Consider the following 54,913-nt stretch of genomic DNA (forward strand, 5'->3'; position numbering starts at 1 on the left):
CCCCGGTGTCACGCTGCGAACCGTGGTGATCGTGGACGTTCTGGCCCTGGTGGCGCTGACCGGATGGCTGTACCTGGCCCTCGGCCACGGCGCCTTCTGGCGAACCGGTCCGGGCCTGCCGCCAGGGGACGACCCGCGCGAATGGCCGGAGGTCGCGGCCGTCATCCCGGCCCGCGACGAGGCGGCCGTCATCCCGGAAACCCTGCCGACGCTGCTCGCCCAGGAGTACCCGGGCGTCTTCCGTGTGGTCCTCGTCGACGACGGGAGCCGCGACGGCACCGCCGAGACGGCCGCCGGGCTCGCGGATCAGGTCGTGTCCGCGCGAGACCGTCCCGAAGGATGGGCGGGCAAGGTGTGGGCCATGTCGGAGGGCGTCCGAGCGGCGGGCGACCCCGACTTCTACCTCTTCACCGACGCCGACATCGCCTACGAGCCCGGCACCGTGGGACGACTCGTCCGGGAGGCCGTCGACGGCCCGCGCGACCTCGTCTCGCAGATGGCGACGCTGAGCGTCCGGACGCGCTGGGAACGGGTGATCGTGCCCGCCTTCGTGTACTTCTTCGCGCAGCTCTACCCGTTCCGCCGCGTCACCCGGGACGGGGCGCGCACCGCCGCGGCGGCCGGGGGCTGCATGCTCGTCCGCCGCGCCGCGCTCGAAAAGGCGGGCGGCCTCGACGGGATCCGCGGTGCGCTGATCGACGACGTGGCGCTGGGGCGCCTCATCAAGCGCGCCGGCGGGCGCTGCCGCCTCGACCTCAGCCGGGACGTGGTCAGCCGCCGCCCCTACCCCCGCCTCGCCGACCTGTGGACGATGATCGCCCGCAGCGCCTACCACCAGCTGCGCTACTCGCCGGCCCTGCTGGCGGGAACCGTCCTCGGCCTGCTCCTGCTGTACGCGGCGCCGCCCGCGGCGGCGCTCGCCGGCGGACTCACCGCTCGTCCCGTCCCCCTCGGCGCGGGCGCCCTCGCCTGGACGATCATGACGCTCACCTACGTGCCCATGCTCCGCTTCTACGGCCTGTCGCCCCTGCGGGCCGTCGCACTGCCCGCCGTCGCCCTCATGTACGCAGCGATGACGGTCGACTCCGCGCGCCGGCACCGCGCCGGCCGGGGCGGTGAATGGAAGGGCCGACTCGCGGCCGGACCCGGCCACGCCGACCGTCGGCGCGGGCGGCGGGTGTTACCTGTGCGGAGTGGGACCCAGAGGGAGGAACGATGACCGTCGAAGACGGACTGTCGGAGATCGCTTTCCCGAACGGCGTCACGATGCGCACCGCGCACCGCTATGACGACGTCCGGCAGATACTCGCCGACCCGCGGTTCAGCCGCGACCTGAGCCGGACGCGCGGCGGGCGGTTGGCCAGCGGCCAGGACATCAGCGACGACCCGCACCTGATCCTCAACATGGATCCGCCGGAGCACACCCGCATCCGCCGCATCGTCTCGGGCGCGTTCGCGCCGCGCCGGATAGCCCGGTGGAAGCCCCGCGTCATCGAGATCACCCGGGAGCTGGCCCGCGATCTGGCCGCCCACGGGCCGCCGGCCGACCTGGTCTCCGAGTTCGCGTTCGTGCTGCCGGTCCGGGTGATCTGCGAGCTGCTCGGCGTCCCCGAGGACGACCGCGAGCTCTACCGCCGCTGGGCCGACGCGACGCTGAGCACGTCCGAACTGAAGGCGGACGAGCGGGTGTCGGCGCAGCACGAGTTCCGCGACCATGTCGACGGCCTGCTCGCCGAGCGCCGCGCGAACCCGGGCGAGGCGCTCATCGACGACCTCGTCGCCGCTCGGGACGGCTCCGACGCGCTCACCGAGGAAGAACTGGTCAGCCTGGTGATCGCGCTGATCATCGCCGGCCACGAGACGACGGCGAACCTCATCGCGTCCAGCGTCTTCACCTTGCTCACCGAGGACCTCTACCGCGGCCTCGAGCCCACCGAGGGGGTGATCGAGGAGCTGCTGCGGCACGACACGCCCGCCGTGTACGGGCTTCCGCGGATGGCGGCGGAGGACGTCGACCTCCCGTCGGGCCGCATCGCGGAGGGGGAGCTGGTGCTGCCGCTCCTCGGCGAGGCGAACCGCGATCCCGGGGTGTTCCCCGAGCCCGACAAGTTCGACGCGACCCGCGACGGCCCGGCGCATATCGCGTTCGGGCTGGGCGCGCACTTCTGCCTCGGCGCGAGGCTCGCCCGCCTGGAGGCCGAGGCGGCGCTGACCGTCCTGCTCGCGGAGTTCCCCGGCCTCGCTCTCGCGGTCCCGGCGCAGGACGTCCCGTGGCGTGAGACGAGCCTGGTCAGGGGGCCGACGCGGCTCCCCGTCCGCTGGTAGCGGCCGTTTCGCGCTACCTCTTCGCCAGCCTCTTCGCCAGACCCCTTCGTCCGGCCGGCCGGTCAGGCCGGTTTGTCAGGCGCCTACAAAACCCGCACGGCCGATGCGTCTCCAACCGCATTGGAGTAAGTGTCCAATTACGTTACGGTCGGGTGGCCGTCACGCCGACGGCAGGGCGACGACGAAGGGTTACCCGCCATGTCCATCACCGTCCGCCGGGTGCTGCGCACCGTGGTGGCGTCCTGTCTCGCGGCCGCCATGACGGCGGCCGCCCTGCAGGGCGCCGCCGCAGCGGCGCCGCAGGACACCACCACCCCGGCTCAGGACCCGTTCTACACACCGCCCGCGCCGCTCCCCGCGGGCCAGCCCGGCGATGTCATCCGGTCGCGGTCGGCCGTGTTCACCGTGGACCCGATCAACCATTCGCCGTACGAGGGCGTCAAGTCCTGGCAGGTCCTCTACCGCTCGGAGACGGTGCAGGGTCAGCCGACCGCCGTGTCCGGCACGGTCCTCGTCCCGACCAAGGCGTGGACGGGCCAGGGCAAGCGCCCGCTCGTCTCCTACGCCGTCGGGACGCGCGGCCTCGGCGACGCGTGCGCCCCGTCCTACACCCTCACCCAGGGCATGGACTACGAGGAGTTCTTCATCGCGGACGCGCTCAGCCGCGGCTGGGCCGTCGCTGTCACCGACATGGAGGGCCTCGGCACGCCGGGCCAGCACACCTACGAAGTGGGCGGCTCGCAGGGCAAGGCCGTGCTGAACATGGCGCGGGCCGCGCAGCGCCTTCCGGAGGCGGGTCTCGGCGGCGCGCCCGTCGGCCTCTGGGGCTACTCCCAGGGCGGGACGTCCACGGGCTGGGCCGCGGAACTGGCGAAGACCTACGCCCCCGAGCTCGACCTCAAGGGCGTCTACGCGGGCGGCGTCCCGGCGGACCTGCTCGCCGTCGCCAAGAACCTGGACGGCTCCGCGTTCGTCGGGCTGATGTTCATGGCGGCCGTCGGCTACGACGCCGCCTACTCCGAGCTGGACCTGGAGAAGTACCTCAACGACAGGGGCCGCGAGCTGCTGCAGAAGGCCGAGAGCCTCTGCCTGGTCAGCGTCGACGGCATCTCCACGCTGGCCGGGACGTTCTTCAAGAAGATCAGCGACTACACCACCAGCAACCCGCTGGACACGCCCGAGTGGCAGCAGCGGTTGAACGCCAACAAGCTCGGCTCGACCGCCCCGTCCGTCCCGGTGTTCCAGGCGCACGCCGTCTATGACGAGATGGTCGCCTTCGGGCAGGCCGACACGCTGCACAAGGCGTGGTGCGCGAAGGGCGCGAACCTGACCTGGAAGACCTACACGCTCGCCGAGCACGCCACCGGCATGCTCTGGAGCGAGCCGGATGCGATGGCCTTCCTCTCCGACCGGTTCGCCGGCAAGCCGGTCACCGGCAACTGCGCCGCCTGATCCCGGACGCCGGGACTCTCCAGGGGCCATCCCGCTCTCGCAGAGGGCAGGATGGCCCCATGGACTTGGTGGAGTTCCTCCGCGCCCGGCTGGCCCGGGACGAGCAGATCGCCCGCGACTGCGCGTCCGCCCCCTGGAGGGCCACCGCCGCCGGGACGATCAACATCGACACGGACGGCCCCGCCCACGTCGCGAAGGCGGAGAACGACGCCCACGCCGAGCACATCGCCCGCCACGACCCGGCCCGGACGCTCGCCGAGGCGGCCGCCCTGCGCCAGATCGTCGACGACTACGAGAAGCACGCCTGGATCCTCGACCAGGGCCACCGGACGCCTGAACTCGAAGCGGCCCAGAACGTCCGCGAATCGGTCCTGCGCCTCCTCGCCCTCCCGTACGCCGCGCACCCCGCCTACCAGGAGGAATGGCGGCCCTGACGGTCGCCGACCGGCGCCGAATGCGGCCGGATCCGGTCACTCCGGCATGCCCCGCCCCGATGCGCCGGAAGACCGGGTCGGACGGACGGCCCGCTCGACCGGAAATCCCCCGCCGAACAGGGTGGCAGCGGCTCCGGCCGACCGGTCCTGCCCGCGTCGCCGCATCCTGCCCGCATCGTGGGACGCGCCTGACACAGCCGATCTCGGGAAGGTAACCTCGATTGCGGGTCCGAGAGGCGCTGCAACGGGCGAGAGCCCGCCACGCTCGGCCCCCGAAGACATCGAACTCCGCAAGGGCGCCTCCCACGTGAACTGGGAGGTGCTCGAAAAACCATGACCCACACCAATCTGCGCGAGCTTCTGGAGCAGCGCATCGCGGTGCTGGACGGCGCCTGGGGGACGATGCTCCAGGGCGCGGGGCTCACGCCGGGCGACTACCGCGGCGACCGCATCGGCGACGACCATCCGAAGGACGTCGCCGGCGACCCCGACCTGCTGAACCTGACCCGCCCGGACGTGATCCTCGACGTCCACCGGCAGTACCTCGACGCCGGCGCCGACATCACCACGACCAACACGTTCACCGCGACCAGCATCGGGCAGGCCGACTACGGCCTCGAGGGTCTCGTGCACGAGATGAACGTGCAGGCCGCCCGTCTCGCCCGCCAGGCGGCCGACGAGTACGGGGGACGGTTCGTCGCCGGCTCCGTCGGGCCGCTCAACGTGACCCTGTCGCTGTCCCCCCGCGTCGAGGACCCGGCCTACCGCGCCGTCACGTTCGACCAGGTCAAGGCTTCCTACGCCGAGCAGATGGCGGGCCTCGCCGAGGGCGGCGTCGACCTGCTGCTGATCGAGACGATCTTCGACACGCTGAACGCGAAGGCCGCGATCGCCGCCGCCCGGGAGGTCGCCCCCGAACTGCCGCTGTGGATCTCGGTGGCGATCGTCGACCTGAGCGGGCGGACGCTGTCCGGGCAGACCGTCGAGGCGTTCTGGCGGTCGATCGAGCACGCCGATCCGCTGGTCGTCGGGGTGAACTGCTCCCTCGGCGCGGTGGAGATGCGCCCCCACGTGGAGGATCTGGCCCGGCTCGCCGGCACCTACACCGCCTGCCACCCGAACGCCGGCCTGCCGAACGCGTTCGGCGGCTACGACGAGACCCCCGAGGAGACCGGCGGGCACCTGCACGACTTCGCCGAGTCCGGCCTGGTGAACCTGGTCGGCGGCTGCTGCGGGACGAGCCCGGCCCACATCGCGAAGATCGCCGAGGCGGTGCGCGGGATGGCGCCCCGCGAGGTCGCGAAGCCCGCCAGGGCCAGCCGGTTCAGCGGCCTGGAGCCGTTCGAGATCGGCGCCGACACCGGCTTCGTCATGATCGGCGAGCGGACGAACGTCACCGGCTCCAAGCGGTTCCGCAAGCTCATCGAGGCGGGCGACCACCAGGCCGCGGTGGACGTGGCGCTGGAGCAGGTGCGCGGCGGCGCGAACCTCCTCGACGTCAACATGGACGCCGACCTGCTCGACAGCGAGCGGGAGATGACCACGTTCCTGAACCTGATCGCGACCGAGCCCGAGGCGGCCCGCATCCCGATCATGGTGGACAGCTCGCGGTGGAGCGTGCTGGAGGCCGGGCTCAAGACCGTCCAGGGCAAGGGCGTCGTCAACTCGATCAGCCTCAAGGAGGGCGAGGAGCCCTTCCTCGAACAGGCCCGCCGCATCCGCGACTTCGGCGCGGGCGTGGTCGTGATGGCGTTCGACGAGAGGGGCCAGGCCGACACGGTCGAGCGCAAGGTCGAGATCTGCGGGCGCGCCTACGACCTGCTCACGCAGAAGGTCGGCTTCCCCGCCGAGGACATCGTGTTCGACCCGAACGTCCTCGCCGTCGCGACCGGCATCGCCGAGCACAACGGGTACGCGAAGGCGTTCATCGACGCGCTGCCGCTCATCAAGGAGCGCTGCCCCGGCGCGCGCACCAGCGGCGGCATCTCCAACCTGTCGTTCTCGTTCCGCGGCAACGAGGTCGTCCGCGAGGCGATGCACTCCTCGTTCCTGCTCCACGCCGTCCGCAACGGGCTCGACATGGGCATCGTCAACGCCGGGCAGCTCGCCGTCTACGAGGACATCCCCGCCGACCTGCTCGAACTCGTCGAGGACGTCCTGTTCGACCGCCGCGAGGACGCCACCGACCGGCTCGTGTCGTTCGCCGAGAACGTCAAGGGCAAGGGCACCGTCCGCGAGGTCGACCTCTCCTGGCGGGACGCGCCGGTCGCGCAACGCCTGTCGCACGCCCTCGTCCACGGCATCGTCGACTTCATCGAGGAGGACACCGAGGAGGCCCGGCGGCAGGCCGCCCGTCCGCTCGACGTCATCGAGGGCCCGCTGATGGACGGCATGAAGATCGTCGGCGACCTGTTCGGGTCCGGCAAGATGTTCCTGCCGCAGGTGGTGAAGAGCGCCCGCGCGATGAAGCGCTCCGTCGCCTACCTGGAGCCCTTCATGGAGAAGGAGAAGGAGGAGGCCCTCCGCGCCGGCCGCGTCGAGCGGGACCGCGGCCAGGGCAAGATCGTCCTCGCGACGGTGAAGGGCGACGTCCACGACATCGGCAAGAACATCGTCGGGGTCGTCCTCGGGTGCAACAACTACGACGTGGTGGACCTCGGCGTGATGGTCCCCGCCGCCAGGATCCTCGACACGGCGATCGAGGAGAACGCCGACGCCATCGGACTCTCCGGCCTGATCACCCCGTCCCTGGACGAGATGGTCTCCGTGGCCGCAGAGATGGAACGCCGCGGCATGCGGCTGCCGCTGCTGATCGGCGGCGCGACCACCTCCCGCCAGCACACCGCCGTGAAGATCGCTCCCGCCTACGACGCGACGACCGTGCACGTGCTGGACGCCTCCCGCGTCGTCGGCGTCGTCTCCGACCTCCTCGACGAGGACCGCGCCGCCGCCCTCGCCGCCGCGAACCGCGAGGAGCAGGCCCGCCTCCGCGAACTGCACGAGACGAAGCAGCGCCGCCCCCTGCTCACCCTGGCCAAGGCGCGCGAGAACCGCGAGCGGGTCGACTTCACCGACCTGCCGACGCCCGCCTTCACCGGCGCCCGGGTCGTCCGCCCGGGCATCGCCGCGCTCCGCGAGATGATCGACTGGCAGTTCTTCTTCCTGGCCTGGGAGCTGAAGGGCAAGTACCCGGCGATCCTCGACCAGCCCGTCGCGCGCGAGCTGTTCGACGAGGGCAACGAGCTGCTCGACCAGATCATCGCGGACGGCTCGTTCGAGGCGTCCGGCGCCTACGCGTTCTGGCCCGCCCACTCCGAGGGCGACGACATCGTCCTGCCCGACGTCCGGTTCCCGATGCTGCGGCAGCAGACCGCCAAGCCGGAGGGACGCCCGAACCGGTGCCTCGCCGACTACATCGCCCCGTCCGGCGACCACCTCGGCGGCTTCGCCGTGACGATCCTCGGCGCCGAGGACCTCGCCGCGAAGTTCGAGGAGCAGAAGGACGACTACAAGGCCATCATGGTCAAGGCCCTCGCCGACCGGCTCGCCGAGGCGTTCGCCGAGTACATCCACCTGGAGGCCCGCCGCGCCTGGTTCGAGCCCGGCGCCGAGCCCGCCCTGGAGGACCTGCACGCCGAGCGCTTCCGCGGCATCCGGCCCGCGCTCGGCTACCCGGCGAGCCCCGACCACAGCCTGAAGCGGACCCTCTTCGACCTGCTGGACGCAGGCCGCCTCGGCATGAAGCTCACCGAGTCGTTCGCCATGGCGCCCGCCGCCAGCGTCAGCGGCCTGATCTTCGCCCACCCGGCGTCCCGCTACTTCACGGTCGGCCGCGTCGGGAGGGACCAGATCGAGGACTACGCCGCCCGCTGCGGCCTGCCGGTGGCCGAGGTCGAGCGCTGGCTCGCCCCCAACCTCGCCTACGACCCCCAGTAAGCGGCGAACGCCTGACGGCCGCCGCGCCGCGGCCGTCAGGCGTGCCCGCGGGGAGGATCAGGGGCGTCCGATGCGGACGCGCCAGACCTCCGGGCCCGCCTCCTCGTAGTCCCAGGTGAACTCGCCGGGGTACTGGGAGGCGAACTGGTAGGAGAGCGGCTTCGGGTCGTGGTCGTTGACGAGGACGAACGCCGTCCCCGCCGCCAGGGCCTCGAACGTCGCGAAGATCCGCTGGTGCCGCTGCCCGTGGGCGAGCACCCGCACGTCGAGTTCGCCGTCCGCGACCTCGGCGGTCGCGCCCGGGATGCCGGGGTGGGCGTCGTGCCCGCCGCAGGTGCAGTGGTGGCCGTCGTCGCCGGCCGGCCCCTCGGCACCGCGCTCCGTCGCCCGCTCGCCGAGGATCTCGTGCATGCCGTCCAGCAGCGCGCCGAGGTTCACGCCCGCGTCCACGAGCGCGGGCAGGATCAGGTCGTTCTCCTTCGCCAGGTGCGACTGGAACAGGGCGTTGACCGCGCTCGCCGCGCCGACCGCCTCCGCCGGCGTCCGGGCCGCCGCCAGCTCCGCCACCTTCTCCCGCAGGGCGGTGTGCTCGCCCAGCATCGCGCGCAGCAGCAGGCGCGCCTCCGGCAGGTCCTCGGCCGCCTTGTAGAGGGTCCGCTCCTCGGCCTCGGCGTGGGGAATGATCTCGTCCGCGCAGAACGCGACGAGCCTGTCGCGCCGGTGGTAGGGGGCGGTGAGCTGGTCGGCGGCGCGGGCGATGGTGAGCGCGTGGTCGGCCATGGTCCGGCCGAGGCGCTCGTGGTGGTCGAGGATGGCCCGCACCGTCTCCTGCTGCGGGCTCGCGGTCGATGTGGTCATGAGCACTCCTCGGTGCCGGACTGTTTTTAACAACACTACTTGTATTTATAATAGCGGGCATGGAGAATCAGGTCACAGGGGTACGCGACCGACACCCCCGGGCCGCGTCCCGGCCGGCGGCGCGCCGGCTCCCGCTACTGGCCGGCGCGCTGCTCTCCCTCGTCGCCGCCCTGTGGGGCGCCCTCGGCCTGCTGAACCTCGACGTCCCGCTGCCGCGCACCTCGTTCGCGCAGCAGCACGGACCGCTGATGGCCCTCGGCTTCCTCGGCACGCTGATCTCCCTCGAACGCGCAGTCGCCCTCGGACGCCCCTGGGCCTACGCGGCCCCCGCCTTCGCCGCGTCCGGCGGCCTCCTCGCCGCGGCCGGGCTCGCCGCCCCCGGACGCCTGCTGCTCACCGCCGCCGGCGGCTGGCTCGTCGCGGTCTACCTCGCGGTCCTCGGCCGCCGGACGGGACGCGACCTCACCGTCCAGATCGCGGGCGCCGTCGCCTGGTACGCGGGCGGGCTGCTGTGGATCGCGGGCCGGACGGTCGGCGACATCGTCCCGTGGCTCGCCGCGTTCCTCATCCTCACCATCGCCGGCGAACGCCTCGAACTCGCCCGCGTCGCCTTCCTCGGCCGCCGCGCCTGCGACGGCCTCGTCGCCGCGGCGGCGCTGGTCGGCGTGGGCGCGGCCGTCTCCATCCAGTGGCCGGAACCCGGCTGGCGCCTCACCGGGTTCGGCATGGTCGCGCTGGCGGGCTGGCTCGCCGTCCACGACATCGCACGCCGCACCGTCCGCGGCAACGGCCTGCCCCGCTTCGCCGCCGCCTGCCTCCTCGCCGGATACGCCTGGCTGGCCGTCGCCGGGGCGATCTGGCTCGCCGCCGGACGTCCCGCGTCGGCCGGCGCCTACGACGCCGCCCTGCACGCGGTCTTCCTCGGCTTCGTGATGTCGATGGTGTTCGGGCACGCGCCGGTGATCCTGCCCGCCGTCCTGCGGGTCCGGCTGCCGTATCACCCGGTTCTGTACGTGCCGCTCGTGCTGCTGCACGTGTCGCTCGTCGTCCGCGTCATGGGGGATCTGCTCGGCGCCTCCGCCGTGCGGACGACCGGGGGCGTCCTCGGCGAGGTGTCGCTCCTGCTCTTCGGCGGCTGCGCGGCGGCCGCGTCCCGGCTGGTCGGAAGGGAACGGTCATGACGTCCATCGGTGTGCGTCCGAAGGCGGGGTCGCCCCCCGCACCGCGCCGCTCGCGGTCGGTGTGGCACGCCGTCGCCAACGGGGTGGTGCTGGCATGGCTGGCGCTGACCGTTGTCGCGGCCGTGGTCCGGCATGAGCTGCCCGTGCCGCAGTGGCTGCTGATCCACCTGTTTCTGCTGGGCGCGGTCACCAACGCCATCGTGACCTGGACGGAGCACTTCGCGTCGGCGCTGCTCCGCGTCCCGGCGCCCCCCGGCTGGTGGCCGGTGACGCGGCTGGCGGTGCTGAACGCCGGGATCGTCGCGGTGCTGTGCGGGGTCTCCGAAGGGTTTCCGGCTGTTGCCGTCGGTGGCGCGGTCGCTGTCGTGGGCGTTGTCACCGCGCACGTCGCCGTGCTGGCCATGCGGGCGCGGGACGCCTTGGGCGGACGGTTCGCGCACGTCGTCGCCTGGTATCTGTGGGCCGGGGGTGCGCTGATCATCGGTGGGACGCTGGGCGGGCTGATGGCGTCCGGCCGCGTCCCGTCCGGCTGGCATGAGCCGATGCACGCGGCGCACGCGCAGGTCAACATCCTGGGGTGGGTGGGGCTCGCCGTGCTGGGCACGCTTTTCACGCTGTGGCCGACCGTGTTGCGCACCCGCATGGTCGACGGGACGGGACGGATCGCGCGCTGGTCCCTGCGCTTCGCCGTACCCGGGCTCGGGCTTGCGGTCGGGGGGCTGCTCGCTGATCTGCGCTGGGTCGTCGCCGCCGGTCTCCTGATGTACGCCGGCGCCGCTGCGCTGGCCCTCGTTCCCTTCGTCCGGACGCTCCGCAGGCGCCGCCCGCACACTCCCGCGTCCTGGATGCTCGCCGCCGGGACGACCTGGTTCGCCGTCACGCTGATCGTGGACGCGTCCAGGCAGAGCCTTTCCGGGCTGCTTCCGCTGGCGCTGGTCGGCTTCGTCGGACAGACGCTCCTGGGCGCGCTGACCTTCCTGCTGCCCGTCGTCCTGGGCGGGGGACCGGCCGCGTTGAAGGCGAACGCGGCAATGATCGAACGAGTCTGGCCTGTGCGGGTGGCGGCGATCAACGTCGCCGTGCCGCTGCTCGTCCTCCCGGCACCCGGATGGGCGAGCCGCGCCGGATGGATCGTCGTCCTCGCCGCTCTGGCCGCGTTCATCCTGCTGGCGGTCGCGACGATCCTTCGCTCCCACCGCCCCTCGCCGGTTGTCGCGGGCATCACGGCCGGGGTTCTTCTCACTGCCCTGGCCCTGGCCGTGGGCGTCACGGCGAGCAGCGGGGGCTCGTCCCCTCAGACGGTCGCCGCATCGGGGACGCGTGTGGTGGAGGTGACGCTGGCCGGCATGCGGATCCGTCCGGGGACGATCGAGGCCGCGCCCGGTACCCGTCTCGTCCTGCGCGTCACCAACAAGGACGCGATGCGGCACGATCTGCGGCTGGAGTCGGGGCAGGCGACGCCGATGCTGGACGCGGGGGAGTCGGCGACGCTGACGGTGCCGTCGGTACGGGGCACGATCGACGGCTGGTGCACCGTCTCAGGCCACCGGGCCGCCGGGATGACCATGCAGATCAAGACCACCGGCGCTCACACCGCGCATTCGCCGTCCGCGGCGCCGTCGGTGGAGCATCAGGCGATGGGCACCGGCCGGCTCGACCTGTCGGCGCGTCCGTCCACGGGCTGGAAGCCCTACGACGCGGCCCTCGAACCCGCCCCCGGCGGCAGGGAGCATCGAGTGGAGTTGCGTGCCGCCGACCGGCGGTTGGAGGTCGCGCCGGGCGTGGTGCAGACGATGTGGACGTTCGGTGGGTCGGTGCCGGGGCCGGTGTTGCGGGGCCGGGTGGGTGACGTGTTCGTGATCACTCTGGTCAACGACACCACGATGGGGCATGGGATCGATTTCCATGCCGGGTCGCTGGCGCCGGATGTGCCGATGCGCACGATCCAGCCAGGCGAGCGCCTGACCTACCGGTTCAAGGCCGAGCGTGCGGGAGCGTGGCTGTATCACTGCTCGACGATGCCGATGTTGCAGCACATCGCCAACGGGATGTACGGCGCGGTCGTCATCGACCCGCCGGACCTGCCGCGGGTGGACCGCGAGTATGTGCTGGTGCAGGGGGAGTTGTACCTGGGGCAGCCGGGGTCGGACGAGCAGGTCGCCAAGATGCGGGAGGGCCGTCCGGACGCGTGGGCGTTCAACGGCACTGCCGCCGGTTACGACCATGCCCCGTTGATCGCCCGTACGGGTGATCGTGTGCGGGTGTGGGTGGTGGATGCCGGGCCGTCCTCCAGTACGGCGTTCCATATCGTCGGGGCCCAGTTCGACACCGTCTACAAGGAGGGCGCCTACCTGTTGCGCAAGGGGGACCCGGGGGGCTCCCAGATTTTGGATCTGGCTCCTGGCCAGGGCGGTTTCGTCGAGACCACCGTCCGGGAGGCGGGCCATTACCCGTTCGTCGACCACGACATGCGCCACGGCGAATCCGGCGCCCACGGCATCCTGAAAGTCACCGGCTGACGCGAACCCTTCCGGGAGGCGATGCGGTAGCTCGGGCTGGCCGACTCCGTCGGTATGACTCACGAGCGTGTGCGAAGCCCTTCGCTTATCACCTCGATCATCCGGCGGCGCGCCGCAGCGTCGGCGCCGCCGCGCTCGCGGGCCAGGCAGCCCGCGATGAGGGCCCTGATGTCGGTCACCTCGATGTCCGCGCGCGCGGCCCCGGCCCGCTGTGCGGGGTGAGCAGGTCGCGCAGCGCGCCCTCCTGCACCATGTGCGCGAGGTATGCGAAGAACGCGGCGCCGGGGTCGCTGGATACGGCCACGACGAACTGGCCAGCCTCGACGGCATCGCCGGGCAGGTCGCCGGGGACCGGCTGCCGGAGCTTCCGCCCGAGCTGCGGCGCCTGATGCCCGAGATCGCCCGACAGCCTGGAGCATCGCAGGCAACGGCATCCGGCCTGGTGACAGGGGGGCACATCAACTGTGGCTCGGGGCGTCAGTCCCCGGAGATGCCCCAGAACGCGATCTGCGCGGGTTCCCCCGTCCGGTCGTAGAGCACGGTGCAGCGTCCTTGATCGCGCCGGTCGGGTTCCAGACCCGGGTGGGCGGCGTAGGCGCGTTCGAAGTCGTCTCGAGTCGGGTGGTCGGTACCGAAGAAGGCGCGAACCTCTGCGGGCGACAGCAGGCGGACGGCCAGGAAGTCGTCCTGGCCGCCGGGTCCGATCAATCGGCCGTCGAGTTCGAGGATGCCGCCGACCGAGGAGTGGGTTTCGTCCATCAGGGCCCGGAACTGGTCGATGGTGCTGGGCCGCGGCCAGCCCGCCGGCCAGCCTGGGCTGGTGACGGTGTCGTGGAACTCCTGCTGGCGCAGCGCGGCCAGAGCGGCCGCGACGTCGGGCTGGAAGGGGACGAGGTACGTCCATGAATCGGCGCCCATGATCTCCCGTCGCGCGGCTGGACGTGATCTTCGCTGAGAGTGTGGCAGGCGGCACCGACATGAGCCGGACCGGCGCTCGGTCGCCGTCGACACCACCGAGGAATTCCTCGACTGGCGCGCCCGGGCCCTGTTCGAGGCTGCGGCGCTGCGGCCGGGCGTACGGTCTCTCGGTTTCTCAGCCCCTTCCAGGGCCACGCCAGGCGATTCTCTCGTTCGCGTATATGGATGGTCGATCTTTTCTTTTGGCTGGTCATTGGTGGTTTGAGTCGTTTCGTCTCGGTCTGTTCGGCTATGGCGTTCGAGTGAGGGATGCCCGCGAGGAAGGGAAGAGGGGAGACCCATGGCGGAGACGGACAACGGGGGCGGCGGTCAGGGCAAGGCCCAGGACCTTCCGGTCGACCAGCTCAAGGAAGCCTTCCTGGAGCTCGGCCAGGCGCTCATGGTGCGGACGCTCACGAAGGCCACGGGACGGATCGAGGGCCTGACCGAGCGGCTGACCGATGCCGCGGACGGTGGTGGCACGGGCGCCAAGATGGCGGCCACCGGCGTCAAGAAGCTCGCCGAGGGCGAATCCCCGCTCAAGGCGGGCCTCGGCGCGGGCATGACCGGCGCGAAGGAGAAGGTGAAGAGCGCCGTGGGGCTGGGCGGCGGTAAGGACAAGGAGAAGGGCAAGGGCGGCAGCGAGGCCAAGGTCGTCAACATCCTCGAAGAGTTCGATGTGGGCTTGCCGCGGCGGCTCGCCTATGACCAGTGGACGCAGTTCGCCGACTTCCCGCGCTTCACCAAGAAGGTGGAGAGCGTCGAGCAGGAGTCCGACGAGAAGATCAACTGGCGGGCGCAGATCTTCCTGTCCCATCGCAGCTGGGAGTCGACGATCATCGAGCAGGTTCCCGATGAGCGGATCGTCTGGAAGTCCAAGGGCCCCAAGGGCTACGTCGACGGAGCCGTGACGTTCCACGAGCTGGCGCCCACCATGACGCGCGTCCTCATCGTGGCCGAGTACCACCCGGACGGCTTCGTCGAGAAGACCGCGAACCTGTGGCGAGCCCAGGGACGCCGCCTCCGCCTCGACTTCAAGCACATCAAGCGGCACATGATGACGCAGACGCTCCTGAACCAGTCCGAGATCGAGGGCTGGCGCGGCGAGATCCGCGACGGCGAGGTGGTCAAGACCCACGAGGACGCCGTCAAGGAGGAGTCGGAGGCCGCCGAGAAGGAGCCGCAGGACACGGAGGCCGCCGAGAAGGAGCCGCAGGACACCGAGGACGAGCCGAAGGCCGAGAAGGAGCCGCAGGACACCGAGAACGAGTCGGAGGACGCCAAGGGCGAGTCGGAGGATGCTAAGGGCGAGTCGGAGGACGCCGAGGACGAGTCGAAGGACCGGGAGCCCGCGGGCGCCGAAGGCTGAAAGCTCCAATGTTTTCGCTGGTCGGAGCCGGGAAGCGGACCGACCGAGGCGTGGAGGTGACAATGGGGGAGAACGGGTCCGGCGGGCAGGATCGCGACGAGCCGGAAGTGATGACGGGCAGGACCATCTCGCCGAACAAGGGTTCCAGCGAGGCACCGGACGTTTACCTCAACGTCCCGCAGGTCAAGGTGGACGAGATCCACTTCGAGGTCCAGGATCTCCGGGCGCGCGTCTCGCTCTCGGCCGAGGTCCTCGACCTGCTCAAGCTGAACGTGGGCGCGGACGTCGCCCTCGGCAAGGTCGAGCTGGACATCAAGGGAGTCGAGGCGCAGGCGCTCCTCGAGGTCCGGCTCGACAACGTGGCGCTGATCGTCGATCGCGTGCTGACCACGCTCGACCGCAACCCGGAGATCCTCCAGCATCTCGCACGCGGCGTGGAGTCGGCGGCCCGCGACATCGGCACGGGAACCGGTACCGCGGTAGGCGAGGTCGGCCACGGTGCCCGCGGGGCGGTCGAGGACGTCGGGCGCGGCGCCGGCGAAGCGGTCGAGGACGTTGGCCGTGGCGCCGGTGGAGCCGTGGAGGACGTTGGCCGTGGCACCGGTGAAGCGGTCGAGGATGTCGGCCGTGGCGCTGGCGGAGCCGTGGAGGACGTTGGCCGTGGCGCTGGTGGAGCCGTGGAGGACGTCGGGCGTGGTACCGGCGAAGCGGTCGACAAGGTCGGCGAGGGGACCGGTGGCGCCGTCCGCGACGTTGGCTCGGGGGCCGGCGGCGCGGTCGAGGACGTCGGGTCTGGCGCCGGCGAGGCGGCCAGCGACGTGGGCGAGGGCGCCGGGAGCGCCGCCAAGGATGTAGGTAAGGGTGCCGGGAGTGCTGCCGAGGATGCGGGCAGTGCGGCCAAGGATGTGAGCGAGGGTGCCGGGAGTGCTGCCGAGGATGCGGGCAGTGCGGCCAAGGATGTGAGCGAGGGTGCCGGGAGTGCCGCCGAGGACGCCGGAAGTGCGGCCAAGTCGACCGTTAACGACGGCGACGAGTCCACCGGCGCGGACGACCAGGATTCCGGTACAGCCGAGAACAACGCCCAGAAAGATGAGCCCGCCGCCTCCCGGCCCGAAAAGGAGGAGGCCACGGCGATCCAGAACGCTTTCCGCGAAACAGAGGAGTCCGTGCAGGACCTGGGCCGGGCGCTGCTCCGCATGCTCCGGTCGCCCAGGTGAGGAGGCACCGATATGAGTGACGAGAACCCGGTCGCGATCCTCTTCTCGGCCAAGGTGAAGGCCGACCGTCTCCGCTTCGAGACCGCCCCAGAGAACTCCGTGGTGTTCACGGGTGACGCCGCCGAAGACTCCACGTCCGGAAGCACGCGGACCAACCTGCCGGACGAGGTCGAGGAGAACGTCACCTACCGCGACGTCGAAGTCCACTACGCGATCGAAGCGAAGCTCCCTCCGGCCGCAGACTCCTAGCCCCGGACGAACGGCGGTGGCTCGGCGGGGGCCTCCCGCGGCAACGGAAGGCCCGCGTACCCTGCTCCGGAGACCTAACCGGGGTCGGTGGTGGTGTGGGGGAGGGCGACTGTGGAGAGGACGTGCTGGGCCGGGCTGCCGGCGGGGGCGTAGAGCAGGAAGGGGCGGCCCGGGGCGGCGGTGCGGGCGGCGGCCTCGTGGAGGACGGCGACGCCGGCGCTCGCCAGGTGGGTGACGCCGGTCAGGTCGACGGTGAGGGGATGGGTGCCGCCGCGCGTGCGCAGCCGGAGTTCCTCGCGCAACTGCCCGGCGGTGGCGGCGTCGAGCGGGCCGTCCACCCGGATCCGCGCGGCCTCGGCGGACGGCTGGTCCAGGATCAGCATCAGCTCCGGGGGGTCCGGCCACGCCGGGGCGGGCGGTGACGGCGTGACGTCCCCGGTGGTCAGCAGCCGCGCGGGCCGGGTCAGGCGGTGCCGGACGGCCGCGGTCGTCCCGGACGGCCCCGTCTCGACGCCGAGGTCGTCGACGAAGTCGCTGGCCATGGCGAGGCCGCGGCCGCGGTCGGCGCCGGCGCGGTGCTCGCGCCAGCGTCCGCCGTCGGAGACCTCGATCTCGGTGGAGCCGCTGCTCGTGAGCTCGGCCCGCAGGCGCACGCCGCCGGGGGACGCCGGGCCGTAGGCGTGCTCGACGGCGTTGGTGACGAGTTCGCCGATGCCGTGCCGCAGCAGGACGACGTCCTCGGCGCGGGCGCCGAGGTCGTACAGCCACTCGTCCACGGCCTTGCGGACGGCGGGGATGGCGGCCGGTTCGGCGGCGATGTCCAGCAGGAGCGGCGGCGGCGGGTCGGTCCGCTGTGCGGCCAGCAGCGTGATGTCGTCGGTGTGCCCGGTGACCCGGACGAGGAGTTCCAGCGTCTGCGTGGTCAGCCGGTCGACGGCGGGAAGCCATTCCTCGCGGAGCGCGCGGCCGGCGGCGATGTCGGTGGCGGCCTGCGCGAACTCGACGGTGCTGGCCCGCACGTCGAGGCCGGGCCGTTCGATGATGCCGTCGCTGTAGAGGAGCAGCAGGTCGCCGACGCCGAGCCTGTCGTCGGCAAGCGGGAACCCGGATCCGGTGCCGAGCGGGCCGCCGCCGGACGCGGGCAGGTAGCGGGCCTGGCCGCCGGACGGGATCAGCAGCGGCGGCGGATGCCCGGCGGTGCAGTACGTGACCCGTCCGTCGGCGGGGGCGACGGCCGCGACGCACACCGTCGCGGCCCGCGCCGCCGGGAGCCGGTTCGCGAGCCGGTCGGCGGCGGCGAGCGCCTGCCCGATGTCGGCGTCCTGGTCGAGCCGGTCGTGCAGGACGGCGCGGAGCTGCCCCATCGCCGCCGACGCCGCGACGCCCTGCCCGACGACGTCGCCGATGACCAGCGCCGTCCGGCCGTCGGGCAGCGGGACCGCGTCGAACCAGTCGCCGCCGGCGGTGTCGGCGTCGGCGAGCAGGTAGCTGGCGCCGACCGGCAGGCCGGGCACGATCGGCAGGCCCGGCGGCAGCAGCTGCCGCTGCAGGACGTCGATGACGTCGCGGGCCTCGGCGTACCGCTCCTCCGCCTCGCTGGCGCGCCGCTGCGCGGACTGCCGGTCCCGCACCCGCTCGGTGACGTCGTGGACGATGGCGGCGAGTCCGGTGATCGTGCCGCCCGCGTCCCGGCGCGGCACGATGACGCCGTCGATGTAGACGTCCTCGGGGGCGAGCCCCTCGCCCCGGTCGATCTGGACGCGCCACTCGTTGATGAGCTCCGGCCGTCCCGTGGTGAAGGGACGGTCCAGCGCGCCGAGCAGCTGCTGCCCGACGGCCTCGGCCGCCATGTCGCGGACATTGCGGCCGAGGAGGCCGTCATGCCCGAGAAGCGCCCGGTAGGCGGCGTTCGCCGCGACCAGCGTGTGGTCGGGCCCGGACAGCCCGACGAGTGCGGCCGGGATCGCCTCGAACACCTCCCGAACCGTCCGGGCATCGCCGATGCGGCGCTCCAGCGCCTCCTCGTCGTCCTTGTCAGGGCCGTGCATGAGACCTCGTCGCTCTCGCCACCGTGCGTCCGTTCTTTCCATTTCGCCCGCATCCATTCCGACCGTTCGCGTCTTGCTCGGCCGCCAACCCGCACTGGGACGGGCCGAGCGGGGTCGTGCTGGGAGAAGGTGAGGGAACGGTACGGCACACGGAGGTCGGTTTGGACGAGCGGGTCACCTGCGTCGGCTTCATGGTCGGGGGATGGGAACGGCTGAACGTCGCCGAGCGGATACGCGCGCGGCTGGACGCCGCGGAGCAGGTGGCCGGGTCGGGGCGGGGGCGCCCCCAGGTGATGCTCGCCGCAGGCGACGTTTCGGTGTTCGTGTTCCGGGCCGAACCCGTCGAGGCGGTGGTCACGCTCGTGAACGCCCTGCGCCAAGGGGCTGGACGCCAGGGGACGCGGATCAGTGTCACAGGTGGGTCGTCCGGTCCGCGGACGGCGGCCGAGGCGGTGGCCGAGGCGGTCAGGCTGCTGTTGCGCGGGCCCCGGTGCGCCGCTCTGTGCACCGTCCTGCTGAACGACCTGCTGCACTGGCATGTCCGGAGTGCGCCGGCGATGCCGAGGTTCGAGCGCATTCGAGAGGATCTGTTCGGGCCTGACCACTGGGTCTGGCCGGCGGACGTCCCGGCGGCGGGGCCGGGCCACGCGTGCCTGCCCGCACGGCCCGGTCCGGATGCGCTGCTCGCGCTCGGCAAGGGCCATCTTGAGCTCGGTGAGCGACGGGCCGCGCTGGAGGCGTGGAGATACCTGCTGCGGCGCCATCCGCTGACGCTGGCCGCGTACCCGCTGATGGACCTGGAGGAGCAGGACGATGTGGCGCGCGGATATCTGACCGACGGGCTGCGCATCGTCCGTGCCCGGCCGGAGCTGGCCGCGGAGCCGGCTCGGCTGGAGCACGAGCTGCTGTGCGCGCTGGCGGCGCGGGCCTACCGGACGGGGGAGCGGCGGGCGGGCGACCGTCTCGTGAACGAGGCGGCCGCGGCCTACCGGGACGGTGCCGCACCACTGCGCGTCCTGGCCCGCGAGGCCCTCCGGCGCGGCGACCGGGATGGCGCGCGCCGGCTTCTGGCCGCCGCGCTCGCACGGGCTGAGGACGTGACGTGAACATGTGGCAGGTGACCCGATTCGCACGTGGGGAAGCTGCCATACTTGCTCCCCGTCCAGGCGCGGTCCGGCCTGGGGCAAGGTCGGGCGGCGAGCCACCCGCGCGCTGAGGAGACGTCCCATGACGAGCTCCGGTTGGCATCATCTCTCCTATCTCGGACGGCTGTCCCCGCCGGCCCGGGATGCGGTGCTGCGGCTCGGCGGGCCGCGCACCGTGCAGCGGGACGAGCCGCTCATCCGCCAGGGCGAGCCGGGGACGGCGGTGTTCCTGCTGCTCGACGGCCGGGTCGGCGTGACCCGGATCGTGGAGAACGGAACCCTGTCGCTGCTCGGCATCCGGCATCCCGGTGATCTCGTCGGCGAGATGGCGGTGATCAGCGAGGACGTGCGCACCGCCACCGTCACCGCCTTGGACCGGTGCGTCGTCTCGGCCATCCCGGCCACGTCGTTCATGAGGTGCCTCCAGCAACTGCCGGACGCGATGCTCGCGCTCAACCGGATGACCGGGGACCGGCTGACGCAGGCCAACATCTACCGCGCGGACGCGGTCGGCTACGAGGTCGAGGTCAGGCTGGCGCGGGCCCTGCTGTACCAGGCGCGGCGATCGCCCGAACGTGAACGCGGCCGCCTCGTCGTGCGGCTCAGGCAGCGGCATCTGGCGATGCTCATCGGTGCGCAGGAGGGGACCGTGCAGAAGGCCCTCCGAGGCCCGACGCTGCGCCACCTCGTCCTGAGCGGCCGTGGCCGGGTGCTCCTGCTGGACGTGGTGGGCCTGGCCCGGCTCGCCGAGATGGAACCGCCTCCGGAGCTGTGCCGCTGAGCACGTCCGGAGGCCTGGGACGCATGCCGCGTGCCCACGGATGCGACGACTTCTGAGCCGAAATCGCCTTTCCCGTACTGATGCGGGTTGTGCCGTCCTGAGGGCCGCGAAACTTCAGGCCTACTCGGGGAAGGAGGGCGCATGGGGGCACGGTCGAGGCGCTCGTTGTGCGCGGGGCTGGACATCAAGGGGTGGAGCAGGCGCCTCGTGCCGGAGCAGATCCGCGCGCAGCAGGCGCTGGTCAGCGTGGCGCTGGCGGCCTGCCGGGAGGCCGGCCTGCCGGAGGAGATCGTGCAGAGCAGCGGGGACGGCGTGCTGATCATGCCGCCGAGCGACATCGACGAGAGCACGGTCATCCCGGCGCTGATCTCGGAGCTGGAGGTGGCGCTCTGGCAGGAGAACCGGCTGCTGGCCGAGGCGGCGCGCATCCGGCTGCGGCTGGCGATGACGAGCGGGCTGGTCACGCCCGGCCCGGCCGGGTTCAACGGGACCGCGGTGATCGACTGCTTCCGGCTGCTGGACAGCCCGCCGGTCAAGGCCGCGCTGGAGGACTTCCCGGAGGCGCAGCTCGCGGTGATCGTGTCGGACCACCTCTTCCAGGACGTGATCCGCAACGGGTTCAGGTCGCTGCGCGCGGAGGACTTCTGGCAGGTGCGCAGCACGCTGCCCGGCAAGGGGTTCTCCATGGACGCCTGGCTCTACGTGTCCGACCGCGCGGGCGGTCCGGCGCGGGCGCGGTCCGACTCGGCGGGGGCGCCGGACGGCGTACCGGGCGGCCCGCCCCGGACGGGGCGGGCCGCCGAGCCGCCCGCCCGGATCGTGGAGGCGGCGGGGGAGCTCGCGCGCGGCCGGGTGGAGGAGGCGATGCGCCTTCTGGACGAGGTCTCGCCCGACGGCCCGGAGGCCTGGTCGGCGCTGCTGGACGTGCGGGCCGAGGCACTGATGCGGCTGGGCGAGCACGAACGCGCGCGCCTGGACCTGGAGGAGCTGCTCAGCCTGCGCGACGATCCGGTGTCGCCGCCGGCCCCGGCGGCGCTGCTCCGGCTCGGCCGGTGCCACGCGGTGCTGGGAGCGGTCCGGGAGGCGCGGCAGACCTGGACGTTCCTGCTGGAGCACGTGCCGTCGTCGGTCGAGGCGTACCTGGAGCTGGGGCGGCTGGAGCGGCGGGCCGGACGGTACGCGGCGGCGCAGAACTACCTGGTGGAGGGGCTGCGCCTGGTCCGGGAAGAGCCGCGCGGCGCCGATCCCGCGGCGGCAGACGGGCTGCTGGACGGCCTGCTGCGCGAGCTGGCCGCCCTCCCGGTCGCCGGCGGCGCGGAGGCCGACCCCGTCCAGCAAACCGGATAATTCCAAAGAAATACCGCAAAGCCAATCATGCTCATAAATCGAGCAATTCGGGCATGAGTCGGTTCTTGATCTCAATGGGGGCGACGAGGGTGAATCGATAACAGTCGCATAACTGCTATCGAATCCTATGTCGCACTTCGGTAATCGTCGGGAAAGTTGGTCGTACGGGGTGGGAAAGTGACCACCGCACAGGGGTTCGGGAGAATGATGCGAAGAACGCGCCGTGCTTTCGCATGCTCAATGGGACGGATCGCCGTGGGGGCGGCGGTCCTGGCCGTCCAGATGTTGCCGCTCGCCGCCGCGGACGCCGCCGGAGCCCGAGCGGCCGGGCCCGAGCCGATGGCGATGGACGTGTCCATCCTGGTGGACGAGTCGGGCAGCCTGAGCGACGCCGACGTCCGCGAGGAGATCAAGGCCGCGACCACGATCGCGCTGGGCGGGCTGAATTCGCGCAGCCGCGTTTCGGTCTACGGATTCGGGAGCCAGAACCGGCCCGGGGAGAACGCGATCACCGAAGCGTGCCCGCCCCTCGTCCTGGACAGCTCCGTGAAAAAGGACGCGCTCGGGAACTGCGTCCGGAAACTGCATCGCCGGGCCGACGGCGAGGGCAATGACACCGACCACGCCGCCGCGCTGGCCAAGGGCGTGAACGCGCTGAGCAACGGCGGCCCCGAGGGCGCGCTCAAGGTGGTGTTCCTGCTCACCGACGGGCGTCTCGACGTCCACCGCAGCCCCAACTACGGACGCATCGAGGGCGACCGTAACGCGGAGGCGCAGAAGCAGGTGCAGACCCAGCTCGCCCTCGCCGCCGCGAACCGGGTTCAGGTGTGGCCGCTGGGCTTCGGCGGCCAGATCGACCGGGCGGCCCTGGACGGGTTCGCGGCGGGCGGCTACCAGGGGACGTGCGACGGCCGGTCCGCGTCCAAGCCGAAGGCCCGGGTCGTGCGCGACTCGGGCGACGTGCTGCGCTCGCTCGCCGAGGCGTTCGCCGCGGCCGGCTGCCTCGGCGTCAGCCGCAGCGACGAGACGACCCTCGGCCCGGGGCAGACCCGCGAGCTGAAGATCGACATCCCGGTCATCGCGACCGACGGCAACATCACGGTCGCCAAGGGCGATCCCCGGGTCCGCGTCGACTACCTGGACCCGGACGGCCGCACCGTGCCCGCCAACGGAAGGGTCGGCGACTCGGAGTTCAGGCGGGCGGGCGAGAACGCCACCGTCGAGACGCTGAACGTCGTCAACCCGCGCGCGGGCGAGTGGACCGTCCGGCTGACCGCCCCCGGCAGGCTCGCGAAGCAGCTCGTCAGCGCCACCGCCATCTGGCAGGGCGCGGTCAGTTCCTCGCTGGTGGTGGAGCCGCCGAGCGCCCGGACCGGCCAGCCGCTCACCGTCCGGCTGTCGCTGGTCACCCGGCAGGGCGCCGTCACCGACGCGAAGGCCCTCGCGGGCCTGAACTTCACCGTCCAGGTCACCGGGCAGCCGCCCGGCCCGCCGCAGAACATCGTCATCCGCGACGACGGCAGGGCGCCGGACGACCAGGCGGACGACGGACGGTACGCCGGAACCCTCACGGCGCCGTCCCGCCCCGGCGAGCTCACCTTCACCGGGGTCGTCAGCGGCTACGGCGTCCACGCCGAGAAGGTCCCGTTCACCGTGGCGGTCAGCGCGCAGGCCCCCGCCCTGCAGGGCCGCGTCGAGTTCTCGTCCGGCCCGGTCGTGCGCCCGGGAGCCGAGGTCCACGGCAAGGTCACGATGGAGAACGGCGGCGCCCCCGTGCACGGCCGGCTGATGCTCGAAGGGTCGGGGCGCGCGCACGCGGAGCTCCGCGGCGACACCGACCTGACCATCGGCCAGGGCGCCACGACGAGCCCGTTCACCGTGCGGTTCCCGGCGGACGCCGGGCTCGGCGGCACGTCGCTGACCGTCAAGGTCGTCGACGCCGCGGACCTGAACGAGGTGTACGCCAACGGGCAGCTCACCGTCACGGTCAAGCCGCCGCCCGGCTGGCTCGCGAAGCACAAGTACGAGATCGCGGGCGCGGCGCTGCTGCTCCTTGCCCTGGCGCTGCTGCTCTACCTGCGCCGCCGGGCCCGGCGCGCCCGCGTCGACGTGCGCGGCCTGCGAGCGTGCCTGCGGCAGGACGGCGCGGAACTGGCCGTCCTCAAGGCGCCCGGCAAGTGGGCGGACGAGTTCCGGTTCGTCGTCCACGACTCCGCCGCCGGCGGCCCCGGCCTGGACTACCCGCAGCCGGGCCACAGCCCCGTCCGCGCCCGCCGCGGCGCGGCCGGGAAGGTCGTCGTCCAGCTCCCGGAGGGCGGCCCGCGCTACGAGATCGCGATCGGCGGGGACGGGGAGCCGTTCGAGGAGACCGGTCTGACGCTGGCCTTCACCGACACGCGCGGGCGCCGGCCCACCCGGCCGCAGCGTGCCTCGCGGCGAAGCGCCGATGCCCCCGCCTCCCCGGGAGGCCAGAACGGTTCCGGGGCCGAGCTGGAACGGGCGGAGCCCTCCACCACCCCCGCGTCTCCGACCTACGACGACCCCTGGCTCTAGCGGCCGGTCAGAGAGAAGACCCTATGAAGCTCTACCAGCCAGTCCTGTTCGTGGGGCTCGGCGGCACCGGCTGCCTGATCGGGGCGGAGCTGGAACGCCGGCTCCGGGAGGAGTTCTGCGGCGCCGACGGCACCGCGATCCAGCGGCTCCGCGAGGACGCGCTGCCGTACCAGCTGCCCGACTGCATGCAGTTCGTGTACGCCGACGTCAACCAGGCCGATCTCGACCGGCTGCAGACCAGCGTGGTGCCGGGGCCGCAGCACGTGCCCGCGGTGCAGCGCACCGCGCACTACGTCCGCGGCCTGGTGCCGCAGGTGGACACCTACCCGGAGGTGGCGCGCAACCTGCGGCTGACCGCTCCGCGGGAGGTGGCGTCCTGGCTGCCGCCCGAACAGGGCGAGCCGCGGGTGACACCGCTGCAGCGGGGGGCGGGGCAGCTGCCCACGATCGGCCGGGCCGCGCTGTTCGAGACGTTCCGCGGCGGCATGGGTCCCGCCATCGCCGACCTGAACACCGCGATCGGACGGCTGTCGGGCCCGCAGGCCGCGACCGACCTGTACAAGATCGGCGGCAAGTCCAGCAACAAGAGCGCGGTGGACGTGTTCGTCGCGTTCTCCGTCGCGGGCGGCACCGGCGCCGGCATCTTCTACGACTACCTGCACCTGATCGGGGAGCTGTTCGAGCGCACCGATCTGCGGCCCAAGATCTACCCGCTGGTGCTGATGCCGTCGGCGTTCGTCGACGGCCTCGGCGGCGGACGCCCCGCGCAGCTCAACGCGGGACGGTCGCTGCTGGACCTGTTCCGGCTCGTCGACCAGCAGAACGGCGGCGGGGCGCGGCGCGACCTGCGCGGGCACACCGCCCGCACCGCCGTCGACCCCGACGAGGTCGCCGTCCACTATCCGGTGGACGGCCGGATCACGCTGCGGCCCGGCACCGCGCAGACCGGTTTCCTGTTCTGCCGGCCGGTCGGCGCCGAGCCGGGCGACCTGCGCCGCTCGGTGGTGTCGCTGATGCTGTCGCTGCTCGGCACCGAACTGGACCAGCGGGCCAGCAAGGACGCCGAGCAGCACCAGTCGTTCGCCGACAGCTTCATCAACGCCAGCGTCGACCGGCAGGTCCCCGCCGAGAACGGCATCGGCAACCGGGGCGTGTCGACCGCGCTGGTGGCGTCGCTGACCGTCCCGGTGGACGAGCTGGCCGATCTGGTCGCCGGGCGGCTGCTGCGCGCCGGGGTGGACGACCTGCGCGGCCCGCTGCCCGGCGTGGAGACGAACCGGGCGCTCATCCAGGAGTTCTTCGCCGTCGCCAACATCAAGGAGATCTTCACCCGTCCCGCGCAGGACCACGCCGAACCGGAGCCGGTCGCGGGCGCCAAGGAGGTCACCACGGCGCTCAACGACCGTGCCGAGGCCATGCGGGTGGCGCTGGGCCGCCTGCGCACCCGGCTCGACCAGGAGATCCCCGACCGGGTCAGCGGATTCGACCCCCGCGACGCCGTCCCGCGCATGCTCGGCAAGGTCGACCCGTTCCGGCTGGCGCGGGCGCTGTTCGGCAACGCCGACGGCGCGGACGAGGTGGAGCGCGGCGGCGCGGTGGGACTGATGCAGCGCCGCCGGGTCGAGCCGCCCGCGCCCGAGGGCCTCGGCCCGAACCCGCCCGCGCTGCCGACGCTGCGCGACAGGTCGCTCGGCATCGTCAAGGTCAAGTGGACCGACCCGGATGCGGTGGAGGCCCGGGAACGCCAGGACCAGTGGTACCGCTGGCGGAGCAACGTGCAGTGGACGGAGCCGTGGTCGCAGCTCGCGCCGCGCTGGCGCAAGCCCCTCGACCAGGTCGAGGCGGTGCTGCGCGCGATGAACCGCGCGCTGGTCGAGCACGCCGCGCAGGACCGCGACCGTTTCCGCGACCGGGTGGCCGACCTGTCGAAGTCCCGCGTCGGCGTGTCGTACCTGCTGCCGCCCGGCGACCTGGAGCAGTTCTACACCCGCGTCGTCCGCCGGATGACCGACGACCTCGTGGGCAAGGGCCAGCTCCAGCCGAGCGCGACCGGCGCGGATCTGCTCACGCTGCTGATCGGCGGCGACGGCTGGCGCGAGGCGTACCGGACGGCGTGGGAGACGAGCCCCGAGTCGGCCGTCTCCGAACTGCGCGAGCGGGTGAAGGCCGAGGTCAAGACCTACTTCCGGATGGCCGAGCAGGGCCGCACGCCGCTGCTGCCGACCCTGCACGATCTGCTCGCGCAGGCCGCGGGGCAGGCCCCCGCCGAACTCACCGAGGCGGAGCTGGAGGAGTTCCGCGGCAAGCTCGCCGGGCTGGTGCCCGCGAACTTCAGCCCGCAGGGCACCGGCCGGCTGAAGGTCCTGGTGTCCTACCCGGCCGGCGCGGACGATCCGGGCATCGAGTCCTACCTGCGCGAGGCCGTCAACCTCCCGGCGGGGCCCGACCTCGTCTACGACTTCACCCACACGACCGCGGAGTCCATCGCGGTGGTGCTGTTCCGCTCGTCCATGGGGATCACCGACGTCCGGGAGGTCCGGGACGTCCTGCGCACCTGGGCGGACGCGATCGAGCGGCCGCAGCGGCAGGACTACCTCAAGTGGCGGCAGCGGCTCGGCTACGACTTCGGCTATCTCGCCACCCACGAGGAGCACCGCGTACAGATCCTGCACCGGCTGCTGTGCGCGATGTGGAACGACAAGGTCACCGTGGACGGCGACCCGACCTCGCCGATCAGCGTGTCGGTCCGCCTGGCGGGGGGCGTGTCGATGACGCTGGAGCTGACCCCGCTGGAGCACGCCTCGTCCTGGGGCAGCCTGCTCCAGGCGTACGAGCTGTGGACGTTCGCCGACAACGCGAACATCCGCCGGGACTTCTGCGCCCAGCTCATGCAGGAGGCGCCGGACGGGGTGGGCAGCCTCCCGAAGCCGCCCGGCGACCTCTACCTGGTGCTGCGCGACATGGCCGAGGGGCAGCTCCGCCGGATCGACGGCATGCTCGGTGAGCTGCACTCCTCCAGCCGGGCCCGCGCGAAGCAGCTGCGCGACTTCTGGGCGCGCACCTACCCGGCCGCCCTGGAGGCCGAGTTCACCGAGGTGTCGGCCGTGCGCGCCAACCTGCGCGGCCTGGAGCGGCCCGCCATGCAGAAGATGGAGGAGGGCCGGTGAGCTCGCGCGTCGTCCGGCTCGACCTCAAGGGCTGCGACGCCGAGGAGGCCGCCGCCCGGGTGACGGAACTGCTGCACACATCCCAGGACCTCGGCATGCTGCTCGTGGAGGACACCGCCGCGGCCGTCGTCCGGCACCGCGCCGCGTTCGAGGCGCTGGACGGGTCGCGGCAGGTCGCCCAGCTGCTGTGCCTGGTGGTGGGCCGGCAGCCGGGCCGCGGCCGGGCGGGCGCCGGTCCCGAGGCGCTGCGGCTGCCCGGCAACATCCAGCGGCGGACCCTGTGGGTGATCGAGGAGACCGGAGTCGACTGGTCGCTCGGCGCCTCGGCCCGCGCCCGCCGCCGGGACGGCCGGGACGGTGACGGGCTCGGCCGGCTGTCGGAGCTGCTGCGGCTCCCCGGCGTGTTCGAGCGGACCCACCGGCAGCTCGGCGAGGTGCCGTTCGGCGCGGCCGTGCCCGGGCTGCGCATCGCCGGGGCCGGCGGCACCGGGCAGGAGGACTTCCTGCTGGCGCTGCGATCGGCGATCCGCCGCCTGCTGGACCCGGCCTCACCGGCGCCCGCGCCGTACGACGACGAGACGGGCGGGCCGGTGCCGGTGCGGTTCACCGGCGACGGCCCCCTGGCCGGGGAGTTCACGCGGGCCGAGCAGGCCGTCGAGGACGCCCAGGAGGCGGTCGCCGGGCTGCCCTCCGGCACCGCGCTGATCACGCAGCGGCCGGTCGCCGAGCCGGTCGAGGCGGCGGGCGAGCGGCTCACGGCGGTGCGGTCCCGGCTCGTCGCGCTGTTCCAGGCGGTTCCCGCCGACGACCGGATCACCGCCGACCGGCGGGCCGCGATCGCCGGGCACGGCGTCCAGCCGCCGGGGCCGGAGCCGTTCGAGGCGGGGCCCTTCCGGGACGCGCTGCGTTCGTGGCTGAAGCGGAGCCTCGACCGGCGCGTGTCGCTGAACCGGCTGGAGCTCGACCTTCGGGACCGGGCGGCGACCCTGGAGGCGGGCGGCTCGCACCTGCGGCGGCTCCGGCTGATCTGCCCCGATTCGCTGCTGCGGGAGCTGCGCGAACCGCGGCCCATGGCGCCGCCGCAGCCGTGGCTGCCGCTGCCCGGCGCCGTCTGCGCAGCGCTCGCCGGGCTGTCCCCGCTCGGCGTCGCGGGCGGCGTGGTGATGGCGCTGCTGTGGACGGCCCTGGTCGCGCTGACGGTGATCCGCGGCCCCGGCGGCCGGATCGACGCGCACTCCCGGGCGCTCGGCCTCAACGCGCTCGGCGCGCTCGCCGGGGCGATCGGCGGCGGCCTCGGCGGCGACGCGGGGCTGCCCGCCGCGGGCTGGTCCGCGGCGGTGTTCGCCGCGATCGCGGGCGCGCTGGCCGTCATCGTCCAGTCCTGGCGGGCGCGCGCCTTCGCCTGGGCGGACGTGTCCGGGCTGGACCGCGCCGAGCGGGCGCTGCAGGACATGCGGCAGCTCCTCGGCCATGCGGTGACCGACTGGTCGCAGCTGAACCGGCGGCTCGACACCGTGGACCAGCTGAACATCCTGCGGCAGGGGCTGAGCGGGGTGCGGGACGAGCTGGAGGAGCGCGTCCGGAAGCTGGACAAGGAGGACTTCGGCCACCCGTCCCTGTCCCCGGCCCCCTACGGCGACGCCGTCCAGCTCTGGCTCGGCGATCTGGTCCTCGCGGCGGTCCGGCCCGTGCAGCACGGCACGTCCGACGGCGAGGCTCGCCGGCACGCGCGCACGGAGGCGAGCCACCTGATCGCCGAATGGGAGCGCGCGGTGGAGCAGGGGCACTCGGCCGACGCGCTGCCGTTCGTCACCGACGCCCGGCCGCCGATCCCCGTCGACCCGGAGGACCTCGCCTCCGTCACCGAGCAGCTCTCTTACGACCCGGCCGGGGAGATGTGGCAGCTGTGCGCACCCGGGGACCTGGGGCTGCTGGACATCGCGCCGAGGCCGCGCGCCGTCCGCTTCGGGCCGAGAGCCGCCGGTGCGGCCGGGAGCCTGCCGTCCGACACCGTCCTCGTGTCGTCCTCGGCGCACTGCGGCGTGCTCCGCCTCGTCCCGCTGCACGCGCACGTCGTGGAGTGGACCTGGACCGAGGACGAACACGAGGAACCCGGTGACGGGAGCGGAGACGGAGGCACGGTGTGAGCATCAGGCTGCGCTACCACGACGTACACGGGGTGTCCGTCGAGACGAAGGCCGTCGAACTCGACGAGGCCGAGCCGCCGCTGCGGCCGCCGCTGGAGGCGGTCCGGCTCCAGCTGGACCTGCCGGACCGGACGGCCCACGTCCGCTGCGTCCGGCCCGTCGACCGCGGGCCCGGCGGCCTGACGGCGGGCTGCCGGCAACTGGACGGCGAGATCCTCGCCGGGCTGCGGCTGGCCCGGCTCTGCGACGGCCGGCCCTACCCGCGCTCGGTGTCCCGCCTGCTCGGCTACGACGCCGACGCCGCGCAACCGTTCGCGCTTCTGGAGCCGCTGCGCGGCGTCGAGGTCGGAACGCTGGCCGGAACCCTGCCGACCGAGCAGCGGCGGCGCTTCCAGATCGGGCTGCTGCGCGCCGTCCGGTTGCTGAACGCCGCCGGGATCGCGCACCGCGGCATCAGCCCCGGCACGGTCCGGTGGGACGGCGACGACGTGCAGATCACCGACTTCGCGCACGCCGCGCCGATCGGGGCGCCGCGCACCGTCGTCGGCGTCATGCCGTGGCAGGCGCCCGAGCAGCGGTCGAAGCCGCCGCGCGACTGGGAACCGGGTCTGATCGGCCCCAACGACGACGTGTGGGCGGCCGGCCGCCTGATCTTCTACGTGCTCACCGGCGAGGAACTGGACGACACGGCCAAGCTCGCCGACCGTCCGGAGCTGGCGGAGCTGCTGGCCGGGGTCATCCTTCCCCCCGAGCGCCGGCCGGACGCGCAGACACTGCTGCGCAGGCTCGGCGAGGCCGACGCGCCGCCGCGCCCGCTCGCCGCCGACCCGGCCTTCTCGCGCGGCCGCGCCGAGTTCTTCGCGCAGCGGCGCCGCAAGCACCCGCACACCGCGCCGGACCCCGTCACCGAGACGAAGGCTCCACCCGTCCACGAAACCGGCGACCAGGATTCCGGCGCCCACGATTCCGGTGACGGCGCATCGGAGCCGCGAAGCCTCGACGGATCGTGGCTGCTGTGGGGCGGGGTCACGGTGCTGGTCGTGCTGGCCCTCTACCTGATCGTGGGGCGGTGACCCATGGCGACGTCGCTGCTGCACCAGACGCTGTACCGCTGGGGGAGGACCGGCCGGTTCGGCGAGATGGCGGACGTGGGCCTCTGGCCGGTGGCGAGCTCCCTGGACCCCTCGTCCGCGGACGAGCTGGCCCGCCGGCACGAGGAGGTCGAGCCGTGGCTCCGCGCCGGCGACGTCGGCAGGCCCGAGTCCAGCTTCTTCTACGGCGTGCACGACGGTGAGGCGGTGCTGATCAGGCGCAGCCAGCCCGGCGCCGCCCGCACCGCCTCAGCGCACCTGCTGTTCGGCGCCGCGGGCGTGCTCACTCCCCGGCTGGCGCTCGAGCTGCGCGACTGGACGTGGGCGCCCGGCGAGCTGCCCGGCCGCGCCCCGATGGTCAACCCGAACTCCCTGATGGCGCACCGGTCGAGCCTCGGCGGGCAGGCGCGGGCGGACCGGCTGCGGCGGCCCCTCGCCGTCCTGCTGTCGCACGTGCTGGCCGGACCGGCCCCGATCGAGGTCCCCGCGACCGGCGACGCGCCGGCGCTGCTGTGGGCGATCGACGACATCTGCACCGTGATCGGCTCGGGCCTGCGGGACTGGCCGGCCTGGACGGTGCGGTTCGAGACCCTCGCCGAGCGGCCCTGGCCCGCCGATCCGCCGGACGGCCTGTTCCTGCGGTTCCGGCGGGACGCGGTCGATCGGGGCCCGGTGGCGCGCACCCACACGGCGGCGATCGCCCTCGGACGGATGTACACGCAGGGCGGCACCGACGCGCTGCGCAGGCTGCGCGGCGCCGCGGGCCTGACGGAGCTGGACACCATGGCCGCGCGGGTCGCCCGGATCCTGGAAGCGGCCGGGCCGATCGCGACCGCGTCGGTGAAGGCGCGCGGCGCGCAGCCGGCGCCGTCCCTCGATCCTCCCCCGGCCGCCCGCCCCGGCCCGCCCTTCCAGCCGCCCCAGCCCTTCCAGCCCGCACAGCCCGCACAGCCCGCACAGCCCTTCCAGCCCGCACAGCCGTCCGCCGATCCCGGAGCGTCCATGCCCTCCTCGACACCCTCATCGAGCGCGGAGCGTTCCGCACCCGGCACGGGCGAGCAGGTGTCCTGCCCTATCTGCCTGGGCAGGCTCGACTGGGGCGGACTTCCCCTCTACACCTTCGACCACGGCCTCGCCCAGTACGTCGAGCTCGTCCTGCCGCCGGACGTCAACGACGAGCAGCGCGCCCGCATGATGCGGACGGCCTCCGTGCGCTGCCCCAATCCCGGCAACACGACCGGCACGCACTACCTCCCCGCGTCCTACGGCCAGTACGGGCCGCCGGCCGTCTACGGCTTCATCGGCGGGACCACGTCCGGGAAGACCCATCTGGCGGCGGCGATGGTCGCGGAGATCGAGCGCGGCGAGCTCGGCGCCTACGGGATCACCGCGCAGCCGGTGGACCTCGACCGGCACCAGACGTTCCTGCGCGACATCGTCCACCCGCTGTTCAGCGACTCCACGTGGCTCGCGCCCACCCGCGAGGGCGAGGTCGCGTTCGCGGACGCCTTCGTGATGTCCGGCGGCGGCACCTCGCGCGCGGTGGCGCTGTTCGACGTGGCGGGCGGCGAGCTGAGCAACGTCGGCGACGCCAAGCGGTTCCTCGACATCGCCGACGGGCTGGTCTTCGTGGCCGATCCGAAGCGGTTCGCGCCCGGCAGCCTGGGCGACCCGGCGTTCAACACGGTGCTCAGCCTGCTGCGCGGCTCGCAACGGCTCGCCCGGGTGAGCGCCGCGGTCGTGCTCAACAAGGCCGACCTGTTCAAGTTCGACGATCCGATCGCGCACTGGCTGAGCCGTGACTCGGCCGACCTGGACCCCGCCGACGTGCTGGACGAGAGCGCCGACGTGTTCGGCTACCTGTACCAGCGCGGCGCTGAGGCGTGGACGCGCCCCTACCAGGAATGCGAACGGGCCACCCTGCACGTCGTGTCGGCGACCGGGACCGACGCGATCGAACGCGGCGCCCGCCCGCTGCGGGTGCTGCGCCCCCTCGTCGCGCTGATGGCCATGACCGGACTGCTGACCTCCGCCGAAGCCCAGGACATAGGAATCTGAGATGACCGAGGCACCCATCGAACAGATCGAGTTCCGCTGGGATCACGAGTACGACCTCACCGGCGTCGCCTCGTCGTTCGACTCCCGCACGGAGTTCCGCCAGTGGAACAAGCGGCTGACTCGTTACGCGGGAATCTCGGGGCGCGGCCGGACGGCGGCGTCCGAGTCGCCGTCCAGCGCGGTCTACCTCACCTATCTGGACGGGACGGCGGCGCTCATCCTGCGCAGCGTCGACCCGCACGCGGTTCCGCTCGACGGCGGGGGGCACGGCCCGTCCCGCAGCGCGGGGGCCGACCGGCTGAACATGGTGGCGCGGGCCCTGATCGGGCCGGAGAGCGTGCTGACCGCCGATATCGCGATGCGCGTCGCCGCCACCGATCCGCGCAACATCTTCCGGCATCTCCCGGGGCAGGTGGGGCGCGGGGCGCCGCTCACGCCGCTGACCTTCTCCCACCTCAGCGGGGGTTCCTCCTGGGAGGACCTGCAACGGCGGGGGCAGGACGCCTCCGGCCTCGCCTCGCTCCTCGCCGCCGTCCTGGAGGACCCGGCCCGGTCGCTGACGGTGCTGCTGCCGGAGGAGGAGATCCGCAGCCCGCTGCGGCAGAGCCGCGCGCTCGCCCTGCTGTGGGCGACCCGCCGGACGCTGAAAGCGCTGCTCACCGACGCGGACGGGCGGGCCACCGACGGCTGGCGGGCCGCGTTCTCCACCTGCGAGGCCCCGCTCGGCGGCGGGGACGGCCGGACCGAGCTCGCGATCGCGTTCCGTGACCGGGCGCTGGACGGACCGCCGGTTCACGAGGGGCCCCACGTGGTCCGTCCCGATGACGGCGCCGGCCCGCAGGGCGACCTCTCCGCCGCCGCCGGCCTGCTCGCGGACGCCTACCGGGTGTTCGGCGACGACTGCTACCGGCTCGTCTGGCCGGTGGTCCGGGGCTGCGGGTCCCTGCGGGAGAAGATCGAGGCCGTCGCGTGCAGCAACGAGATCACCAAGGCCATCGATCCGCGGCCCGTTGCGAAGGTGCGTCGGCCGGCCCGGCACGGGCTGGAGTCCGCGGTGCGCCGGGTCCCGGTCCAGGAGGCGGCCGCGCCCAGCCCGACTCCGGTGGTTCCGGTTCCGCCTCCCGTTCCGGCTTCAACCGCGCAGGAGCCGCCCGTCCAGCAGCCGCCCGTGCAGGAGCCGCCCGTGCAGGAGCGGCCCCTGCAAGAGCCGCCTGTGCAGGAACCGCTCGTGCACGAGCCGGCCATGGAGGAGCCGAACGTCCAGCAGCGTCCCGAGCGCCGGCGCGGTGACCCGTACCTGGTCCGGCTCTACCAGATGCTCGGCGGGACGAAGGACCGGGCGGGCTCGCTCCGCATCATGGACTGGATCGCCGCGCGCACCGGGCGGGGAGGGACGCTGGACGCGGGCGGCTTCTCCGCCGTCCTCCAGATCATGAACGAGAACGGCTGGTTCGCCGACCGCGTGGACGGCCTCGCCGACGCCCCGCGGCGGATGGCCGACCTGATGCGGCCGCTCTTCGCCGTGGGACACGGCGAAGAGGAGCTCAAGGACCAGCTGCGCAGGAGGCACGCGGCCGGGGGACTGCCGCCGGTGATCGCCGACGCCCTCGGCGTGCTGGCGGGGCGCCTGGAGCCGGACCGCGCGGACTGGCTGGCCGAGCACTGCCTGGTGTACGCCCTTCCGCAGCTCCGGCCCGACCCGTTCGGCGGCGGCGCGCGGCATTCCGCGCCGGGCCGCGAGAGCGTCGCGCGAGCCCTGCTGCGGCTGCCCGGCCGGAAGCTGCCCGCCGATGTCGTCGGTGTGCTCGCCTGGCTGTCGCCGGTGCTGCTCGTGGTCGTCGTCCTCCTGCGCATGGTCTGATGCCCATGCGCACCTGGTTCCGGAGACACCGGCTGAAGCTGGCCGCGGCCGGCGCGATCGCGGCCGCCGGGGTCGCGACCGTGCCGACCGTGCTGGACGGCCCCGACCCGGGTGAGGCGGTCCGCGCCGACGCGCGACGGGTGCACTGCCTGTCCGACGAGCACCGGGCCGAGCTGGTCCGGGTGGCGATCCGGCTCGGCGAGGCCGCGCCCGGAAGCACGGACGTCCGGTTCCGGCCGGTGCGGGACAAGCGGGTGGCGGCGCCCACCACGCTCGACGAATGGAGCGACAGCTCCACCGACGCGTTCACCAGGGCGTGCGAGCCGTTGGTCGCCCTGACCGGCGCCAAGCCGCTCCAGGAACCGCCCGCGGGGCCGCCGCTCTTGCAGCGCATCGGGACCAGTCCGCTGTTCACCCTGCTCCTCGGCGCGCTCCTGGCCTTCTTCACCTCCCTGTGGACGGCCCGCACCGTCCGCCGGCAGACGCTCACCGACCAGCTCAACGCCGCCGCCACCGGATACCTCAAGGTGGCCGACGGCGTGCGCCAGGCACGCTCGCGCGGGACGACGCCCGACGGCGGCGCCCTGGAAGGGTGCCGCCTGCAGTTGTGGTCCGCCATTTTGAGCACGCCGCTTCCGGAAACCGAATCCCGCGATCTGTTGCGGATCCTCGATGACGCGCACCGGACGGTGAAAGAGCGAGATTTCGACGACGCGCGCACCACGGAGCAACTCGCGCGGCTTTACGGGGGCCTGGCACGGGTGATACGCGGCGAACTCGCCGCGCCGGCCGGAAACGCCGTGCCGGCCGGAAACGCCGTGCCGGCCGGAAACGCTGCGCTCGCCGGAAACGCCGAACCGGCCGTGATCGAAACAGGGGGCGGGCGGTGAAGAACCCGTTCAAGGAGAAGATGCCGTCAATGGGGCGCTGCAAGGGGATCGCCAAATGCCCCAACCTCAGCGTCTCGCCGTTCTTCTCCTTCGCCAACACGCCGGGGGTTCCGGCACTGGAGGACGCCAGGGGGAGCGTCCTGCTGATCGGCGGCGACCGCGGGAACGGGAAGACGGTCTACGGGCACCGCCTGCTGCACGAGTACCACGCGCAGGGGCTGACAACGGTGGACCTGCTCCATCTCGCGCATGTGACCACGGAGAGCCCGGTCCGGCGCCACCAGGTGCTCTGCGCGTTGCGGGAGGAGATCGACCGCTTCGGCCCGGAGGTGTCGCAGACGGACGACGGCGCTTGGGGGGAGCGGCTCTGCGCGATCCTGGAGCAGGCCCACGGCTCGCTCGCGGTGCGGTTGCCGAGCGTGGAGCAGAAGGCGGGCACCGGCTGCGAGGACATCGCCAGGGAGATCATCCAGTACGCCACCGCCGCCGACCTCAGCGGCAACGTGCTGATCTACGAGTACCTCACCGACCTGTGGCCGAGTGAATGGAGGCGACTGGTCGAGGAGATCGAGAAGAACCACGACGTCACGGTGCGGGAATGCGAACTGAGCGAGCTGACCGGCGATGACGTCTGGACGTATGTGCAGGGAGTGATGGCCAGGTTCCCGCACAGCGAGATCACTCTCGCGCCCGAGGTCCCCGATTCCCTGCGCAAGGCCCTCGACGTGCTCGCGGTGCGCAGACAGCCGTCGATCCAGCTGAAGGACATGCACGGTCTGATGCGGACCGCCTTCGACGGCGCCATCGCCCAGGACTGCAAAGAGGTGTCCACGTTCCACGTGCTCTCGGCGGCGTTCAGCCTGCGGGGAGCGGCGGCATGAACGCGCAGAAGCAGGCGATCGACGTGAACCCGTTCCCGCGCAGGCCGGCCGACCTCGGCGTCCATCGGGACGGGTGCGAGGGCCCGGAGCGGCAGGACGGTTACATCGCCTTCGCCGGGCGGCCGGATCCCCCGGACGTCGGGGACGGCGGCGTCGTGCTCATCGCCGGCCGGCCGCATCTCGGCAAGTCGGTGCTGGCCCACCGCTGCCTGCACCGCTACGCGGACGCGGGCCGCCTCCTGGTGGACCTGGCGGGCCGCCCGTCCGACGGGCTCGCCGGACCCGCGGACTGCCTGGCCCGGATGCGCGACACCTATCCGCTGCCGGACGGGCTCCGGACGGCGCTGCACGAGGTGCGGACCGCCGAACCGGTGGAGGCGCACCACGAGCTCGGGCGCGCGCTGGGCGGGCGGCGCCTGGTGGTCCGGCTGCCGCGGCCGGACCCGAACCTCAGCCCGGCCGCCATCGCCGACCAGGCGGAGGGCTACGCGCGGGCCGCGCACGCCGCGAACTCCAGCGTCTACCTCTTCGAGTTCCCGTACTGGGTGGACGCCGACTGGGCCGACGTCAGCGACCGCCTGGCGCGCAGCCCGCACCGGGATCTCCTCACCCCGGTCTGCCTGAACCCGTTCAGCGACCTGGAGCTGACCGAGTTCCTGCGGGTCCGGATGGGCGGCGACGCCGCGCTCGACACGCTGTTCGACCTCGACCTGGAGTTGCTGCTGCGGGCGCTCGGCCGGCAGCGCGCGAGCCTCAGCCCGAACAACCTGACCTGGTTCAACGTGCTCTGCCACCAGGCGTTCGAGGCCGCCATCGAGTCCGGCGCGGCCCGGGTCGCCGTCCATCACTACCTCGCCGCGGCAGTCAGGATCGGTGCGCCGTGAACGCAGCCCGAACGCAGTTCCAGCCCGGGTCCGGTGCGCCTCACCGCAATCCGTTCCCGGACGTGCCGGAGGTCCGCCTCGACGGAACCGGCGCGGACGTGGCGGTGGAGACCGACGCGGTCCGCGCCGTCCGGCTGCTCGCGATGGACTTCCTCACCGCCCGCGCGGACGTCGGCGGCGACCCGGGGCGCTCCGGGCGGGTCGCGGCGATCCTCGGGGAGCTCGGCGCGGGCAAGAGCCATCTGGCGTGGACGCTGATGGACGAGATCGTCCGCATCGCCGGCACCCGGCCCGTCGTCCTCGTCGCGTCGGGGCAGGCGGAGGACACCGTCCTGTCCATCTACCAGCGGCTGCTCGCCCCGCCCGGCTCCGGCGCCGGCGGCCGGATCCGGCCGGTCGACACCGCCGCCGGGGTGCTGCTCTTCGGCACCGTCGAGAAGATGGTCGAGGACCTGTGCGCGGGCCTGCGCCGCGCCCCGGGGGCCGAGCCGGAGGCGCCGCCGCCGGTCGCGTCCGACGAGCTGCCGGTCGACGTCGTGTTCCGGCTGCACCGGGAGCTCATGGAGATCGCCGACGGCGACGAGGACCTGGCGCGGGTCCTGCGGCTGGTGTGGCACAAGGCGGCGGGCCCCGCGGCCTGGCGGTGGCTCTGCGGTGCCAGGGAACTCCCGGTGGAGGACGAGCGGCTGCTCGCCGACCGCGGCGTGCAGGCCCCGCCGGTCCGGGACGGGACGCGGGCGCTGAAGGCGCTGCGCGCGCTGGCGAGGCTGTGCGCCTGGACGGGCGGCCGGATGGTGCTCGTCCTGGACGAGCTGCACCGGATCGATCCGCAGGGTCCCGCCAGGGTGTCCGAGACCCTCATGGACCTGATCGGCTGGGCGGGGGAGACCGGGGCGCTGCTGGCGGTGTGCGGGCTGATCGACTTCTGGGAGGCGCTGCCGCAGGCCGTCCACCAGCGGGTGACCACGCGGATCGTCCCGGCGGGGCTGACCGTCGCGCAGATCCGCGACTACATCCGGGCCGCGCTGCGCACCGACGATGAGGGCGACGACGGACCGTACCCGTTCGGCCGCGGCAGCGTGGAGGAGCTGTGGAAGATCACCGACGGGCATCCGCGGCGGACCATCACGCTCTGCCACCACGCCTACGAGCGGGCGGCGGGCACGGGGAGCATCGGCCCGCGGCAGATCCGGGAGGCGAGCCGTTCGCTGTGCGCGCCCGACACCCCCGACCACGTGCGGGGCAAGCTGTCGGCCCGGTGCATCGAGCTCGGCTACCACGTCGAGCGGGTCCGGCGGCAGGAGAGGTCGCGCTGGCAACCGGACCTGCGGGTCACCTCCCGGCGCGGGGACTCCGAATGCGCCCTGGTGGTCAGCGGCGCCGTGCTGGAGGACGCGGAGCTCGCCGAGCTGCGCACCCGGGCGTCGGCGTTGATGGGGAACCGCCGGGCGCATCCGCGCAGCGTCGTGCTGGTGATGGCGGGGCCGCTCGCCGCCGCGTTCAACGACGACGTCGAGGACGTGTTCACGCGCGTCCTGCAGTGGGACAGCGACACCTTCTACGAGGACCTCGCCGCGACGCTGCGCTCCCACGTCCCGGTCGACGACCAGACCGGGCTGTACGAGCTGGTCGCGGAGGTGCGCCGCGAGCTCGGCGAGCTCCGGGCGCTCGGCACGGCCGCCGCCTCCGCGGTGCCGGACACCGGGGTCGCGTGGACCGATCCCGACCGGCGCCGTCGCTTCGAGCAGGCGGACAGGCTCTGCCGGCACGCGCTGGAGGTCATCACGGCCGCGGACGGCAAGGCCCGGGAGTTCTGGCGTGCGCGGTTCCACTTCGAGGCCAGGGGCGTCGCCATCCCGCGCCTCGCCGCCCCCGGCGACCGGCATGTGGCGCTCGGGGACGTCGTCAGCTACGAGGTGCTGAGGGCTCGCGGCGCGCTCGCGTTCCTCGCGGACGTCGTGGCGGAGTTCTCCGGCCGAGTCCGCGAGCTGCTCGCCGACGAGCGCAAGTCGATGCCGCGCGTCCGGGACGAGCTGAGGTTCCTGCAGGGCAAGCTCGACCACACGCTCGGCGACGTGATCAAGATGTTCCCCGACGAGGACGAGCGGGGCACCGTCGGGCACCTGCTGGGCGTCGACCGCCCGAAGCTCAACCAGTACCTCAGCGGGCTCGGCGAGACCGTCTACAGCGTCGTCGTCGCGCCCGGGCCGGAGGACGGCGCATGAGTTACCGGACGGTCGTCGCGGTGGACCTGCACGGGTACGGGTCGAAGCCGCAGAACGTGCACGCGGTGCTGCAGAAGAACCTGGTCGAGTGCGTGCGGGAGGCGGCCGGCAACGCCCGCCTGGACCCGGGGCGGTGGCGGGACCAGCGCAGCGGCGACGGAAAGCTGATGGTGCTGCCGCACGACGTCTCCGCCGAGGTGCTCGTGGGCCGGTTCGTCCGGGAGCTGAACGCCGGGCTCCGCGACCGGAACCGGGTGGCGAGCCCGCAGGCGCGGACCCGGATGCGGCTCGCGCTCCACCACGGGCCCGCCGCCGAGGCGGCGCACGGGTACAGCGGCTCCGCGCCCGTGGTGGCCGCCGGCCTGTGCGGCGCGGAAGCGCTGCGGACGGCGCTGGACAGGGCGGGCTGCGACCTCGGCGTGATCGTCTCGAAGTTCGTCTACCGCGGGTCGATCGAGTCGGGCATGACGTCCCTGGACCCGGAGGACCTGCGTGCGGTGCGGGTCCCGGACCTCCGGGACGACGACGAGGCCTGGATCTGGTTCCCCGGCGGCCCGAACCCGAACGACCTGGACTTCCCCGACGGCATGCCCGACGGACCGGACGGCGGCGGACCGGGCGGCCCGCCGCCGTCCGGCCCGCCGGGGCAGGACCCGCCGGCGCCCGAGCCGCGGCGGGACCCGCCGGCGACCGGGCCCACCCATGTGACGACGATCAACGCGCCGGGCGGCGTCGTGATCGGCCGTGACCAGAACACCATCACCTACGGCTTCGGAGGCCGGTCGTGAGCGAGCGGGATGGAGCGGACGCGCCCCGGGCGGCGGAGCGGCCGCCCGAGCGGGACCGCGACCTCGGCAAGGACAGGGACGGGCCGGCGGACGAGGCGGCCGGGGACGAGCGCGCCCGGAAGGCCGAGGCCGAAGAGGGCCCGGAGCCGTCCCGGACGGACGTCCTCAGCGAGCAGGGGCGGCGCGGCACGATCCAGGACCGCATCGGCACCGAGCGGGACGCGCTGTCGGGCTACGTCCGGGCGGAGCGGTACGTCGGCCGCGACCAGAACATCTACCACTTCGCCGGGCCGGGCGGGGGGCAGCGGGGCCGGGTGGTGCCGCTGCCGCGCCAGGACGTGGAGGCGGTCCAGCGAGCCTTCGTCGCCCCGGAGGACTTCGACGAGCTGTGCCACCGCGCGCGGGACCGCCGGATCGTGATCCTTCAGGCCGACCCGGACACCGGCCGGTTCACCGCGGCGCTCCGCCTGCTGTGCGCTCTCGCCGAAGACGGCTCCACCGGCGGCTCGTCCGGCGGTTCCGGTCACAGCTCGTCCGGGGGCTCGTCCGGGGGCTCGTCCGGGGGCTCCGCCGGCGGCTCCGAGCGGCGGCTGTTCGCGGTCGATCCCGGGATCGGGCTGGACGAGCTGACCCGCGACGACATCAGCGAGGGGGCCGGGTACGTCCTGCGGGAACCGGCCCGCCCGGACACGCTCACGGCGTTCGGTCTGGACAAGGTCACCCGCCTGCTGGAGGACGCGGGCGCCCGGCTGGTGATCACGGTGGACGCGGCGCGCCCGCTGACCGGCTCCCGGGCGGCCGAACTGGTGCTCCGGCTCGGCGGGGTCCGCGACCGCCGGGAGATCGTGCACGGCCTGATGGCGCTGGAGCTCGGGGCGGCACGCGCCGACGTCCTCCTCGCCGAGCCCGGCGTGCCGGAGCTTCTCGAGGCGCAGTTCGCCCTGGCCGGGCCGCCCCGCCATGCCCGCACGGTCGCGGTGGAGCTGCTCAACGCCTACCGCCAGTCGCTTCCGCTCGCCCGGACCGCCGAGCAGGCGCTCCGGCTCCGTGACGACGAGCAGCGCGCCGAATGGTTCGCGGGGCTGGAGACCCTGTCCCTGCAGTGCATGGCGGTCTCGGCCGCGGTGCTGAGCGGCGAGCCCTACGAGACGGCCGCCCTCGCCGCCATGAGGCTGAAGGACGACCTGGAGACCGGCGACCCGCACGCCGACTCGCTGCGCCGCCTCGACGCCCCGCTGAAGCCGACCAAGCGCAACTGGCTGAGCAGGCTCGGCGCCCGGACCGTCACGTCGACCGTCCAGCTCAGGTACGGGGTGACCGCGCCCACCGAGGTGATCCGCTACCTGGACCCGTACGCGCAGGGCAAGGTGCTCGGGTACTTCTGGGGCGAGTTCGACGAGCAGCGCCCCGCGCTGCTGGACTGGCTGCGCTGGTGCGCCCGGCATCCGCTGGAGAGCGTCCGGACCCGGACCGCCGTCGCCACCGGTTTCCTCGCGGCCCGCGGGTTCGACCTCGTCCGCGCCTTCGTGATCGAGCCGATGGCGCACGACGGCGACCACCGGTACCGGACGGTCGCGGCGGCCGCGCTGCACGCCACCGTGCGGCAGCGGCCCGCGCTGCGCGAACCCGTCCGCGAGCTGCTGCGCGGCTGGGGCGGAGCCGGTGAGCCGGTGCAACTGCGCGCGACCGCGGCCCGCGCGTGGCGGGTGGAGCACGACTCGGGCGGCGTCTCCGCCGCGCTCGACCGGCTGGAGGAGCACGCCTCCGACGAGGCCATCACGGTCACGGCGGCGGTGTGCGAGTCCGTCACCGAACTGTGGGAGACCGAGTGGGCGGGCGCGGAGATCCCGAGGCGGCTGCTGAGCTGGATCTCCGGACGCGACGAGATCCGCTCCGTCACCGGGCGGCTCGCGTTCCTGCTGGCGGCCGCCCAGCTCGTCCGGCGGCTGCCGGGCGACGACTTCGACTGGCCCGGCCTCCTGCACGTCGCCGCCATGGACGCCGATCGGATGCCCGGCATCGCCGCGCTCTGGCGCGAGGTTCTCAACGACCCCGACATCCAGGAGAACGCCCAGGACGTCCTGCGCGAATGGGCGTGCACGGCCGACGAGGTACCGGTGGTCCGGCGCTCGCTGGCGCGGCTCGCGCGTGCCGTCGCCGCCGACGACACCACGGCCAGGCGCCTGCGATACGCGGCCCGCGGTTGGGCCGAGGACGACCAGGCAGGCAAGAGCTCCGCCGACGTACTGACCGCCCTGAACGGAAGGTGATCCAGGTGGCCGAGAACGACGAGGACCCGCGGCGCGACGACGAGCCCGCAGGTGCGCCGCCCGGCGACGACCCGCTCCCCGCGGCCGAGCCGCCCGAGGCCGCCGGGCCCGGCGGCGTCCCGGGGTCGCCGCTGCCGGAGTCCTACCCCGGACGGTTCGCCTCGGTGGAGTCGGGCCCGTCCGAGCCGGTCATCGTCAGCAGGATGGCCGCCCGGGACGCGCCGCAGGGCGCCGCGCCGCCCGACCGCGCCCTCGTCTACTCCGACCGTGAGGGGCGGGTCGTGCGGCTTCCCGCGTCGCCGCCGCGCGGCTTGCGCGCGCTCGGGGGGCCGCACTACGAGTGGCGGTTCGAGGTCGACACGACCCTGCGCCGCGACACGTTCGTGGACTCGGTCCCGAGCCGGACCGACCTCGCACGGTTCGAGCTGACCGTGGAGGCGGAGTGGTCGGTGACCGACCCGGTCGCGGTGGTGAAGCGGGGGCTGTCGGACGCGGCCCGCGCGGTCCGGTCCCGGTTGCTGGACGTGGCGCGCGCCGTGTGCCACGAGCACCCGGTGGAGCTGATCGCCGAGGTGGAGACCGCGCTCTCCGAGCGGCTGCGCGGCGAGTGCCGCGGGGAGGACGGCGGCGTCACCGTGCACCGCTGCTACGTGCGGGCCGTCCCCGACGAGCGGACCCGCCGCATCCAGGAGCAGTTGCACGAGGCGGGCGTCAAGCGGCGGATCACCGAGGAGGAGGTGACCGCGCTGCGCGCCTCCGTCCAGACCAGCTCCGACCTCTTCCTGCGCTACCTGGCGCAGGATCCGAGTCGTGTCGGCACCCTGATCGTCGACATGCGCCGGCGTGAGGAGATCAAGGAGAACCGGGTCATCGAGCTGTACAACACGGCCGTCGAGCAGAAGATCATTCAGCCGGCGGACGTCAACGAGATGCTGCAGCGCCTGGACCCCATCTCCGGGCTGCTCCGGCCGGAACCGAGGTCGGGCCTCTTCGAGCCCGCGACCGCCGGGGTGCCGGCCCCCGCGCCGCAGGCGGCGCTCCCCGGCGAGCTCGTCCGCGACGCGGAGGACGAGGAGGACGAGGACGCCATGCCGGAGGAGTTCCGCGACCGCGCCGAGAACGGCGTGGACGGCTGGAAGCCGATGCCATGGGACTCCTGAGCCGCCGCCGCACGCCGCCGGCCGCCCCGGCCGACCTCGCGGAGATGGACTTCCCGCGCCCGCTCGGCGCGGGCGCCCGGCAGTCCCGCGCGCCGTGGCGGCTGCCGGACGAGCCCGCCATCTCCGGGATCGCCGCCGACGCGGTCAGCGTCGGGCCGCTGACCGTCCGCGCCGCCTCGCTCGTCGGGCCGGGCCACCGCTGCGCCGAGCCCGCCCAGCACCGGCAGGACGCCTACCGGCTCGGCCGCGACCCGGACCGCCGGCACCTGCTGGTCGCGGTCGCCGACGGGATGTCCGACAGCAGCCGCTCCCATCTCGGGGCGAACGTCGCCGTCACCGCGCTGATCGGCCGGCTCCGCGCCGACCTCGCGGGCGGCGCGCCGCTGGACGGGCCGTCCCTGTTCCTGGACGCCGCCCGGCAGATGTCGGGGATGGCCGCGCAGCAGCGGGTCACCGAGAACGACGTGCGGGCGGCGGCGCTCGCCGCGGTCGTCCCGGTGGAGCCGGCCCCGGACGGCAGCCGGCTGGTGTGGCTCGCCTGGGTCGCGGACGTGGGCGCCTGGCTCCGCTCGGACGCTGGCTGGACGCGTCTCGTCGGCGCCGACAAGGAGGGCCTCGACCTGGACGTCCTGACCGAGTTCCTGCCCTTCCATCCCGACCGGGCGCGGACGGCTTGGGTCACCGTGCAGCGGGGCGCGGTGCTGGCGTTCGCCACCGACGGGGTCGGGGACGTGCTCGCGGGCGGCGCCGCGCCCTGGTTCGCCGAACGCTGGGCCGGGCCACCGCACGTCGCCTCGTTCGTCGCCGACGTCGGCTTCGACGCGCGGGGGCAGCTGGACGACCGCACCGCCGTCGTGGTCTGGTGCGACCGGTGAGGGCCTGGTCGGACCGGCCGTTCGGGCCGGTCACGCAACTGGCGGACGTCGCCGAGGCCCGGGTCCGGATCGCCGGGGAGAACGGGCAGTCCACGGAGGTCTACGAGAGCGCGGCCCACCCCGGCTGGCTCGTCAAACGGTACAAGCCGGGCTTCCCCGATGAGCCGCCCGAGGTGCTGGACCGGCTGATCGGCCTGCCCGCCGGGATGCGCCGGGACGACCTCGCCATCGTGGACTCGGCGACATGCTGGCCGGTCAGCCGGGTCGTGTCGGACGGAGCGACGGCCGGGGTCGTGCTGGCGAAGGCGCCGCCGGAGTTCCAGGTCGAGGTGCGGACGCCGTTCGGACCTCCCGAGTCGGTTCCGCTCAACCTGGACCAGCTCGTCCAGACGGACGGTGAGTTCTACGAGGCGCGCGGCCTGGCCGTCCCGGACGAGCGGGAACGCCTCCGCGTCGCGCGGAACATGCTGTGCGTCGGTGCCCTTCTGGAGCGACATGGCGTCGTCTACGGGGACTGGTCGTACGCCAACATGTTCTGGACGCGGGAAACGGGCCGTGTCTTCCTCATCGACATGGACGGCTGCGGTCTGTCGTCCCGGCCCTGGGTGGAGTGCAACTCGTGGAACGACCCGGCGGTCTCGCCGGGCGAGCGCCTCACCGCTTACACCGACCGTTACAAGCTTGCGGTGGCCGTGCTGCGCACGCTGACCGGCGTCCGCGGCGAGGATCCGCACCCCGCCTTCGGCGCGCTGTCGGCGCGGCTGCGCGCCGGCCCGTTCGCCGACGCGCTGAGATGCGCGATCGACGACCCGCCGGAGCTGCGGCCCGCCACTTGGGCACTGCTGGAACTCCTGGAAACCGAGATGGACCGGCCGCCGGCACGGACCGCAGCACGGTTGGCGTCGAGCACGGCGCAGGGCTCCGCCACGGGTGCGGGAACGCCTGGCCCGCCACCCGCACGGACCGAAGCGCCACACGCACGGACGGAGCCGCCACCCCCTCGGCCCACCACGCCGCCCATCGAGCAGGACCCCTTCGAAAGAAAGGATCAGCGCGCCCCGGCCTGGCCCGGCATCGACGGGTACGTCGTCCCGCTGATCATCATGTGCCTGGCCGCGCTGGTCCTCCTCCTGCTGACCGGCGTCGCCTCGGCGCTGCTGTCCTGACGAGGCCGTCCTGACCGGTCCGTCCTGACGGGGCCGTCCTGACGAGCCGCCGCCACCATGGAAGGAGAAGCACGGCATGACCGAATCAGCGGAACGGGCGCCCGGCCTCGGCAAGGGCATGCCCACCTACATCGCGCTGGACGTCTCCAAGTCGATGCAGAAGCACGAGAAGCTGCTGAACGAGACCCTCGCCAAGATCATCAAGGAGCTGTACCTGAACCCTCGCGTCTCCGAGTTCGTCCACCTGTCGATCATCACGTTCTCCTCCGAGCCGGCCGTCGTGGTGAAGATGACGGAGCTGACGAGGATGCGGCAGATGCCGGTGCTGCGCTGCCAGGGCGGCACCAACTTCGGGCCGCTGTTCGAGATGCTCCGCGACCGGATCGACATCGACGTCCCGCTGCTCCAGGACAAGGGGTACAGCGTCCTGCGCCCGGTCGTCTTCCTGCTGACCGACGGCGCGCCGACCGACCGTCCGACGACCGGGTGGCAGGAAGCGCACCGCGCGCTCGTCGACGAGCAGTGGCGGCGGCACCCGCGGATCATCTCCTTCGGCTTCGGCGAGGCCGTCGAGGCCGTCCTGCGCGGCATGTCGACCGTCCAGACCTACATGGCGGACCCCGCGCTGGGCGACAGCACCAGTGCCCTCCCCGAGGCCATGAACGGGATGCTGAGCAGCATGGTCGCCTCGGTCCAGGCGCGCGAGCTGCGGCTGCCGAACGAGGTGGCGGGATATCGCGTCCTGTCCGAGGACTATGTGGAGCGATGACCTCCCGCCGGCGCGAGCCGGGCCGGCGGTCGGACTCATGATGTGACGACCTGCGGCTGCCGGGCCGTCTCCGGTGCGGACGGACGGGAGAGGCGGCGGCCGAGGCGCTGCGCGGGGGCCTCGATCCAGCGCTGCGACGCCCAGCTGGCCCCGACCAGCACCAGCAGGAAGAGGGCGAGGCCCACCACGTCCTCGCGTCCGGACGTGCCGAGGAACTGCGCCGCGACCATCAGCAGCAGCGGGTGCAGCAGATAGAGCGAGAAGCTGATGGTCCCGAGGCCGGTCGCCCACGCGGGGAACCGCCGGTGGCGCAGCCGCCACGCGACCGTGAACGTCGCGGCCGCCGCCACGACCGCACCGCACCAGACGAGCTGGGCGCTCGGGCCGTAGGGGGCGGCGTGCCACATCCCGGCGGCGAGCGCGCCCGCGAGGACGACGCCGCCGGCGGCCGCGCAGGCACGCCAGGTGATCTGGCCGCGCTCAGCGCGGTAGACGGCGGTGCCCGCGAACATGGTCGCGAGCATGATGAGGCTCTCCCACGCGCTGATCCGGCCGTTCGCCGAGACCAGCACGAGGGCGAGGAGCCCGCCGAGGAGCCCGCCCGCGGTGCGGGTCACGGGGCGCCGGGACACCGCCGCCGCGATCGCCACCACCAGGGCCGCGGCGGTCATCGCGACGACCGGGCCCGTCCCCGCCGTCCGCGACAGCAGGGCCGCCGGCGCGTGGGCGCCGGTCAGCAGCCCGCCCGCCGTCAGCGTGACCGCGACCAGCGCGACGACCGTGAGGACGACGGCGGCCGGCGCCGACCGGCGGTGCCCGCCCACCACGAACAGCGCGACGATCAGCAGGTAGAAGGCCATCTCGTAGGACAGCGTCCACAGCACGTTCATCACGTTGGGGACGTTCAGGAGGTCCTGCAGCATCGTCATGTGCGCCAGGACGGCGGTCGCGGGCGAGTACCGCTCCAGCCCGGCGCGCAGCCCGAGCACACCGAGCAGGAACGGCAGCACGGCGAGCAGGCACGTCACCGCCAGCAGCGGGTAGATGCGGAAGAAGCGGCCGATCCAGAACCCGCGCACGCTGCCCCGGCGCTCCAGCGACGCGGGGACGATGTATCCGCTCACGAGGAAGAAGACGAGCACCCCGAACAGGCCGGGATCGAACCAGTCGGTCATCCACCCCCGGAGCCGGGGGAGGTAGACGTAGCTCGCGTGGTGCAGCGCCACCGCCAGGGCCGCCCCGCCCCGCAGCGCGTCAAGCCACCCAAGCCTGGACGTAGCGGAGGAAACACCCAAAGCGGCAACCATTCCGACAGACTAGTTGCTCGCACATCAACTGCACCGGAAAACCTCAACCCTTACCTGCTGCGGCACGATGGGCGTATGACGACACTTCCGCTCAGCCCGGACGAACTGCTGACCACGACCCGCACCGTGCGCAAGCGCCTCGACCTCGACCGTCCCGTGCCGATCGAACTCGTCCGCGAATGCCTGGAGATCGCCCTCCAGGCGCCGAGCGGCAGCAACCGGCAGGGCTGGGAGTGGATCGTCGTCACCGACCCGGAGCGGCGCGCGGCGATCGGCGAGCACTACCGGCGCGCGTTCGCCGCGTACGCCGGGTCGAAGGTGTCGGCCGCCGCCCTCTACCAGGACGACCCGGACCGCGCCGAGGTGCAGCGCCGCGTCGGCGACAGCGCCGCCCACCTGGCCGAACGGATGGGCGACGTTCCCGTCCTGGTGATCCCGTGCCTGCGGGTGGAGGGCGGCGAGCTCCCGGGCGGCAACCAGGCCGGCCTCTGGGGTTCGCTGATGCCGGCCGCCTGGAACTACGCGCTCGCCGCGCGGGCCCGCGGGCTCGGCACCGCCTGGACGTCCCTGCACCTGGTGTACGAGCGGGAGGTCGCAGAGCTGCTCGGCCTGCCCGAGGACGTCCGGCAGGGCGCGCTGCTCCCGACCGCCTACTACACGGGGGACACGTTCCGTCCCGCCGCGCGGGTCCCGCTGGACGAGGTGCTGCACATCGACACCTGGTGACCTGGGCGGCGGCGGTGGCCCCACCCCGGCCGATGCCGTGATCTCCGGAGGCCGTACCCTCTCTGGATGCCGCGCGACACCTGGGGTGCGGTGCTCGCGCGCTTCCTTATTGGCGGACCGCCAATAGCCTATTGCCACTGTGTCAATAAGTGTTCTAGTGTGCGGTGTGCCCTCGCCCCGAGCACCGGCGGCCCCGCGTGATCCACGTCTTCGCGCCAGACGCATGCGGGGCCGTCCGGCCCGAACCGAGAAGGAGGTGATCCACCGGTGTCCGCGATCCAGATGCCGCGCCGCGTCCACAGCCTGCTGGGCGAGGTCGGGGAGCTGTTCGTCATCGCGCTGGAGGCCGTCCGCCGGACATGGGACGTCCGCACCTGGGCGTGGGAGTTCGCCGAGCAGGCGTGGTTCCTCGCCCGGGTGACGAGCATCCCGGTGATCCTCGTGTCGCTGCCGCTCGGCGCGACCGTCGCGCTCCAGGTCGGGCAGCTCGCCGCCCAGCTCGGCGCGCAGTCCGCGACCGGCGGCGCGGTCGTGGTCGGCCTGGTGCGCGAGGTGGCGCCGATCGCCGCGGCGCTGATCATCGCGGGCGCGGGCGGGGCGGCGATGACCGCCGACATGGGCGCCCGCCGCATCCGGGACGAGCTGTCGGCGATGGAGGCGATGGCGGTCAACCCCGTCCACCGGCTCGTCACGCCCCGGCTGTGGGCGGCGAGCCTCGTCTCGACGCTGCTCGCCTCCCTCGTCATCGTCGCGGGGGCGGCCGGCGGGTTCGTGTTCAACGTGCTGCTGCAGGACGTCACGCCGGGCGCCTACTTCGACGGCGCGCCGTGTCGCTGCTCCAGACGTCCGACCTGGTGGTGACCCTGCTGAAGTCCTGGCTGTTCGGCGTGGTCGCGGCCGTGGTCGCCTGCTACATGGGAATGAGCTGCGCGGCGAGCCCGGCGGGGTCGGACGCGCGGTCAACCGCGCGATCGTCGTCGCGTTCATGCTGGTGTTCGCCCTCAACTACGTGATCACGACGGTGTACTTCGTCGCGTTCCCGCCGAGGATCTGATGGCGAGCCTGCAGGTGATGGAGCGGATCGCGCCGCGCGCCGCCCGGGCCGGGTCGGAGGCGCTGCGGCGTTCCGGGGACCTCGCCCAGTGGCCCGTGTTCGTCTACCGGATCCTGCTGTACTCGGTGCGCGACCTGATCCTGCGCCGCAAGTACGCCAAGACCGTCGCCCGGCACGTGTCGGACGTGGTGGTGGGCGTCGGCGCCAGCGTCGTCGGCGGCGGCATGATCTTCGTGATCTTCACGATGGCGTTCTTCGTCGGCACCGAGGTGGGCCTGCAGGGCTACACCGGTCTCCAGTCGATCGGCGCGCAGTCGTTCATGGGGCTGGTCGGCTCGTTCGCGAACGTCCGGGAGATCACCCCGGTGATCGCCGCGGTGGCGCTCGCCGCGCAGTGCGGGTCGGCGTTCACCGCCGAACTGGGCGCGATGCGCATCTCCGAGGAGATCGACGCCCTGGAGGTCATGGGCATCGGGTCGTTCGCCTACCTGGTGTGCACCCGGGTCGTCGCGGCGCTGATCGCGCTCGTCCCGCTCTACCTGATCGCGCTGTTCGCCAGCTTCTTCGCGACGCGGCTGATCAGCACCGGCTTCTTCGACCTGGCGCCCGGCGTCTACGACCGACGTGACCCTGCACGCCACGTTCGACGACGTGCAGAGCCTCGTCACCGGGCACAGCGTCCAGGTCGCCGACATCCGAGTCGGCACCGTCACCGGCATCCGGCTGGACGGCTACCGCGCCCGCGTCACCATGTCGCTGCGCAAGCGCGTCCCCACCGGGACCACCGCGACGATCGCCAAGTCGTCGCTGCTCGGCGAGAACTACGTGCGGCTCGACCTGCCCGCCGGGGCCCGCCTGGACGGCGGCCCGTACCTGGCGTCCGGCGCCACGATCGGGCGCACGTCCGTCCAGCCCGACCTCGAGCAGATCAGCGAGAAGGTCGGCCCGCTGCTCGCCGCCCTCGGCGGCCAGGACATCGCCACCATCAGCGCCGAGTCCGCGACCGCGGTCGGCGGCAAGGGGCCCCAGCTCAACACGCTCATCGCCCGCGCCGCCGCCGTCGGCGACCAGTACGCCGCCGCGAGCACCGACCTCGGCCGCGCCCTCGACTCCCTCGGGCGGCTCGGGCGCTCGCTGAGCAAGGGGTCCAGGGAACTCGACCGGCTGCCCGGCAACGTCGAACTCGCCACCCGGCGGCTCCAGGACGACCGCGACAACCTGAAGCGGACCATCCAGGCGCTGCTCAAACTCGCCACCTCCGTCAACGCCAAGGTGCAGAAGCGCCACGCCGCGCGGCTCGCCGCCCTGCTCAAGCGCGCGGACGAGCTGCTCGCCGCCGCGCTGCGCGGGCGCGACGAGCTGAAGACCCTCGCCGGGACGGTGCTGAACTTCCTCAACGGGCCCTCGGTGTCGTCCAGCGGGCAGTCCCTCCTCTTCCTGTGGATCAAGGGGTTCCTGCCGTATCCCGGCGCCGCCGCCACGGCGACGTCGTCCAAGTCTGCGTCGTCCAAGACGGCGTCGTCCAAGACGGCGTCGTCCAAGTCGGCGTCCAAACGGAAGAACCTCGAAGGACTGCTGGGGCCGCGTCCATGAGATATCCCCGCGTCGCCGTCAACCTCGTCTTCTTCGCCGTGCTCGGCGTCGCCCTCGCGGTGTGGGCGGTCCGCAGCGTGATCCACATCGAGGCGCTCGAACGGCCCTTCACCGTCACCGCCGACTTCGCGTCCTCACCCGGGCTGCACGGTGACCTGGAGGTCACCCACCGGGGCGTCCGCGTCGGCGAGGTCGGGGCAGTCCGGCTGCGCGGCGACCACGTCGCCGTCAGCCTCAACCTCGACCGGGACGCGCGGATCCCCGCCGACGTGGGGGCGCGCGTCCTGCGCAAGTCCGCGATCGGCGAGCCGTACATCGAGCTGACCCCGGCCGCGGCCCCATCGGAGGGGGCCGGGGCGGGTGGGTCGGCGACGCTTCGGGGCGGCGACCACATCCCGCTCACCCGCACCGCCGGGACGACCGACTACAGGCAGCTGTTCGACGGCCTCAGCCGCACCCTGGACGCCGTGGACCCGCGCGACACCCGGACCCTCGTCCACGAACTGGCCACCGGCCTGGGCGGGCGCGGCGACGACCTGCACGACATGATCTCCGACACGCACCGGCTGACCGGCACGCTCGCCGCCGACGCCGGGACGCTGGACGCGCTGTCCCGCGAACTCACCCGCCTCACCGCGACGCTCACCGCCCACCGCGGCGAGATCGCGTCCGGCATCGACGACCTCGCGCTGCTCACCGCGTCCCTGCGGCAGTAGACCCGCGACCTTGACACCGTCCTCGCCTCCGGCCCCGGCGCCATGAAGAACCTGTCCGGGCTCCTCCAGGACGCCCGTCCGGGGCTCGACTGCCTGCTCGCCGCCGCATCGACGCCCACCACACCGCTGATGACGCCCGCCAACCAGAAGAAGATCGAGCACGTGCTGCGGCTCGTCCCGACGCTGCAGGCCCTCGTCGCGGACATCACCGCGACCGAACCGAGCGGCAAGTACCTGCGCGTCACGCCCGTCATCACCCTTACGGGCCCGGCCAAGGCGCCGACCGAGTACACGAGCCCGGTGCCGAAGCCCACGGCCCCGAACCTCACCTTCTGCCGGGCGAGCGGTCCCGCGGACAAGCAGGCCGCGAAGGCCGCCGCGAAGGTCAAACCGACGCCCGGCAGGGCCGCGGGTGCCGGAGACTCGCCCGCCGACACCTCGCCGGACGGCGACCTGCGGCCAGTGAACGCCGGCGGGGAACGCCCGGACTCCCGCTGGCTGCCCCTGCTGCCCCCGGTGCTCGGCGGCCTCATCGTTGCCGTCGCCGTCCTCAACACCCTCCGCGTCGCCCTGCGCCGCCGTTCCCGATAGTCCTTGGAGGACCCCGTGAGCAAGACTGACATCCACACGAAGGACGTCCCCAAGACCGAGGACCCGGCGGGCGACGACACGGAGGCGGCGGAGTCGAAGTCGAAGGCCGAGGAGCCAAAGGCCGGGGGCGAGTTGAAGGCCGAGCCGAAGGGCGAGTCGAAGGCCGAGCAGGCAAGAGCCGTGGAGTGCAAGGCCGAGAGCGAGCCGCAGGCCGAGGGGTCGAAGGCTGAGAGCAAGCCGGAGGCCGAATGGGCGAAGGGCGAGGCCGGGCCGCGGATGTGGCGGGGCGTTCCGGTGAAGACCTGGCTGGTCGGGCGACGGTCGCGGTGGCGCTCGTCGGGTCGTCCGTCACGGCGGGACTCCAGTGGCACGAGGCCGACCAGGCGGCCCAGCGGGACGCGGAGCGGGAGCAGATCAGGGCCAGCGCCGCCGAATTCGGGCGGGCGCTGCTCAGCTACGACCACACCAAGTTGCAGGACGCGCGGAACCACGTCCTCGCGCTGGCGTCCGACGACTTCGCCAAGACCTACGACGAGGCGTTCACCGGCGGGCTCGAAGGCGTCATCACCAAGTTGAAGGCGGACGCGACGGCGACCGTCCGGACCGTCTACCTGGGGGAGATCGAGTCGGGGACGGCGAAGGCCGTCGTCGTCATGGACTCCGAGGTGCACAGCACGGCGGGCACCCGCAGCGTCCGCGGCTCCTACCTCGACATGCGGCTCGTCCGGCGCGGCGGCGACTGGAAGGTCACCGACGTCACCTCGATCGGCGCGGCGAACGAGAGCATGACCGACCCCGACGGCAAGCAGCAGAACCTGGAGCAGAACGTCCCGGCCCCGGAGAAGACCCCCTGATCCAAGGGATGGAGCAGGGCCGGCGGAGCCTGCAGCAACGCCGACCCTGATCGTGGACGGGTCAGCTCAGGCCGTCATCGAGGCAGCCGCAGTGCCGTCTGACCCGCTTTCACGCTGCGCGGGCGGGTCCCCGGAAGACCTGCCGGGAATGCCACCCAATGTGCTCGGTCTCGACCGGCTCCAGACCTCGCTGCGGCTCCCGCGCGGGCCGTCCCGCCAGGTCGAGGACGAGACTCCTGGACGTCGCGGCGCGTCCGATGTACTTGCGCGACACGGTGATCGCCCGATCGTCGGTCAGGCCGACGACACCGCGATCGAAGAGCCGATGGTGGAGCGCGCACAGGCAGATTCCGTTGCCGAGCCGATCGGGACCGCCGTACGTCCGCCACCGCACGTGCGCCGCGTCGAGCCCGACCGCGGTGCCGCTCAGCCAGCCGTCATAGCCGCAGAAGGCGCAGCAGTACTCGTACGCCTCCAGCACCTCCAGCCGGAAGGCGGGATCGCGGGAGCCGCGCATCCCCGGAGGCAGTTCCGCGTCCTCCAGATCCAGGCCGACCATCTGACAGATGTCGGCATGCATGGACGGCGCGAAATCGGCGTCCAGCAGTGCTCGCACGAGCCGGGGCAGCAGAGCCGAATCCTCGTCGAGCGCGGCGGCGAAGGCCGGATGCAACCGCCCGGCGGCCCCGTGACTCCGCAGCGCGCCCAAGGCGGGGCCTGGACTGCCCCCGCCGTCGGCTGTCCGGACCTCCCACAGCAGATCGTCGTTCGTCAGGTGGTGGAAGGGGTAACCCGCACTGGTCTCCCGCGGCGGTCCGAACTCCCTCAGCAACTCCTTCAAATCGTTCTCGGCGGCCGAGAACTCGATCGCGCGCGGCCCCTCGCTCCGGAATCGTCCAAGCGCGTACAACAACAGCAGCGGCTTGTGCGGAGCGCGCTCCCCGTTCCGCGAGTATCTGCGAACGCTCAGCACCCGCTCGACCCAGTCCACGCGCGCAACCCTAGTCCGGTGAGCGGCCGAGGAGTGCTCCAAGTGATGTCGGCAGCGTCCTGCGGGGATATCTCGGCGGCTCCGCCCATGAGCGACCCGCCTCGGTGCGTGGTGGCGGTTGTTGCGTCCCCTTATGTTGTGCGTGGCTGAGGCATTCTTTTCATTGGTTTTGTGTGGTTGCTGTGGGTGGGTGGCTCAGGTGGCCTTCCGAAGGCGGGTGCGTTTGTTTCTGTGTGTTGCCGGTTGCTGTCACGTTGGTTGCGGTGGTGGTTTGGGGGGGTGTTTTGCTGCGGGGTGGGCGCGGGGTGCTGCCGGTGCCGCGCTGCGCGCGGAAAAGCAGTCGGCGAGGACGAGTGGTGGGTGGGGGTTGTCGGTGATGGCGCGCGCGAAGCGCGCGCTGGGGCGCTGGGGTGCTGGGGCGCGAGAACCCTGCGCCCCGGCTTCCACCTGAACACCTCCCTCAACCCGGCGACCGCAA

General features: G+C 73.0%; 42 protein-coding genes and 3 pseudogenes. 37 read left to right on the forward strand and 8 right to left on the reverse strand.

Annotated elements, in window-relative coordinates:
• Window positions 1-31 precede the first annotated feature (31 nt).
• The 5 genes from SM418_RS19095 (at window position 32) to metH (ending at window position 8,147) form a co-directional block, all read left to right on the forward strand.
• Window positions 32-1,219 carry a glycosyltransferase gene (locus SM418_RS19095; RefSeq protein WP_371942312.1) on the forward strand — a complete coding sequence of 396 codons (1,188 nt, stop codon included), beginning with the start codon at window positions 32-34 and terminating at the stop codon, window positions 1,217-1,219.
• Window positions 1,216-2,325 carry a cytochrome P450 gene (locus tag SM418_RS19100; RefSeq protein WP_371942311.1) on the forward strand — a complete coding sequence of 370 codons (1,110 nt, stop codon included), beginning with the start codon at window positions 1,216-1,218 and terminating at the stop codon, window positions 2,323-2,325. The genes SM418_RS19095 and SM418_RS19100 overlap by 4 nt, the downstream gene beginning before the upstream one ends.
• A 198-nt stretch (window positions 2,326-2,523) precedes the next feature.
• A complete protein-coding gene (locus SM418_RS19105) occupies window positions 2,524-3,777 on the forward strand; it encodes a lipase family protein (RefSeq protein ID WP_371942310.1) in 1,254 nt (417 codons plus the stop codon).
• 59 nt (window positions 3,778-3,836) lie between these two features.
• Window positions 3,837-4,211 (forward strand): DUF6221 family protein, encoded by a 375-nt coding sequence (locus tag SM418_RS19110; protein ID WP_371942309.1) that lies wholly within the window; start codon window positions 3,837-3,839, stop codon window positions 4,209-4,211.
• A gap of 333 nt (window positions 4,212-4,544) precedes the next feature.
• Window positions 4,545-8,147 (forward strand): methionine synthase, encoded by a 3,603-nt coding sequence (gene metH, locus SM418_RS19115; RefSeq protein ID WP_371942308.1) that lies wholly within the window; start codon window positions 4,545-4,547, stop codon window positions 8,145-8,147.
• 57 nt (window positions 8,148-8,204) lie between these two features.
• On the opposite strand, the gene SM418_RS19120 is transcribed toward metH, so the two are convergent.
• The gene (locus tag SM418_RS19120; protein WP_371942307.1) at window positions 8,205-9,005 is read right to left on the reverse strand and encodes a DUF2249 domain-containing protein; all 801 of its coding nucleotides are present in this window, start codon (window positions 9,003-9,005) and stop codon (window positions 8,205-8,207) included.
• A 59-nt stretch (window positions 9,006-9,064) separates the two neighbouring features.
• Here SM418_RS19120 and SM418_RS19125 point away from each other — a divergent pair, with 59 nt between their 5' ends.
• Together SM418_RS19125 and SM418_RS19130 are read left to right on the forward strand one after the other, a co-directional pair.
• Entirely contained in the window at window positions 9,065-10,186 is a 1,122-nt protein-coding gene (locus tag SM418_RS19125; protein WP_371942306.1) for a DUF8744 domain-containing protein, read from the forward strand.
• Window positions 10,183-12,705: a multicopper oxidase domain-containing protein gene (locus SM418_RS19130; protein WP_371942305.1), complete on the forward strand. Its 2,523-nt coding sequence runs from the start codon at window positions 10,183-10,185 to the stop codon at window positions 12,703-12,705. Before SM418_RS19125 ends, SM418_RS19130 begins: the two co-directional genes overlap by 4 nt.
• A 59-nt stretch (window positions 12,706-12,764) precedes the next feature.
• Here SM418_RS19130 and SM418_RS19135 read toward each other — a convergent pair whose 3' ends face one another.
• From SM418_RS19135 to SM418_RS19145, 3 genes are all read right to left on the reverse strand, one after another.
• Entirely contained in the window at window positions 12,765-12,884 is a 120-nt protein-coding gene (locus SM418_RS19135) for a hypothetical protein (RefSeq protein WP_371942304.1), read from the reverse strand.
• Window positions 12,881-13,009: a hypothetical protein gene (locus SM418_RS19140; protein ID WP_371942303.1), complete on the reverse strand. Its 129-nt coding sequence runs from the start codon at window positions 13,007-13,009 to the stop codon at window positions 12,881-12,883. Before SM418_RS19140 ends, SM418_RS19135 begins: the two co-directional genes overlap by 4 nt.
• A gap of 173 nt (window positions 13,010-13,182) precedes the next feature.
• Window positions 13,183-13,623 (reverse strand): hypothetical protein, encoded by a 441-nt coding sequence (locus SM418_RS19145; protein ID WP_371942302.1) that lies wholly within the window; start codon window positions 13,621-13,623, stop codon window positions 13,183-13,185.
• Between the two features lie 340 nt (window positions 13,624-13,963).
• Between SM418_RS19145 and SM418_RS19150 the strand changes: the two genes are divergently transcribed.
• The 3 genes from SM418_RS19150 (at window position 13,964) to SM418_RS19160 (ending at window position 16,497) form a co-directional block, all read left to right on the forward strand.
• Window positions 13,964-15,031: an SRPBCC family protein gene (locus SM418_RS19150; protein WP_371942301.1), complete on the forward strand. Its 1,068-nt coding sequence runs from the start codon at window positions 13,964-13,966 to the stop codon at window positions 15,029-15,031.
• 62 nt (window positions 15,032-15,093) lie between these two features.
• Window positions 15,094-16,248 carry a putative sodium/potassium/calcium exchanger gene (locus tag SM418_RS19155; RefSeq protein ID WP_371942300.1) on the forward strand — a complete coding sequence of 385 codons (1,155 nt, stop codon included), beginning with the start codon at window positions 15,094-15,096 and terminating at the stop codon, window positions 16,246-16,248.
• 12 nt (window positions 16,249-16,260) lie between these two features.
• Window positions 16,261-16,497, forward strand: coding sequence for a hypothetical protein (locus SM418_RS19160; protein WP_371942299.1), 237 nt, complete (start codon window positions 16,261-16,263; stop codon window positions 16,495-16,497).
• Window positions 16,498-16,571: 74 nt separating this feature from the next.
• On the opposite strand, the gene SM418_RS19165 is transcribed toward SM418_RS19160, so the two are convergent.
• Window positions 16,572-18,545 carry a SpoIIE family protein phosphatase gene (locus SM418_RS19165; RefSeq protein WP_371942298.1) on the reverse strand — a complete coding sequence of 658 codons (1,974 nt, stop codon included), beginning with the start codon at window positions 18,543-18,545 and terminating at the stop codon, window positions 16,572-16,574.
• Window positions 18,546-18,706: 161 nt separating this feature from the next.
• Between SM418_RS19165 and SM418_RS19170 the strand changes: the two genes are divergently transcribed.
• The 19 genes from SM418_RS19170 to SM418_RS19260 all read left to right on the forward strand — a co-directional run bounded on the left by SM418_RS19170 (window position 18,707) and on the right by SM418_RS19260 (window position 46,603).
• Entirely contained in the window at window positions 18,707-19,651 is a 945-nt protein-coding gene (locus tag SM418_RS19170; RefSeq protein WP_371942297.1) for a tetratricopeptide repeat protein, read from the forward strand.
• Between the two features lie 121 nt (window positions 19,652-19,772).
• Window positions 19,773-20,471 carry a Crp/Fnr family transcriptional regulator gene (locus SM418_RS19175; RefSeq protein WP_371942296.1) on the forward strand — a complete coding sequence of 233 codons (699 nt, stop codon included), beginning with the start codon at window positions 19,773-19,775 and terminating at the stop codon, window positions 20,469-20,471.
• A 141-nt stretch (window positions 20,472-20,612) separates the two neighbouring features.
• Complete coding sequence (locus SM418_RS19180) at window positions 20,613-21,818, forward strand: tetratricopeptide repeat protein (protein WP_371942295.1); 1,206 nt, start codon at window positions 20,613-20,615, stop codon at window positions 21,816-21,818.
• Window positions 21,819-22,058: 240 nt separating this feature from the next.
• Window positions 22,059-24,371, forward strand: coding sequence for a choice-of-anchor X domain-containing protein (locus SM418_RS19185; protein WP_371942294.1), 2,313 nt, complete (start codon window positions 22,059-22,061; stop codon window positions 24,369-24,371).
• Window positions 24,372-24,394: 23 nt separating this feature from the next.
• Window positions 24,395-27,538, forward strand: a complete 3,144-nt coding sequence (locus tag SM418_RS19190) for a tubulin-like doman-containing protein (RefSeq protein WP_371942293.1) — start codon at window positions 24,395-24,397, stop codon at window positions 27,536-27,538.
• Window positions 27,535-29,685 (forward strand): hypothetical protein, encoded by a 2,151-nt coding sequence (locus tag SM418_RS19195; RefSeq protein ID WP_371942292.1) that lies wholly within the window; start codon window positions 27,535-27,537, stop codon window positions 29,683-29,685. The genes SM418_RS19190 and SM418_RS19195 overlap by 4 nt, the downstream gene beginning before the upstream one ends.
• Window positions 29,682-30,758, forward strand: coding sequence for a protein kinase family protein (locus SM418_RS19200; protein ID WP_371942291.1), 1,077 nt, complete (start codon window positions 29,682-29,684; stop codon window positions 30,756-30,758). The genes SM418_RS19195 and SM418_RS19200 overlap by 4 nt, the downstream gene beginning before the upstream one ends.
• A 3-nt stretch (window positions 30,759-30,761) precedes the next feature.
• A complete protein-coding gene (locus SM418_RS19205; protein WP_371942290.1) occupies window positions 30,762-32,834 on the forward strand; it encodes a hypothetical protein in 2,073 nt (690 codons plus the stop codon).
• 1 nt (window position 32,835) lies between these two features.
• Complete coding sequence (locus tag SM418_RS19210) at window positions 32,836-34,695, forward strand: hypothetical protein (RefSeq protein WP_371942289.1); 1,860 nt, start codon at window positions 32,836-32,838, stop codon at window positions 34,693-34,695.
• Between the two features lie 5 nt (window positions 34,696-34,700).
• The gene (locus SM418_RS19215) at window positions 34,701-35,585 is read left to right on the forward strand and encodes a hypothetical protein (RefSeq protein WP_371966080.1); all 885 of its coding nucleotides are present in this window, start codon (window positions 34,701-34,703) and stop codon (window positions 35,583-35,585) included.
• Complete coding sequence (locus tag SM418_RS19220) at window positions 35,582-36,466, forward strand: hypothetical protein (RefSeq protein WP_371942287.1); 885 nt, start codon at window positions 35,582-35,584, stop codon at window positions 36,464-36,466. Before SM418_RS19215 ends, SM418_RS19220 begins: the two co-directional genes overlap by 4 nt.
• Window positions 36,463-37,350: a hypothetical protein gene (locus SM418_RS19225; protein WP_371942286.1), complete on the forward strand. Its 888-nt coding sequence runs from the start codon at window positions 36,463-36,465 to the stop codon at window positions 37,348-37,350. Before SM418_RS19220 ends, SM418_RS19225 begins: the two co-directional genes overlap by 4 nt.
• Window positions 37,347-39,575, forward strand: a complete 2,229-nt coding sequence (locus SM418_RS19230) for a hypothetical protein (RefSeq protein ID WP_371942285.1) — start codon at window positions 37,347-37,349, stop codon at window positions 39,573-39,575. The genes SM418_RS19225 and SM418_RS19230 overlap by 4 nt, the downstream gene beginning before the upstream one ends.
• Complete coding sequence (locus SM418_RS19235) at window positions 39,572-40,363, forward strand: hypothetical protein (RefSeq protein ID WP_371942284.1); 792 nt, start codon at window positions 39,572-39,574, stop codon at window positions 40,361-40,363. The genes SM418_RS19230 and SM418_RS19235 overlap by 4 nt, the downstream gene beginning before the upstream one ends.
• Window positions 40,360-42,633 carry a hypothetical protein gene (locus SM418_RS19240; RefSeq protein ID WP_371942283.1) on the forward strand — a complete coding sequence of 758 codons (2,274 nt, stop codon included), beginning with the start codon at window positions 40,360-40,362 and terminating at the stop codon, window positions 42,631-42,633. The genes SM418_RS19235 and SM418_RS19240 overlap by 4 nt, the downstream gene beginning before the upstream one ends.
• A gap of 5 nt (window positions 42,634-42,638) precedes the next feature.
• Window positions 42,639-43,793 carry a hypothetical protein gene (locus tag SM418_RS19245; protein ID WP_371942282.1) on the forward strand — a complete coding sequence of 385 codons (1,155 nt, stop codon included), beginning with the start codon at window positions 42,639-42,641 and terminating at the stop codon, window positions 43,791-43,793.
• Entirely contained in the window at window positions 43,781-44,668 is an 888-nt protein-coding gene (locus SM418_RS19250) for a protein phosphatase 2C domain-containing protein (protein WP_371942281.1), read from the forward strand. Before SM418_RS19245 ends, SM418_RS19250 begins: the two co-directional genes overlap by 13 nt.
• Window positions 44,665-45,834: a hypothetical protein gene (locus tag SM418_RS19255; RefSeq protein ID WP_371942280.1), complete on the forward strand. Its 1,170-nt coding sequence runs from the start codon at window positions 44,665-44,667 to the stop codon at window positions 45,832-45,834. The genes SM418_RS19250 and SM418_RS19255 overlap by 4 nt, the downstream gene beginning before the upstream one ends.
• Before the next feature lie 76 nt (window positions 45,835-45,910).
• The gene (locus SM418_RS19260; protein ID WP_371942279.1) at window positions 45,911-46,603 is read left to right on the forward strand and encodes a vWA domain-containing protein; all 693 of its coding nucleotides are present in this window, start codon (window positions 45,911-45,913) and stop codon (window positions 46,601-46,603) included.
• 35 nt (window positions 46,604-46,638) lie between these two features.
• On the opposite strand, the gene SM418_RS19265 is transcribed toward SM418_RS19260, so the two are convergent.
• Window positions 46,639-47,910, reverse strand: coding sequence for an acyltransferase family protein (locus SM418_RS19265; RefSeq protein WP_371942278.1), 1,272 nt, complete (start codon window positions 47,908-47,910; stop codon window positions 46,639-46,641).
• Between the two features lie 75 nt (window positions 47,911-47,985).
• On the opposite strand from SM418_RS19265, the gene SM418_RS19270 reads away from it, so the two are divergent.
• The 3 genes and pseudogenes from SM418_RS19270 (at window position 47,986) to SM418_RS19280 (ending at window position 49,690) form a co-directional block, all read left to right on the forward strand.
• Window positions 47,986-48,636: a nitroreductase family protein gene (locus tag SM418_RS19270; protein ID WP_371942277.1), complete on the forward strand. Its 651-nt coding sequence runs from the start codon at window positions 47,986-47,988 to the stop codon at window positions 48,634-48,636.
• A gap of 267 nt (window positions 48,637-48,903) precedes the next feature.
• Entirely contained in the window at window positions 48,904-49,497 is a 594-nt protein-coding gene (locus SM418_RS19275; RefSeq protein ID WP_371942276.1) for an MlaE family ABC transporter permease, read from the forward strand.
• A gap of 26 nt (window positions 49,498-49,523) precedes the next feature.
• Window positions 49,524-49,690 (forward strand): annotated as a pseudogene (locus SM418_RS19280) (ABC transporter permease).
• Between the two features lie 103 nt (window positions 49,691-49,793).
• Here SM418_RS19280 and SM418_RS19285 read toward each other — a convergent pair.
• Window positions 49,794-49,955: a hypothetical protein gene (locus tag SM418_RS19285; RefSeq protein ID WP_371966081.1), complete on the reverse strand. Its 162-nt coding sequence runs from the start codon at window positions 49,953-49,955 to the stop codon at window positions 49,794-49,796.
• Between SM418_RS19285 and SM418_RS19290 the strand changes: the two are divergent.
• From SM418_RS19290 to SM418_RS19310, 5 genes and pseudogenes are all read left to right on the forward strand, one after another.
• A pseudogene (locus SM418_RS19290) lies at window positions 49,936-50,253 on the forward strand (ABC transporter permease); the annotation flags it as partial. The gene SM418_RS19285 and the pseudogene SM418_RS19290 overlap by 20 nt on opposite strands.
• 61 nt (window positions 50,254-50,314) lie before the next feature.
• Window positions 50,315-51,283, forward strand: coding sequence for an MCE family protein (locus tag SM418_RS19295; protein WP_371942275.1), 969 nt, complete (start codon window positions 50,315-50,317; stop codon window positions 51,281-51,283).
• Between the two features lie 35 nt (window positions 51,284-51,318).
• A pseudogene (locus tag SM418_RS19300) lies at window positions 51,319-51,999 on the forward strand (MCE family protein); the annotation flags it as partial.
• A 42-nt stretch (window positions 52,000-52,041) separates the two neighbouring features.
• Window positions 52,042-52,590 (forward strand): hypothetical protein, encoded by a 549-nt coding sequence (locus tag SM418_RS19305; RefSeq protein WP_371942274.1) that lies wholly within the window; start codon window positions 52,042-52,044, stop codon window positions 52,588-52,590.
• 248 nt (window positions 52,591-52,838) lie between these two features.
• The gene (locus SM418_RS19310; protein ID WP_371942273.1) at window positions 52,839-53,444 is read left to right on the forward strand and encodes a hypothetical protein; all 606 of its coding nucleotides are present in this window, start codon (window positions 52,839-52,841) and stop codon (window positions 53,442-53,444) included.
• 109 nt (window positions 53,445-53,553) lie between these two features.
• Here the strand turns inward: SM418_RS19310 and SM418_RS19315 are convergent, their stop codons facing one another.
• The gene (locus SM418_RS19315; RefSeq protein WP_371942272.1) at window positions 53,554-54,435 is read right to left on the reverse strand and encodes a phosphorothioated DNA-binding restriction endonuclease; all 882 of its coding nucleotides are present in this window, start codon (window positions 54,433-54,435) and stop codon (window positions 53,554-53,556) included.
• Between the last annotated feature and the right edge of the window lie 478 nt (window positions 54,436-54,913).

This window comes from Actinomadura chokoriensis (assembly GCF_041463665.1).
Lineage (GTDB): Bacteria > Actinomycetota > Actinomycetes > Streptosporangiales > Streptosporangiaceae > Spirillospora > Spirillospora chokoriensis_A.

Coding starts and splice junctions, on each gene's coding strand:
- SM418_RS19100 (WP_371942311.1), top strand. CDS start 1,216: ATGACCGTCGAAGACGGACTGTCGGAGATCGCTTTCCCGAACGGCGTC.
- SM418_RS19105 (WP_371942310.1), top strand. CDS start 2,524: ATGTCCATCACCGTCCGCCGGGTGCTGCGCACCGTGGTGGCGTCCTGT.
- SM418_RS19110 (WP_371942309.1), top strand. CDS start 3,837: ATGGACTTGGTGGAGTTCCTCCGCGCCCGGCTGGCCCGGGACGAGCAG.
- metH (WP_371942308.1), top strand. CDS start 4,545: ATGACCCACACCAATCTGCGCGAGCTTCTGGAGCAGCGCATCGCGGTG.
- SM418_RS19120 (WP_371942307.1), bottom strand. CDS start 9,005: ATGACCACATCGACCGCGAGCCCGCAGCAGGAGACGGTGCGGGCCATC.
- SM418_RS19125 (WP_371942306.1), top strand. CDS start 9,065: ATGGAGAATCAGGTCACAGGGGTACGCGACCGACACCCCCGGGCCGCG.
- SM418_RS19130 (WP_371942305.1), top strand. CDS start 10,183: ATGACGTCCATCGGTGTGCGTCCGAAGGCGGGGTCGCCCCCCGCACCG.
- SM418_RS19145 (WP_371942302.1), bottom strand. CDS start 13,623: ATGGGCGCCGATTCATGGACGTACCTCGTCCCCTTCCAGCCCGACGTC.
- SM418_RS19150 (WP_371942301.1), top strand. CDS start 13,964: ATGGCGGAGACGGACAACGGGGGCGGCGGTCAGGGCAAGGCCCAGGAC.
- SM418_RS19155 (WP_371942300.1), top strand. CDS start 15,094: ATGGGGGAGAACGGGTCCGGCGGGCAGGATCGCGACGAGCCGGAAGTG.
- SM418_RS19160 (WP_371942299.1), top strand. CDS start 16,261: ATGAGTGACGAGAACCCGGTCGCGATCCTCTTCTCGGCCAAGGTGAAG.
- SM418_RS19165 (WP_371942298.1), bottom strand. CDS start 18,545: ATGCACGGCCCTGACAAGGACGACGAGGAGGCGCTGGAGCGCCGCATC.
- SM418_RS19175 (WP_371942296.1), top strand. CDS start 19,773: ATGACGAGCTCCGGTTGGCATCATCTCTCCTATCTCGGACGGCTGTCC.
- SM418_RS19180 (WP_371942295.1), top strand. CDS start 20,613: ATGGGGGCACGGTCGAGGCGCTCGTTGTGCGCGGGGCTGGACATCAAG.
- SM418_RS19185 (WP_371942294.1), top strand. CDS start 22,059: ATGGGACGGATCGCCGTGGGGGCGGCGGTCCTGGCCGTCCAGATGTTG.
- SM418_RS19190 (WP_371942293.1), top strand. CDS start 24,395: ATGAAGCTCTACCAGCCAGTCCTGTTCGTGGGGCTCGGCGGCACCGGC.
- SM418_RS19205 (WP_371942290.1), top strand. CDS start 30,762: ATGGCGACGTCGCTGCTGCACCAGACGCTGTACCGCTGGGGGAGGACC.
- SM418_RS19210 (WP_371942289.1), top strand. CDS start 32,836: ATGACCGAGGCACCCATCGAACAGATCGAGTTCCGCTGGGATCACGAG.
- SM418_RS19215 (WP_371966080.1), top strand. CDS start 34,701: ATGCGCACCTGGTTCCGGAGACACCGGCTGAAGCTGGCCGCGGCCGGC.
- SM418_RS19225 (WP_371942286.1), top strand. CDS start 36,463: ATGAACGCGCAGAAGCAGGCGATCGACGTGAACCCGTTCCCGCGCAGG.
- SM418_RS19235 (WP_371942284.1), top strand. CDS start 39,572: ATGAGTTACCGGACGGTCGTCGCGGTGGACCTGCACGGGTACGGGTCG.
- SM418_RS19250 (WP_371942281.1), top strand. CDS start 43,781: ATGGGACTCCTGAGCCGCCGCCGCACGCCGCCGGCCGCCCCGGCCGAC.
- SM418_RS19260 (WP_371942279.1), top strand. CDS start 45,911: ATGACCGAATCAGCGGAACGGGCGCCCGGCCTCGGCAAGGGCATGCCC.
- SM418_RS19265 (WP_371942278.1), bottom strand. CDS start 47,910: ATGGTTGCCGCTTTGGGTGTTTCCTCCGCTACGTCCAGGCTTGGGTGG.
- SM418_RS19270 (WP_371942277.1), top strand. CDS start 47,986: ATGACGACACTTCCGCTCAGCCCGGACGAACTGCTGACCACGACCCGC.
- SM418_RS19305 (WP_371942274.1), top strand. CDS start 52,042: ATGAAGAACCTGTCCGGGCTCCTCCAGGACGCCCGTCCGGGGCTCGAC.
- SM418_RS19310 (WP_371942273.1), top strand. CDS start 52,839: ATGGGCGAAGGGCGAGGCCGGGCCGCGGATGTGGCGGGGCGTTCCGGT.